The sequence below is a fragment of the Pseudoduganella sp. R-32 genome, from assembly GCF_049913245.1.
Lineage (GTDB): Bacteria > Pseudomonadota > Gammaproteobacteria > Burkholderiales > Burkholderiaceae_D > Rugamonas.
The window spans coordinates 1,860,289-1,917,959 of record NZ_CP183987.1; the positions used below are offsets into that span (position 1 = coordinate 1,860,289).

General features: G+C 62.5%; 32 protein-coding genes (2 of these 32 only partly in view). 20 read left to right on the forward strand and 12 right to left on the reverse strand.

Translation table 11 applies throughout. The features are described 5' to 3' along the window. The 4 genes from ACN9MU_RS08760 to ACN9MU_RS08775 all read left to right on the forward strand — a co-directional run. A protein-coding gene (locus tag ACN9MU_RS08760) for a competence/damage-inducible protein A (RefSeq protein WP_426169728.1) crosses the window boundary here: on the forward strand, window positions 1-86 show its 3' end. Its footprint begins 700 nt before the window's first position; 86 of the gene's 786 nt are visible here — the last part of the coding sequence; its start codon lies beyond the left edge, outside the window; its stop codon occupies window positions 84-86. A 311-nt stretch (window positions 87-397) separates the two neighbouring features. After that, on the forward strand, window positions 398-3,607 hold the full coding sequence (locus ACN9MU_RS08765; protein WP_426344433.1) for a transglycosylase domain-containing protein: 3,210 nt from the start codon (window positions 398-400) through the stop codon (window positions 3,605-3,607). 153 nt (window positions 3,608-3,760) lie between these two features. Continuing rightward, the gene (locus tag ACN9MU_RS08770) at window positions 3,761-5,059 is read left to right on the forward strand and encodes a TAXI family TRAP transporter solute-binding subunit (RefSeq protein WP_426344434.1); all 1,299 of its coding nucleotides are present in this window, start codon (window positions 3,761-3,763) and stop codon (window positions 5,057-5,059) included. Window positions 5,060-5,165: 106 nt separating this feature from the next. Beyond that, window positions 5,166-7,658: a TonB-dependent receptor plug domain-containing protein gene (locus tag ACN9MU_RS08775; protein ID WP_426169735.1), complete on the forward strand. Its 2,493-nt coding sequence runs from the start codon at window positions 5,166-5,168 to the stop codon at window positions 7,656-7,658. Window positions 7,659-7,748: 90 nt separating this feature from the next. On the opposite strand, the gene ACN9MU_RS08780 is transcribed toward ACN9MU_RS08775, so the two are convergent. Then, on the reverse strand, window positions 7,749-8,210 hold the full coding sequence (locus tag ACN9MU_RS08780; RefSeq protein WP_426169737.1) for a rhodanese-like domain-containing protein: 462 nt from the start codon (window positions 8,208-8,210) through the stop codon (window positions 7,749-7,751). A gap of 217 nt (window positions 8,211-8,427) precedes the next feature. Here ACN9MU_RS08780 and glnA point away from each other — a divergent pair, with 217 nt between their 5' ends. The 7 genes from glnA to ACN9MU_RS08815 all read left to right on the forward strand — a co-directional run bounded on the left by glnA (window position 8,428) and on the right by ACN9MU_RS08815 (window position 17,052). Next, complete coding sequence (gene glnA / locus ACN9MU_RS08785; protein WP_090437322.1) at window positions 8,428-9,843, forward strand: type I glutamate--ammonia ligase; 1,416 nt, start codon at window positions 8,428-8,430, stop codon at window positions 9,841-9,843. A 99-nt stretch (window positions 9,844-9,942) separates the two neighbouring features. Then, window positions 9,943-10,428 carry a DUF4124 domain-containing protein gene (locus tag ACN9MU_RS08790; protein ID WP_426321736.1) on the forward strand — a complete coding sequence of 162 codons (486 nt, stop codon included), beginning with the start codon at window positions 9,943-9,945 and terminating at the stop codon, window positions 10,426-10,428. Continuing rightward, window positions 10,425-11,516, forward strand: coding sequence for a nitrogen regulation protein NR(II) (glnL, locus tag ACN9MU_RS08795; RefSeq protein ID WP_426169744.1), 1,092 nt, complete (start codon window positions 10,425-10,427; stop codon window positions 11,514-11,516). The genes ACN9MU_RS08790 and glnL overlap by 4 nt, the downstream gene beginning before the upstream one ends. A gap of 9 nt (window positions 11,517-11,525) precedes the next feature. Beyond that, a complete protein-coding gene (gene ntrC / locus ACN9MU_RS08800) occupies window positions 11,526-13,013 on the forward strand; it encodes a nitrogen regulation protein NR(I) (protein ID WP_426169747.1) in 1,488 nt (495 codons plus the stop codon). A gap of 136 nt (window positions 13,014-13,149) precedes the next feature. Then, a complete protein-coding gene (gene corA, locus ACN9MU_RS08805; protein ID WP_426169749.1) occupies window positions 13,150-14,115 on the forward strand; it encodes a magnesium/cobalt transporter CorA in 966 nt (321 codons plus the stop codon). A 42-nt stretch (window positions 14,116-14,157) separates the two neighbouring features. Further along, window positions 14,158-15,699, forward strand: a complete 1,542-nt coding sequence (locus ACN9MU_RS08810) for an HD domain-containing phosphohydrolase (RefSeq protein WP_426337148.1) — start codon at window positions 14,158-14,160, stop codon at window positions 15,697-15,699. Between the two features lie 9 nt (window positions 15,700-15,708). Beyond that, window positions 15,709-17,052, forward strand: a complete 1,344-nt coding sequence (locus ACN9MU_RS08815; RefSeq protein WP_426169753.1) for a sensor histidine kinase — start codon at window positions 15,709-15,711, stop codon at window positions 17,050-17,052. On the opposite strand, the gene ACN9MU_RS08820 is transcribed toward ACN9MU_RS08815, so the two are convergent. Beyond that, on the reverse strand, window positions 17,027-18,661 hold the full coding sequence (locus tag ACN9MU_RS08820; protein WP_426344435.1) for an NAD(P)/FAD-dependent oxidoreductase: 1,635 nt from the start codon (window positions 18,659-18,661) through the stop codon (window positions 17,027-17,029). The two genes, ACN9MU_RS08815 and ACN9MU_RS08820, sit on opposite strands and share 26 nt — an antisense overlap. 237 nt (window positions 18,662-18,898) lie before the next feature. Here ACN9MU_RS08820 and ACN9MU_RS08825 point away from each other — a divergent pair, with 237 nt between their 5' ends. Beyond that, the gene (locus ACN9MU_RS08825; RefSeq protein ID WP_426344436.1) at window positions 18,899-21,691 is read left to right on the forward strand and encodes a TonB-dependent receptor; all 2,793 of its coding nucleotides are present in this window, start codon (window positions 18,899-18,901) and stop codon (window positions 21,689-21,691) included. A 170-nt stretch (window positions 21,692-21,861) separates the two neighbouring features. Here the strand turns inward: ACN9MU_RS08825 and ACN9MU_RS08830 are convergent, their stop codons facing one another. Next, window positions 21,862-22,587 (reverse strand): 16S rRNA (uracil(1498)-N(3))-methyltransferase, encoded by a 726-nt coding sequence (locus tag ACN9MU_RS08830; protein ID WP_426337150.1) that lies wholly within the window; start codon window positions 22,585-22,587, stop codon window positions 21,862-21,864. 126 nt (window positions 22,588-22,713) lie between these two features. Here ACN9MU_RS08830 and tkt point away from each other — a divergent pair, with 126 nt between their 5' ends. Both tkt and gap read left to right on the forward strand, forming a co-directional pair. Continuing rightward, window positions 22,714-24,705 carry a transketolase gene (tkt, locus tag ACN9MU_RS08835; protein ID WP_426169762.1) on the forward strand — a complete coding sequence of 664 codons (1,992 nt, stop codon included), beginning with the start codon at window positions 22,714-22,716 and terminating at the stop codon, window positions 24,703-24,705. Between the two features lie 24 nt (window positions 24,706-24,729). After that, window positions 24,730-25,740, forward strand: a complete 1,011-nt coding sequence (gene gap / locus ACN9MU_RS08840; protein ID WP_426169765.1) for a type I glyceraldehyde-3-phosphate dehydrogenase — start codon at window positions 24,730-24,732, stop codon at window positions 25,738-25,740. Between the two features lie 198 nt (window positions 25,741-25,938). Here gap and ACN9MU_RS08845 read toward each other — a convergent pair whose 3' ends face one another. Continuing rightward, window positions 25,939-26,907 (reverse strand): helix-turn-helix transcriptional regulator, encoded by a 969-nt coding sequence (locus ACN9MU_RS08845; protein ID WP_426344437.1) that lies wholly within the window; start codon window positions 26,905-26,907, stop codon window positions 25,939-25,941. Between the two features lie 92 nt (window positions 26,908-26,999). On the opposite strand from ACN9MU_RS08845, the gene ACN9MU_RS08850 reads away from it, so the two are divergent. Further along, window positions 27,000-27,578: a glutathione S-transferase family protein gene (locus tag ACN9MU_RS08850; protein ID WP_426321748.1), complete on the forward strand. Its 579-nt coding sequence runs from the start codon at window positions 27,000-27,002 to the stop codon at window positions 27,576-27,578. Here ACN9MU_RS08850 and ACN9MU_RS08855 read toward each other — a convergent pair whose 3' ends face one another. Beyond that, a complete protein-coding gene (locus tag ACN9MU_RS08855) occupies window positions 27,579-30,443 on the reverse strand; it encodes a TonB-dependent receptor plug domain-containing protein (protein ID WP_426169772.1) in 2,865 nt (954 codons plus the stop codon). Window positions 30,444-30,564: 121 nt separating this feature from the next. Then, the gene (glnE, locus tag ACN9MU_RS08860; protein ID WP_426344438.1) at window positions 30,565-33,294 is read right to left on the reverse strand and encodes a bifunctional [glutamate--ammonia ligase]-adenylyl-L-tyrosine phosphorylase/[glutamate--ammonia-ligase] adenylyltransferase; all 2,730 of its coding nucleotides are present in this window, start codon (window positions 33,292-33,294) and stop codon (window positions 30,565-30,567) included. Between the two features lie 101 nt (window positions 33,295-33,395). Here glnE and ACN9MU_RS08865 point away from each other — a divergent pair, with 101 nt between their 5' ends. The 4 genes from ACN9MU_RS08865 to udk all read left to right on the forward strand — a co-directional run bounded on the left by ACN9MU_RS08865 (window position 33,396) and on the right by udk (window position 40,560). Continuing rightward, entirely contained in the window at window positions 33,396-37,559 is a 4,164-nt protein-coding gene (locus tag ACN9MU_RS08865) for a YhdP family protein (protein ID WP_426344439.1), read from the forward strand. Beyond that, window positions 37,556-38,365 (forward strand): carbon-nitrogen hydrolase family protein, encoded by an 810-nt coding sequence (locus ACN9MU_RS08870; RefSeq protein ID WP_426169779.1) that lies wholly within the window; start codon window positions 37,556-37,558, stop codon window positions 38,363-38,365. The genes ACN9MU_RS08865 and ACN9MU_RS08870 overlap by 4 nt, the downstream gene beginning before the upstream one ends. 38 nt (window positions 38,366-38,403) lie before the next feature. Continuing rightward, entirely contained in the window at window positions 38,404-39,864 is a 1,461-nt protein-coding gene (gene tldD / locus ACN9MU_RS08875; protein WP_426321757.1) for a metalloprotease TldD, read from the forward strand. Window positions 39,865-39,927: 63 nt separating this feature from the next. Then, the gene (udk, locus tag ACN9MU_RS08880; RefSeq protein ID WP_426169784.1) at window positions 39,928-40,560 is read left to right on the forward strand and encodes a uridine kinase; all 633 of its coding nucleotides are present in this window, start codon (window positions 39,928-39,930) and stop codon (window positions 40,558-40,560) included. Between the two features lie 58 nt (window positions 40,561-40,618). Here udk and ACN9MU_RS08885 read toward each other — a convergent pair whose 3' ends face one another. Both ACN9MU_RS08885 and ACN9MU_RS08890 read right to left on the reverse strand, forming a co-directional pair. Further along, the gene (locus ACN9MU_RS08885) at window positions 40,619-43,462 is read right to left on the reverse strand and encodes a TonB-dependent receptor (RefSeq protein ID WP_426344440.1); all 2,844 of its coding nucleotides are present in this window, start codon (window positions 43,460-43,462) and stop codon (window positions 40,619-40,621) included. A gap of 402 nt (window positions 43,463-43,864) precedes the next feature. Then, a complete protein-coding gene (locus ACN9MU_RS08890) occupies window positions 43,865-46,504 on the reverse strand; it encodes a TonB-dependent receptor (protein ID WP_426169789.1) in 2,640 nt (879 codons plus the stop codon). Between the two features lie 435 nt (window positions 46,505-46,939). Between ACN9MU_RS08890 and aroG the strand changes: the two genes are divergently transcribed. Then, window positions 46,940-47,998, forward strand: coding sequence for a 3-deoxy-7-phosphoheptulonate synthase AroG (gene aroG / locus ACN9MU_RS08895; RefSeq protein ID WP_426169791.1), 1,059 nt, complete (start codon window positions 46,940-46,942; stop codon window positions 47,996-47,998). Window positions 47,999-48,125: 127 nt separating this feature from the next. On the opposite strand, the gene ACN9MU_RS08900 is transcribed toward aroG, so the two are convergent. From ACN9MU_RS08900 to ACN9MU_RS08915, 4 genes are all read right to left on the reverse strand, one after another. After that, window positions 48,126-50,918, reverse strand: coding sequence for a TonB-dependent receptor domain-containing protein (locus ACN9MU_RS08900; protein ID WP_426169794.1), 2,793 nt, complete (start codon window positions 50,916-50,918; stop codon window positions 48,126-48,128). Between the two features lie 392 nt (window positions 50,919-51,310). Further along, window positions 51,311-54,127 (reverse strand): TonB-dependent receptor, encoded by a 2,817-nt coding sequence (locus ACN9MU_RS08905; RefSeq protein WP_426169797.1) that lies wholly within the window; start codon window positions 54,125-54,127, stop codon window positions 51,311-51,313. Window positions 54,128-54,291: 164 nt separating this feature from the next. Beyond that, on the reverse strand, window positions 54,292-57,189 hold the full coding sequence (locus tag ACN9MU_RS08910) for a TonB-dependent receptor (protein ID WP_426169799.1): 2,898 nt from the start codon (window positions 57,187-57,189) through the stop codon (window positions 54,292-54,294). A gap of 363 nt (window positions 57,190-57,552) precedes the next feature. Then, window positions 57,553-57,671, reverse strand: partial view of a TonB-dependent receptor gene (locus ACN9MU_RS08915; protein WP_426169802.1) — the end only. Its footprint extends 2,650 nt past the window's final position; the window shows 119 of its 2,769 coding nt (coding positions 2,651-2,769); the start codon falls outside the window, past its right edge; the stop codon is at window positions 57,553-57,555.

The following is a 57,671-nucleotide window of genomic DNA, read 5'->3' on the forward strand; positions in this document are numbered from 1 at the left end:
AAGGCGATCCGCCCCAATGCGAGGCTGCATTTTCTCAAATGTGCCGTGAGCTCGATGCCCTGAACGTGGAGTACGCGAAGCCCTGAATCCACAGTGTGAAAAGGGTGTTAACTGCTCTTGCAACGGCGCTTACAAACGTGTGAAGCGCCGTTGTTTTTTTGCGAAACTGAACCGCGAAGTTTAAATATTTTGCGAGTTGCCCCGTGCAGTGCGCGCCGATGTGGTGCAATGGTAATCAAGCAGAAATACTCTGCGTGTACTGTCCGGTTTGAACACTATGTTAAGCAATCGTCGTTTTCGCCGGCCCCGAGTTGTCGTTCGAGCGGTGCGCAAAATGCGCGCCGGCGCGGCAGCAATTGGATATGGCGGCAACAGGCGGCGTTTGCGCTCGGTACCTATGCCTTCCCAACAAGATCACGAATCAAGCTCCTTCGAACCAAGCCCGCCAACCGAGCCAGCACTGCCACCTCCATCTGAACCGAAGAAGGGTTCGCGCTTGCGCAATGCGCTGATTGTGCTGATCCTGGTGCTGCTGACCGTGGGCGGATTCTGGGGCTATCACGAGACCCGCACCTCGACGATGCAGGCGAAAGTGTTCACCGACCTGGTCGGCAAGCTGACCTACAAGGTGGAGCCGGGACCGAGCAAGTCGATCCGCTTTCCGCACGACAGCCCTTACGACGAACGGCTTGGCTACGCCAACCTGCCGGATTACCTGGACAAGCTGAAAGCGCGCGATTACGAAGTCATGTCGCAAGCGCGCTTCTCGCCGAAGATGGTGGAATTGACCGACATGGGCGTGTTCCCGACCTATCGCGAAAAGACCCGCACCGGCCTGTCAATCTTCGACTGCCGCGAACAGCCGCTGTTCACTGCCAGCTATCCGGAGCGCATTTACGGCAGCTTCGAGCAGGCGCCGAACGCGCTGGTGCAAAGCCTGCTGTTCATCGAGAACCGCGAGCTGCTGGACAACAAATACCCGAAACGCAACCCGGCCGTCGAATGGGATCGCCTGTCCAAGGCCATCCTTGAAAAAACCGCGAGCGCCGTGGGCGCCGGCGGCCACCGCGCGGCGGGCGGCTCCACTCTGGCTACCCAGATCGAGAAGTATCGCCATTCGCCGGAGGGCCGCACGGGCTCGATGAAGAACAAGCTGCAGCAGATGATTTCGGCCTCGCTGCGTGCCTATCAGCAGGGCGAAGACACTACCAAGGTGCGGCGCCAGATCGTGGTCGACTACCTGAATACCGTGCCGCTTTCGGCCAAGCCGGGCTACGGTGAGGTGAACGGCGTGGGCGACGGCATGTGGGTCTGGTACGGCCGCGAGTTCGACGAAGTGGGGCGCCTGCTGGGCGGCAAGATGGACCAGCCGGGCAGCCCGCTGGCTTTCAAGGAAGCGCTGTCGCTGCTGATCGCACAGCGCCGCCCGAGCTACTACCTGGGCGAGGGCGATGAAGACCTGGAGACGCTGGCCAACAGCCACCTGCGCCTGCTGGCCAGCGCCGGCATCATCACGCCGCAACTGCGCGACGCCGCGCTGAAGGAAAAACTGCACCCAGCCAAGGGCAACGGCGTGCAGGCTGCGCCGCCGATGACCTATGTCACCAAGAAGGCCTCGAACGCCGTGCGCGTGCACCTGGCCAACCTGCTGGGCGACAACCGCATGTACAACCTGGACCGCCTCGACCTGTCGGTGAACACCACGCTCGACGCGGAAACCCAGAAGACCGTCACCGCCATGCTGCGCCAGTTGCGCGAACCGGAGACCGCCGTGCAGGCTGGCCTGACCGGCAAGGGCATGCTGGGCAATGGCGACCCGGCCAACGTGGTGTACAGCTTCACGCTGCTGGAGCGCGGCGAGCACGCCAACTACCTGCGCGTGCAGACCGATAACTACGATCAGCCGCTGGACATCAACGAAGGCGCCAAGCTGGACCTGGGCTCTACCGCCAAGCTGCGCACCCTCGTCACCTACATGGACATCGTCGATCAGCTGTACAAGAAGTATGGCCAGATGGAGGTCGCGGAACTGAAAAAGGTCAGCGTCGACCAGCGCGACCGCCTGACGACCTGGGGCATCGAGTACATGACCATGACGCCGAAGGACAAGCGCAACCTGCCTGACATGCTGCAGGCTGCGCTGGAGCGCAAGTATTCGGCCAATCCTGGCGAGGGCTTCTTCACCGGCGGCGGCCTGCATTACTTCGGCAACTTCAGCAAGGATGACGACTTCAAGATCATGACCGTGCGCGAAGCGCTGCGCCGTTCCACCAACCTGGTGTTCGTGCGCCTGATGCGCGACGTGGTCAAGTATTACTCCTTCCAGATGCCGGGCTCCTCGCAGACCCTGCTGACCGATTCCGACGACCCGCGCCGCGCGGCCTACCTGGCGCGCTTCGCCGACAAGGAAGGCAAGGAATTCCTGTATCGCTTCTACGCCAAGTACAAGGGCAAGAAGACGTCGGAGCTCGATGCCATCCTGCTCGATACGATCCGGCCGACGCCGGTGCGCCTGGCGAATATCCACCGCACCGTATATCCAAACGCGACGCTGGCGGAGTTCGACAAGTTCGTGAACGAAAACCTGAAGGTGCAGAACGATGTGCCGGAAGAGCGGCTGGCGAAGATGTACGAGCAATACGCGATGGACAAATGGAACCTGGCCGACCGCGGTTACCTGGCTGCCGTGCACCCGCTGGAATTGTGGCTGGTGGCTTACCTGCACCAGAACGAAGGGGCTTCGTTGTCCGACGTGGTGGCCGCCAGCGAGAAGGAGCGCCAGGAGGTTTACCAGTGGCTGTTCAAGACCCATCACAAGTACGCGCAGGACAAGCGCATCGCCGGCCTGCTGGAGATGGAGGCCTTCATGGGCATCCACCGCCAGTGGAAGAAGATGGGCTATCCCTTCGATTCGCTGGTGCCATCGTATGCGACCACGCTGGGCGCATCGGCCGATCGTCCGGCCGCACTGGCCGAGATGATGGGGATCATCGTCAACGGCGGCGTGCGCAAGACTACCCAGCGCATCGAGTCCCTGCACTTCGCGGCAGGCACGCCGTATGAAACGACGGTGGCGCGCAACAAGTCCTCTACTAACGAGCAGGTGCTGACGCCGGAAGTGGCGCGTGCCGTGGCCGACGCGATCCGTGAAGTGGTGTCGGATGGTACGGCGCGGCGCGTGAAGTCCGCTTTCGTCGGGTCGGACGGGCAGATCATTCCTGTGGGCGGCAAGACCGGTACCGGCGACCAGCGCTTTGACGTGTACGCGGCGGGCGGGCGCCTGATCGAGTCGCGTTACGTGAACCGCTCGGCCACTTTCGTGTTCAATATCGGCGAACGCTTCTTCGGCTCGATGACGGCTTATGTGCATGGGCCGGAGTCGAAGAATTATGACTTCACCTCGGCGCTACCGGTGCAGCTGCTGACGGTGCTGGCGCCTTCGCTAATGCCGTTGATCGAGCCGAATGCGCAGAAGGCTGCGCCGGTGGTCACAGCGATGGCGGCTGGCGCGCCGGGCGGCGTGCAGCCGGTGGCCACGGCGGCTTTGGTGGCGGCGACTTCCGCTGCAGCTCCCGCCGCGCCGCTGCGCGCCTGCGGCGCGCGCTAAACCGGTAAACCTGGGTCTCCAGGCCGAGGGCTTGGGTTGTGCGCCGTTGATCTTCGTCGAAAGTCAAAAGCCTCAAACCCCGTCAGCGGCCGCCGCACTGACGGTGTCTGACCCTGCGGGTCAGACACCGGGTTACCGGTTTAAAATGCGCGAATGAAACTCATCACCAAGTTCACCCGCATCAGCCTGCGCGACCTGCTGGTCTCGTTCGCCCCCACCATCCTGCTGATCGCCGGCGCCTGCGCACTGGCCTACTGGATCATCGACCCCACCCCGCCGCGCGTGGTCAAGCTCTCCACCGGCCAGGAAAACAGTGCCTACGAAAACATCGGCAAGCGCTACGCGCAAGCGATGGCCAAGCACGGCATCAAGGTCGTCCTGCAGCAAAGCCAGGGCTCGCAGGAAAACCTGCAGCACCTGAACAAAGGCGAAACCGACATCGCCTTCGTGCAAAGCGGCTCCACCAACGAAGCCGAAGCCGAACGCACCGGCCTGGTCTCGCTGGGCAGCCTGTTCACCGAACCTGTGTGGCTCTTCATGCGCGAGAAGAAAGCCGTCAACAGCCTGACCCGCCTCAAAGGACTGAAGGTCAACCTCGGCCCCGAAGGCAGCGGCGTGCCGCGCCTGTTCCGCCAGGTACTGCAGATTAACGGCGTCCACAACGGCGACATCATCGCCAGCGACCTGGAAAACACGCCCGCCACGGTGGAACTGCTGGAAGGGCGCATCGATGCCCTGGTATTCGCAGCGGCACCGGACGACCCGCTGATCCAGATGCTGTTGATGACGCCCGGGATCAAGCTGTTCAACTTCACCCAGGCCGAAGCCTATGCGCGCCGGCTGCCGTTCCTGACCCATGTCACCCTGCCGCGCGGCATCGTCGACCTGGGCCGCGACCTGCCGGCTCGCGACTACCACCTGATCGCACCAACCGCCACCCTGGTGGCGCGCGAAGACTTGCACCCGGCCTTGATCGACTTGTTCGTGCAGGCCGCCAGCGGCATCCATAGCGGGGCGGGCTGGTTCCAGCAGCAGGGCCAGTTCCCTTCACCGCGCTATACCGAGATCCCGGTCGCGCGGGAAGCGGCCAAGTTCTACAAGGATGGCCCGCCATTCCTGCAGCGCTACATGACCTTCTGGCTGGCCAACCTGTTCGATCGCCTGTGGGTGGTGGTGCTGGCCGCCGGCGCCCTGATCCTGCCGCTGTCGAAAGTCGTGCCGCCGATCTACGTCTGGCGCATCCGCTCGCGCGTCTACCGCTGGTATGGACAACTGCGCTCGGTGGAGCAAGGTGTCGATGAGGGCAAGCCGCGCGATGAGCTGCTGCACCGCCTGGACCAGATCGAAGAACGGGTCAACCGTCTCACCGTGCCGCTATCCTTTGCCGATGAGTTCTACGGCTTGCGCAACCACATCGAGTTCGTGCGGCAGAAGCTACGTACAAACACGTAAAACACCTTGAAAGTGTTGTATCCGCGAGACCCTTAATTGACAGTTGCTTACAGTTACCTCAAAGATAAGCCGGGGAGTGAAACTGGTTTAACAACAAGGGGTAGCTATGGCACCAAAAAAACAGGTTCTGGCAATCGCAGTTGCATCACTTTTCACCAATGCCGCATGGGCGCAGGAAGCGCCCGCCGGCGAAACCGCGACGGTGGTGGTGACCGGTACCCGGGTCTCCAACCGCACTGTGCTCGATACCACCGCACCGGTGGACGTCATCAGCGCCGACAGCATCAAGAATGCCGGTGTGCCGGAAGTGACACAAGCGCTGTCCGTGGCGCTGCCTTCATTGAATTTTCCGCGTCCGGGCCTGGCCGACGGTACCGACACCATCCGCCCGGCCACCCTGCGCGGCCTGGCGCCCGACCAGACCCTGGTGCTGGTCAACTCCAAGCGCCGCCACACTTCATCGCTGGTGAACCTGAATGGCACTATCGGCCGCGGTTCGGCAGCGGTGGACATGAATACCATCCCGGCCGGTATTGTGAAGACCATTGAAGTGCTGCGCGATGGCGCGTCCGCACAATACGGCTCTGACGCGATTGCCGGCGTGATCAACGTGCGCCTGCGCACCGATCGCACCGGCGGCGAAGCCAGCGTGAGTTATGGCCGTCGCGATACCGAGTACAACTTCAATCCAGGCACGCCGCCGGCCGGCGCCACCTGGGGCGTTGAAGATTCGCGCAAGCGCAAGGACGGCAATACGCTCAATCTCAGCCTGTGGAAAGGCATGGAGCTGGGCGAAAGCGGCTTCCTGACTCTCGCGCTGGAGCGCAAGCGGCAGGATCATACCGAGCGTTCCGGCTGGGACGTACGCCAGCAATATCCGCTGGTAAACGGCGCCTTCGATCCGCGCGAAGCGAACTTCAACCGCTTCAACGCCTGGTACGGCGAGCCTGAGCTGACGCAGAGTACCTTCTTCGCCAACGCCGGCTACAACCTGGCAGGCGGCGTCAAGCTGTATGGCTGGACCAGCTACCAGGACCGCGATGCGCGTTCGGGCGGCTTCTTCCGCCGCGCCCAGCAGGACAACAATACGATCGAGATTTATCCAAATGGCTTCCTGCCGATCATCGCGCCGGCAGTATCGGACTTCAGTGCCGCCTTCGGCGCCACCTGGACCGCCGGCGAGTGGGACATGGATGCATCCGTGACTTACGGCGACAACCGGATGGACTTCACCATCGAGAACACGCTGAACCGTTCCCTTGGCCCGTCCTCCAAGACTGTCTTCGATGCAGGCGGTTTCAAATACGACCAGCTCACCTTGAACCTGTCTGGCGTGCGGCAGTACGAAGTAGGCCTGTCGTCGCCGCTCAACGTGGCCGTTGGCGCGGAAGCGCGTCGCGAAGGCTACGCACTGCATGCTGGCGAGCCTGACTCCTGGCGTAACGGTGGAGTGACGCTGCCGCCGCTGCCGCCGCCGGCGGCGCAAACGCCACGGCCTACGGCTTCCGGTTCGCAGGTCTTCCCAGGCTTCCGTCCGAGTGATGAATCGGATGCCAACCGCAAGGCCTACTCGGTATATGTCGACGTGGAAGCGAACCTGACGCAGAACCTGTTGGCATCGGCCGCAGTGCGCGGCGAGCATTACACGGACTTCGGCAACAACTGGTCGGGCAAGCTGGCGGCCCGCTACAACTTCTCGCCATCGTTTGCGCTGCGCGGTTCGGCGCAAAATGGTTTCCGCGCACCGTCGCCGCAGCAGCAGTTCTTTACCTCCACGGCGACCAACTTCGTTGGCGGCGTGCCATACGACATCACCACCTTCAAGCCTAGTGATCCGGCTGCAGTGGCGCTGGGCGCCAAGCCGCTCGATGCCGAAAAGTCGACCAACTTCTCGCTGGGCGCGGTCGGCAAGATGGGCAAGGCCAGCCTGACGGTGGATGCGTTCCAGATCAAGATCCGTGACCGCATCGTGTTGTCTGAGAACCTGCTGCAGGACAATGTGCGGAACTACCTGACATCGCTGGGCTTCATCGGCATCGGCGGCGGGCGCTTCTTCATCAACGGCGTGAACACGACGACGCGCGGCGTGGACGTGGTGGCCAACTATCCATGGAATGCAGGCAACGTGGGCAAGTTCGACTTCACTCTGGCGGGCAATTACACCAAGACCGAAGTGACCAAGGTGCCGGTGACTGCGCAATTGGCCGCGCTGAATCCTGCGCCCCCGCTGTTTGACCGCGTGAACGTGCTGACCTTTGAACATGGCACGCCGCAGACCAAGTTCACAGCCAGCGTAAACCATACGCTGGGCAACTGGAGTGGCACCTTCCGCGCCACGCGCTACGGCAAGGTGTTGCAACCGGATGCAAATCCGGCACGCGATCACTGGATGACGCCGAAGACTTTGGTTGACGTGGAAGGGCGCTACAAGATCACGCAGCGCCTGACTGCAGCGCTGGGTGCGGAGAACCTGTTCGACCAGTATCCGGATCCGTATCCAGCGTTGTTGAATGGCACCGGCAATGCGCCATATTCCAATTACTCGCCGTTTGGCCGCTCGGGGCGCTTTGTCTATGCACGTTTGAACTACGCGCTTTAACCCAGAAGCCGCGGATCGGATAGGCGGCAGTTACACCGGAGAGATGATGGGCATCGGCGATATTGAACTATCCCGATGCCCATTTAATTCTTACGCGCCCGCCCAGGGCAGGCCTGCCTTGCACCAGCCGCCCACGTTCTTGCGGTGGCCTTCGGCATCCTTGTCGCCTTCGAAGCCTTCCAGGATGTCGTAGCACTGGGTGTAGCCGGCCTCGGTCGCCGCCTTGGCCGCATGGCGCGAACGCACGCCAGAACGGCACAGGAACACAATCACTGTGTCCTTGCCAGGCACCGCCGCCGCCAACTGGCCCAGGAAGTCAGGATTGGGCGTCCCGCCCGGATAGACGTTCCACTGCGCAGCATGATGCTGCTCGGCCGGAATCGCCACGCGCCCCACCCAATCGCGCTCGGCATTGGTCCGCACATCGACCAGGCGCACATGCGGATCGCATTTCAGCAGCTCGTATGCCTCATGCGGGGTCACCGCACCGGCATAGGGCAGGGAAGTGTCGCGTTTGCGTGCACGGTCGAGGATTTCGGCGGTGGAACTCATGGTTTTTCCTTTATGATGACTGCACCACAACGATGCATTTGCTTCAATTGGTGCAAATATGCACCACAGTGGTGCGATAATCGGCAGATGCACCCGCATGGTGCGCCTTTTGCGTGTTGGTAGCATGGAATTGGCTGGCATGATATCTGCTTAATGTACCACCAGCGTTCGCCGCACCCAAGTGGTCGCGGCAGTTTTTTCACTTAGGAGATATGTAATGGCACTGACCGCCGCAGACGTTCTGAAGATGGTACAAGAGCACGAAGTCAAGTTCGTGGACTTCCGTTTCGCCGATACCCGTGGCAAGGAACAGCACGTAACCGTGCCTGTGTCCCATTTCGACATCGACAAATTTGAATCGGGCCACGCTTTCGACGGTTCTTCCATCGCCGGCTGGAAAGGCATTGAAGCTTCCGACATGATCCTGCTGCCGGATCCTGCGACCGCCAACATCGACCCATTCTTCGAAGAAACCACCCTGTTCATGCAGTGCGACGTGATCGAACCGTCGGACGGCAAAGGTTACGACCGCGACCCGCGCTCCATCGCCAAGCGCGCTGAAGCCTACCTGAAATCCTCCGGCCTGGGCGACACCGCCTACTTCGGCCCAGAGCCAGAATTCTTCATCTTCGACTCCGTGAAGTGGAAGATCGACATGTCCGGCGCCATGGTCAAGATCGACTCCGACGAAGCTTCGTGGTCGACCGACAAGGACATCGACGGCGGCAACTCCGGCCACCGTCCAACCGTGAAGGGCGGCTACTTCCCAGTGCCTCCAGTCGACTCCTTCCAGGACATGCGCTCCGAAATGTGCCTGATCCTGGAATCGATGGGCATCCCGGTCGAAGTGCACCACCACGAAGTGGCCGGCGCCGGCCAGAACGAAATCGGCACCAAGTTCTCGACCCTGGTCGAGCGCGCCGACTGGACCCAGAACCTGAAATACGTGGTGTGGAACGTTGCCCACTCCTACGGCAAGACCGCTACCTTCATGCCTAAGCCAGTGGTTGGCGACAACGGCTCCGGCATGCACGTGCACCAGTCGATCTGGAAAGACGGCAAGAACCTGTTCGCCGGCGACGGCTATGCCGGCCTGTCCGACTTCGCGCTGTACTACATCGGCGGCATCATCAAGCACGCCAAGGCACTGAACGCGATCACCAACCCTGGCACCAACTCGTACAAGCGCCTGGTGCCAGGCTACGAAGCTCCAGTGAAACTGGCTTACTCCGCACGCAACCGTTCGGCTTCGATCCGTATTCCACACGTGGCCAATCCAAAAGGCCGCCGCATCGAAACCCGCTTCCCGGACCCGCTGGCCAACCCATACCTGTGCTTCGCTGCACTGATGATGGCCGGCCTGGACGGCGTGCAAAACAAGATCCACCCAGGCGAAGCAGCGTCCAAGGACCTGTACCACCTGCCACCGGAAGAAGATGCACTGATCCCAACCGTCTGCGCATCCCTGGAAGAAGCCCTGGATCACCTGAACAAGGACCGTGAGTTCCTGACCCGCGGCGGCGTGTTCACCGATTCGATGATCGATGCCTACATCGAACTGAAGATGACCGAAGTGACCCGCATGCGCCAGACCACTCACCCGGTCGAGTTCGACATGTACTACTCCCTGTAATCAGGGGACGATTGCCGGAATTAACCGGCAGTCAACAAAAGCGCGAGGCCAGCAGCTTGCTTTCCTCGCGTTTTTTTTCGGATGTTGTATAGTCGGGGCATGAACACTCGCACTCTCGTATTACATGGGCTGGCGTTGCTGGCCGTGAGTGGCGCAGCGCAGGCGCAGCAAATTTTTCTCTGCGTGGATGCCGATGGCCGCAAGGAACTGACCGATACCCGCAAGGGGAAGAACTGCAAGACGCTGGACCTGCCGGGCGCCACCATTCCCGCGCCGGGCGGCGCGCGCCGCGGCTCGACGCCGTCCGCACCTGCCGTAGCGCCAGCCAACTTCCCACGCGTGGAAAGCTCGGAACAGAAAGCCCGCGATGCCGACCGCCGCGCCATCCTGACCGATGAGCTCAACACCGAAAACCGTAAGCTGGCGGATTTGCGCAAGGAATTCAACAACGGCGAACCTGAACGCCGGGCCGACGAGCGCAACGCCGCCAAGTACCAGGAGCGCGTAACTGGCCTGAAGGACAGCATCGCGCGTGCGGAATCGAACGTGGAAGCGCTGAAGCGCGAGCTTGCCAATATAAAATGACCCCAGACAGCCCTGCCAGCATCCGGCCCGCTGAACTGGCAGGGCTGGACCTGCTGGCATCGGCCGTTGTCATCGTCGATGGCGGCGGCCATATCCTGTACCTCAACGCGGCTGGCGAAAACCTGCTGGAATCGTCGCTGAAAGCCCTGGCGCGCCAGCCGCTGGGCGGCCTGTTTGCAGCGCCGCTGGAGCTTGAGAACATCATCGCGCAGGCGCGCGAGCACAAATTCTCCGACGTACGGCAAGAGCTGGTGCTGGAACGCAGCGGGCGTGAAGCGCTGCACGTGCACATCATCGCCAGCGCGCTGGACGAGCCGGATGGCGCCGTGATGATCGAGCTGCGCGAGATCGTGCAGCAGATGAAGCAGGACCGCGAAGAACGCCTGATGGACCAGAGCCAGGTCAACAAGGAGCTGATCCGCAACCTGGCGCACGAAATCAAGAACCCGCTGGGCGGCATCCGCGGCGCTGCCCAACTGCTGGAAATGGAACTGCCGCCGCTGCACCTGACGCAGCTGCGCGAATACACCCAGGTCATCATCAAGGAAGCGGACCGCCTGCAAACCCTGGTGGACCGCCTGCTGGCGCCGCACCGCCGGCCGCACATCGTGGGCGACGTCAATATCCACGAAGTGCTGGAGCGGGTGCGTAGCCTGATCCTGGCTGAATTCCCGGTCGGGCTCACCATCCGCCGCGACTACGACGCTTCCTTGCCCGAATTCCGCGGCGACAAGGAGCAGTTGATCCAGACGGTCCTGAACATCGCCCACAATGCCGCGCAAGCGCTGGCGGCACGCATCGAGCAGGGCGATGCCGAGATCATTTTCCGCACCCGTGTGGCGCGCCAGATGACGCTGGCGAAGGTGCGTTATCAGCTGGCATTAGATTTGCATATCATCGATAACGGACCGGGCATCCCGCCCCAGATCCGCGACCGCATTTTCTACCCGCTGGTGTCGGGCAGGGATGGCGGCAGCGGCCTGGGACTGACGCTGGCGCAAACCTTCGTGCAACAGCACATGGGTGTTATCGAATGCGAAAGCAGGCCTGGTCAAACGGACTTCAGAATCTTATTGCCTTTGCCTTGATCGGAATACATGAAACCAATCTGGATAGTTGACGACGACGAATCGATCCGCTGGGTGCTGGAGAAAGCCCTGGCGCGGGAGAACCTCGCAACGCGCAGCTTTGCCAATGCGCGCGATGCGGTCGCCGCGCTGGAACATGAGACGCCGCAGGTGCTGGTGTCGGACATCCGCATGCCGGGCGACTCCGGCCTCGACTTGCTGCAACTGGTGAAGCAGCGCCATCCCGGCCTGCCGGTGATCATCATTACCGCCTTCTCCGACCTGGATTCCGCCGTGGCGGCCTTCCAGGGCGGCGCCTTTGAATACCTGGCCAAGCCCTTCGATATCGACAAGGCGGTGGAGCTGATCCGCCGCGCGCTGGACGAAAGCCTGCGCGAGTCGAGCATCGAATCCGGGCCGGCCGATACGCCGGAAATCCTGGGCCAGGCGCCGGCCATGCAGGAAGTCTTCCGCGCCATCGGCCGCCTGTCGCAATCGAATGTGACGGTGCTGATCACCGGCGAATCCGGCACCGGCAAGGAGCTGGTGGCGCGCGCATTGCACAAGCACAGCCCGCGCGCCGAGCAGCCCTTCATCGCCATCAATACGGCCGCAATTCCCAAGGACTTGCTGGAATCCGAATTGTTCGGCCACGAGCGCGGCGCCTTTACCGGCGCGCAGACGACTCGCCGCGGCCGTTTCGAGCAGGCCGAAGGCGGCACGCTGTTCATGGACGAAATCGGCGACATGCCGTTCGACCTGCAAACGCGCCTGCTGCGCGTGCTGTCGGACGGGCACTTCTACCGCGTCGGCGGCCACTCGCCGCTGAAGGCCAATGTGCGCGTGATCACGGCCACGCACCAGAACCTCGAGCAGCGCGTGCGCGACGGCCTGTTCCGCGAAGACTTGTATCACCGCCTGAACGTGATCCGCCTGCGCCTGCCCAGTTTGAGGGAGCGGCGCGAGGATATCCCTATCCTGGTGCGCCACTTCCTGGTGCAGAGTGCGCGCCAACTGGGCGTGGAAGCCAAGCGCATGAGCGATTCGACGCTGGCGTTCTTGCAGCAGCTCGAGTTGCCGGGCAATGTGCGCCAGCTGGAGAACCTGTGCAACTGGATCACCGTCATGGCGCCGGGCCAGACGGTGGAAGTGAAAGACCTGCCGCTGGAACTGACGCAAGGGCAGGAGAGCGCCATGCATGCCGCCGTGCCGGCCGCGGCCGAAACCGCGATGCCGCAGCACCACGGCACAGTGCAGCCCTTGGCGCCACCGCCATTGGCTGCATCGCCGGAAGGCTGGCTTAGCCTGCTGGAACTGCAGGCGGCCGGCATGCTGAGCAGCGGCCAGCAGGACGTGATGGACGTGCTGGGTCGCCAGTTCGAATCGGCCCTGATCCGCACCGCGCTGAAGTACACGCACGGGCGCAAGAACGACGCCGCGATCCGGCTTGGCATCGGGCGCAATACCATCACGCGCAAGATTGCCGAACTGGGCATCGACGGCGCCAAGGATGACTGAAACCGGTAAGGCGGTGTCAGGCACAAGTGCCTGACACCGGTCCGCGGCGGCCGCGTGCGGGGTCAGGCCCTGCGGGCCTGACCCCGGTTTACCGGTTTTCAGTTATGCTGCGGGCTTGGAAATTTGAGGAGCCTGCATGCTGATTAACTGCGTCGCCTACCAGGATGGGCGCAAGCTGGCTGATATCCCGGTCGAGGACATCAGCGATTACGTGGCGCGTCAAGACGCCTTCGTCTGGGTCGCCCTGCGCGACGCTTCACGCGCGGAACTCGAAGTGATGCAGGAAGAATTCGGCCTGCACGAACTGGCGGTGGAAGACGCCGGCCGGGGCCAGCAACGCCCCAAGATCGAGGAATACGGCGACTCCCTGTTCGTCGTGGTCAAGATGCTCGAGTTGCGCGAGGACGAGCTGCATGTCGGCGAAGTCGATATCTTCGTCGGCCCAAACTACGTCCTGTCCAATCGCTCCAATTCCACCAAGGACTTCCTTGGCGTGCGCGCCCGTGCCGAGCGGGAACCGCACCTCTTGCAGCAAGGCTCCGGTTTCGTGCTGTACGCGCTGATGGACGCTGTGGTCGACCGCTATTTCCCGATCATCGACACGCTGGAAGTCGAACTGGAAAAGATCGAAGAGCGCATCTTCATCCGCGGTTCGCAGCAGGACAATATCGAGCGGCTGTATGAGCTCAAGCGCAAGGTGATGACGGTGCGCCACACCGTCGCCCCCTTGCTCGATGCCATTGGCAAGTTGCACGGCGGCCGCGTGCCGGCGGTCTGCCGGAACACGCAGGAATATTTCCGCGATGTCCACGATCACTTGCTCCGCATCAACTCTGCCCTCGATACCATGCGCGAGACCATCGGCACCGCAATCCAGGTCAACCTGTCGATGGTGGCGCTGGAAGAAGGCGAGGTCAACAAGCGCCTGGCCGCCTGGGCTGCAATTTTCGCCGTCTTGACCGCCTTCGCCGGCCTGTGGGGCATGAATTTCAAGCACATGCCCGAGCTGGACTGGCGTTTCGGCTACCCGGCGGCCCTGACCTTGATGGCTGTTGTTTGCGGCGCATTGTATCGACGCTTTAAGAAGGTGGGCTGGCTGTAGCGGTATATAATTTTCAATAAACAACCTCTGGTGGGGCTGGGCATGGTTGATGACGCAATGTTGTTCGACGATGATGAAACGCCAGCCCCGGCCGCGTCCCTCCCGCCCTGGGAGATCCTGGTCGTCGATGACGAGCAAGCGGTACACCAGGTCACCGAGCTGGTGATGTCGGACTTCGAGTTCGACGGCCGCCGCGTCCATTTCTCCCATTGCTATTCCGGCAGCGAAGCGCGCGCGCACCTGGCCCGGCCCGGCCAGTTTGCCCTGATCCTGCTCGACGTCGTGATGGAGTCCGAGCACGCCGGCCTGGAGCTGGTGCGCTATATCCGCGAAGAGCTGGGCGACCGCAACGTGCGCATCGTATTGCGTACGGGCCAGCCTGGCCAGGCGCCGCAGGCGCTGGTGTTGAAAACCTACGACATCAACGATTACCGCGAAAAGACCGAGCTGACGCACGCCAAGCTCAGCACCGTGTTCTATTCCGGCCTGCGCGCCTATCGCGACCTGATGCGGCTGGAGCGGGCCCGCCTTGGCTTGCGGCGCTCGATCGACGCCATCACCCATGTCTGCGATTCGGACAACCTGCGCCATTTCTGTTCCGCAGTACTGGAACAGGCCTCGGCATTGCTGGGCCGGCAGGCGGAAGGCGTCTGCGCCAGCCGCATGAATGCCTACGCTGCGGCGCGCCAGCCAAGCCGCCTGCAGGTGCTGGCGGTGACCACGGCCTACGCCGACCTGGCCCTGGAGGAAACGCTGGACCATTTGCCGGCGCAGGTGCGCGATGCCTTCCTGCGCTGCATGGCGGAGCAGGCCGACCATTATGGGCCGCGGTACTACGCTTGCTACTACCGCACGCGCGACGGCAACGAGAGCCTGCTGTACATGTCTTTCAGCGAAGCGCTGGAAACGGAGGAGCGCGAACTGCTTGGCCTTTTCTCGGCGAATGTCGCCATCACCTACGAACGGCTGCTGGCGCGTGAGGAACTGGAGGCGACCCAGGAAGCCATCATCCACATCCTTGGCGAGGCGCTGGAAAGCCGCTCGGCAGCGTCCGGCGGCCATGTGGAACGCGTGGGCGAGATCGCCGCCATGCTGGGCGCAGCGGTCGACATGCCGGAAAACGCCGTGCGCCAGCTGCGCCAGGCCGCCCCGCTGCACGATATCGGCCATGCCGGCATCCCGGACGACATCCTCAACTTGCCCGGCCCGCTCGACGCGGCGCAGCGCACGCGCATGCAGGGCCATAGCGACATCGGCTGGCATATGCTGTCCTCGTCGACCCAGCCGGTCCTGCAACTGGCAGCGCGCATCGCCCACGAACACCATGAGCGCTGGGATGGCGCGGGCTACCCGCAAGGCTTGCAGGGTGCCGATATCAGCCTGGCAGCGCGCATCACCGCGCTGGCCGACTTCGTCGACGCCATGGTGAGCCCGCGCAGCTATCGCCCGGCGCATACGCTGCAGCATGCGCTGGATGAGGTGCGCGAGGGCAGCGGCAGCCGCTTCGATCCGGCATTGGCCAGCCTGCTGTTGCAGCATAAAGATGACCTGCAAGACCTGTACCGGCGCCACCCACCCCATTAGGAGCCCGTGATGGAACTATTCGACGCCAACGACGCGCGCACCCTGGCCGAAGCGGCGTTGCGCTCGATTACCGATTCCACTGCGCGTGCGCGCGGCGAGGAATTTTTCCGCGTACTGGTGCGCGACCTTGCGGCGGCGCTGGACGTGACCTATGTGATCGCGGGCCGCGTGATCCACATGCCGGACGGACAGGAAGGCATCCGCACCCTGGCCGTGTGGGGCGGCGAAGAGTTCCTGCCGAATATGGAATACAGCCTGGAGCACACGCCTTGCCACAACGTGACCGACCAGACCATGTGCTTCCACGGCTGCGGCATCCAGCAGGATTACCCGCTCGACACCCTGCTGGTGGACATGAAGGCGGAAAGCTACGTCGGCATGCCGATGGTCGATACCGAGGGCAAGACCCTGGGCATCCTGTCGGCCATCGACACCAAGCCGATAGATGAAAACAGGCGCTTGCTGGCGCTGTCGCTGCTGTCGATCTTCGCCGCGCGCGCAGCGGCCGAGCTGCAGCACCAGGATCGCGAGCACCTGCTGGAGGAAAAGGTCTCGCGCCGCACCGAGGCCCTGCGCGCGGCGCAGGCCAGCCTGGTGGAGCAGGAAAAGCTGGCGGCGCTGGGCGCGCTGGTGGCCGGCGTGGCGCATGAGGTGAACACGCCGGTGGGCGTGGCGCTGACCGCCGCATCGGCCATGAGCAGCTATACGGCGCAACTGGTGCAGGCATTGGAAGCGCCGAAAGTGAGCCGCTCCGACCTGGTCAACCTGGCCGCGCGCTTGAACGATGCGGCAGCGCTGATCGAGCAGAACCTGCACCGCGCCGCCGCCCTGATCGGCAACTTCAAGCAACTGGCAGTGGACCAGGGCACCGAGCATGTGAGCACGCTGGCGCTGAAGGATTATGTGCAGGGCGTGGTGTCGGCGCACAGCCCGGAATTGCGCAAGGCCGGCATCAAGGTGGAGGTGGAGATCGACCATCTGCTGCGGCCACGCCTGCCGCCCGGGAAGTTCTCGCAAGTGCTGTCCAACCTGCTGATGAACGCCGCGCGTCACGCCTACCCGGATGGGCAGGGCGGCACGGTGACCGTTCGCGCCAGCACGGCCGACGGCTGGCTGGAGATGGACTTCATCGACCAGGGCGTGGGACTGGCCCCCGGCGTGAGGGAAAGGATTTACGAGCCCTTCTTCACGACCAAGCGCGGGCAGGGCGGCTCAGGACTCGGCATGCATATTGTCTACACCATCATGCAGCAGATGGGCGGCGCGGTGGAAGTGCACAGCAAGCCCGGGCAAGGCTGCCGCTTCCACCTGCAGATGCCGTTTGAAGTCAGGACTTCTCCGCCGCCTGCATAGACAGCGCCACCGCTTCCGCCACCTTGATGCCATCCACGCCGGCCGAGAGGATGCCGCCGGCATAGCCCGCGCCCTCGCCGGCCGGGAACAAACCGCGCGTGTTCAGGCTTTGCAGGTCGTCGTTATTGCGCTTGATGCGGATCGGCGAGGAGGTGCGGGTTTCCAGGCCGGTCAGCACGGCATCGTGCTTGAAGTAGCCCTTGACCTGCTTGTCGAAGGCCGGGAAGGCTTCACGCAGCGCGACCACGGCGTAGTCCGGCAAGATGGTGGCCAGGTCGGTCCAGGTGATGCCGGGCTTGAAGGAAGGGACTACGGCGCCAACGTCGCTCGACGCGCGGCCGGCCACGAAGTCGCCCATCAACTGGCCCGGCGCATTGTAATTGGAGCCGCCCAGCACATAGGCCTTCTCTTCCAGGCGGCGCTGCAGTTCGATGCCGGCCAGCGGGTGGCCAGGGTAGTCTTCCTCAGGGCTGATCGACACCACGATGGCGCTGTTGGCATTGCGCTCGGCGCGCGAGTATTGCGACATGCCGTTGGTGACCACGCGGCCCGGCTCCGAAGCGGCCGCCACCACGGTGCCGCCCGGGCACATGCAGAAGCTGTATACCGCGCGGCCATTGCTGGCGTGATGCACCAGCTTGTAGTCGGCCGCGCCCAGGATAGGATGGCCGGCATTCGGGCCGAAACGGCACTGGTCGATCAGCGATTGCGGGTGCTCGACGCGGAAGCCGATCGAGAACGGCTTGGCCTCGATGTAGACGCCGCGCTGGTACAGGGTTTCGAACGTGTCGCGCGAGCTGTGGCCGATGGCCAGCACCACATGATTGGTTGCGAGATATTCGCCGCTGGCCAGGTGCAGGCCGCGCATCTGGCGCACGCCGCTTTCCTCGCCGATGTCGAAATCGGTCACGCGCTGCTCGAAGCGGATTTCACCGCCCAGGGCGGTGATTTCCTCGCGCATGTTTTCCACCATCTTCACCAGGCGGAAGGTGCCGATGTGCGGCTTGCTGACGTAAACGATTTCTTCCGGCGCGCCGGATTTGACGAACTCGGTCAGCACCTTGCGGCCATAGTGCTTGGGATCGCTGATCTGGCTGTACAGCTTGCCGTCCGAAAAGGTGCCCGCGCCGCCTTCGCCGAACTGCACGTTCGATTCAGGGTTCAACACGCGCTTGCGCCAGAAGCCAAACGTATCCTTGGTGCGCTCGCGCACGGTCTTGCCGCGTTCGAGGACGATAGGCTTCAGGCCCATCTGGGCCAGGATCAGGGCGGCGAACAGGCCGCATGGGCCCATGCCGATGACCACCGGGCGCGGCTGCTTGCCGTCGGCGTTGACGCCATGCGCGACGAACTTGTAAGCCATGTCCGGCGAGACCATCAGGTGCTTGTCGTCGGCGCGCCTGGCCAGGATGCCGGCATCGTCCGTGGTTTCCACATCGACCGAGTAGATCAGCGAGATGTTGGACTTCTTGCGCGCGTCATAGCTGCGTTTATAGACGGTAAAGCCCAGCATCTGCTGCGGTGAAATCTTCAGGCGGGCCAGAATGGCTTTGGCCAGCTCCGGTTCTTCGTGGTTGAGGGGGAGCTTGATTTCGTTCAGTCGCAACATGGTGGTCTTTCTCTCTCGGATGGGGCGCGCAACGGGCCCAAAGGCGACATTTTACCCGCTTCCTCCAGATTGATTTGTGTTGGTTGCACGCCATAAGGCTTTGCCGATTCGCCGCCGCCTTCCTGGCGACTCCGGCACAATCCGCTTTTTTCATTATTCATTGCTGAATTGACATGCTTTGATTCACAAGCCGCACCCGGCGGCGAGTACAAAAAACAGAGAGTCAAAGAGGAAACGATGATGAAAGAAACCATCCTGTCGCGTTCAGTGCGACTGATGTTCATGGTCGGCCTGGGCGTTGCAGTCCAGCCGGTGATGGCTGAGGAGAACATCCAACGGGTCGAGATCACCGGCTCGGCAATCAAGCGCGTTGCAGTGGAAGGCGCGCTGCCGGTGCAGACCCTGTCCAAGGCGCAGATCGAGCAGACCGGTGCCACCACGGTGGCCGACCTGGTAGCAACGCTGCCGTCGATGCAGGGCTTCGTGACGTCGTCGGCGTCGATCAACGGCGGCGGCGGCGGGGTGCAGACGGCTTCGGTGCATGCCATTGGCACCGGCTACACGCTGGTATTGCTGAACGGCCGCCGCATTGCACCTTACAGCTCGGGCTCCGCGGTCAACCTGGCCTCGATCCCGCTGTCGGCGGTCGAGCGGGTCGAGATCCTGACCGACGGCGCTTCGGCCCTGTACGGTTCCGACGCGATTGCCGGCGTGGTCAACTTCATCCTGAAGAAAAACCAGACCGACGCAAACATCGAGCTGACCTACAACCGGCCCACCAAGGGCAGTGCAGGCTCCACCTCGAACGTGGCCATTTCCAAGGGCTTTGGCGAGCTGGAGAACGATGGCTTCAACGTGCTGCTGGCCTACAGCCACGACACGCAGAAGGAGCTGAGCGCGAGCGACCGCCGCTTCTCGGCGCCGGGTGGGGTGCATGCCTTCGGCGAGGGCGGCAAGGCCTATTCGCTGTATCAGGTATCGGCCAATTCGATCCCGGGCAACGTCAATGCGCGCACCAGCAACGGCAATGTGCTGTTCAATCCAAGCCTGATCAATACTGGCGCCTGCGGCGCGCCGAACACCTTCAAGGTGGGCGACCGCTGCATGTACAACTACGGTTCGGTGGTCGAACTGTTGCCGGAACTGAAACGCGACGGCCTGTTTGCCTCCACCAACATCAAGCTCAATGCCGATTGGACCTTCTTTGCCGAAGGCCTGTATTCGAAGTTCACCAGTACGGCACGCTATGCGCCGCCGGCCCAGCCGCTGTCGCTGGATATCAATTCCGCGCTGTACAAGGCCAACGTGGTGCCGGCGCTGGTCAAGCTTGGCGTGGACCCGGCGACGGTGAATTCCGCCACCATGAGCTTGCGCCTGGTCGATGCAGGCGGCCGTACCGACGACTGGAAAACCGAAGCGAGGCACCTGGCGCTCGGCGTCGAAGGCCGGTTGGGCGGCTGGGACCTGACCGCCTCGTACACGCATTCCGAAACCAAGGCGGAAGACCACGCGGTAGCTGGCTACACCAGCAGCGACAAGCTGGACGCCTTGATGGCCTCCGGCGCCTACAATCCCTTCATTGTGCCGACTGAGGAAACCCGCGCCGCGCTGGCTTCTGCCGTGCTGCACCAGCAACTGGATGAAACCACCTCGAAGATCGATGTCGTGAACCTGCGGGGCTCGCGTCCGGTATTCGAGGCGCCGGGAGGGGCCGCCATGCTGGCTTTGGGCGGCGACTTCCTGCGCCAGAAATATGTTTACGATCCAAGCGCGATCACCATGGGTGCCAACGGCCTGCAGCCGAACTTTACCGATAGCCCGATCGGCGGCATCTCCGGCTCCTTGCCGACCGATGCCTCGCGCAAGAACTGGGGCGCGTTCGCCGAACTGGTTGTGCCGGTGATGAAAGGCCTGGAGCTGACTGGCGATGTGCGCTATGACAGCTACGACGCGGTGAAGGACAAGATGAACTTCGACAGTACCGGCAAGCTGGTCGCGCCGGGAACCAAGGGCAATGAGGCCAGCAAGACCACCTACAAGCTGGCCGCGGCCTGGCGCCCGGCCGATTCCGTGCTGGTGCGCGGCTCATACGGCACGGGCTTCAAGGCGCCGGTGATGACCGATATCACCAACCCGCTGCAGGGCGGCGGCTCGTCGAATGCGCATCCATGCCCGATTACGTCAGGTCCGCTGCTGCCGCTGTGTAACGGCACCTCTGAATATAACCTGCTGAGTGGCGGTAATCCGTATTCCGGCGCCACCGGCTTGAAGCCGGAGACTTCGAAACAGGCTTCCATTGGCTTGCGCGTGGAGCCGATGCGCGAACTGTCCATTGGTTTCGATTTCTGGGATGTGAAGATCAACGACCAGATTTCCAAGTTGCCGGAGAACGAAGTGTTCAACAATCCGGCCAAGTATATGGGCCTGTTCGTGTCCTACTACGACCCGATCCAGAAGCAGGATACGCTGGCCGCTGCGCTCACGCCATTTAACCTGGCCAAGTCGCACTACCAGGGCGTCGACTGGGACCACACCTACAAGCTGGGCAAGCTGGCGTTCAACTGGACCGGTACTTATATGAAGAAGGCCGATTTCCAGACGCTGGCGACCGACCCGGTCGAGAACAGCGTGGGGCGTTTCGATTCGTATAACTCGGTGACCTTCCGCTGGATCAGCAAGGTGGTGGCGAGCTGGAAGCAGTCGGATGTGCTGACGCATTCGCTGACCGGGGTGTACAAGTCCGGCTATCACGATATGCCGATCAGCGCGGACAGCCTGGCGGTGCGGGATGAGGCGGGCAATTTCGTGGCGTCGAACCGCAAGGTGGATGATTACCTGGTGTGGGATTGGCAGACGCGCTATCGCTTCAATCCGAACCTGGTGCTGACTGGCGGCATCAAGAACTTGTTTGACCGTGAGCCGCCGTTCTCGCAGCGGATCGCGGGGGGCGGTAACCAGATGGGGTTTGATGCGCGGTATACCGATCCACTGGGGCGGCAGGTTTATCTGGTGGGCAACTACAAGTTCTAAACCGGTAAACCGGGGTCAGACCCGCAGGGTCTGACCCCCAACGGTCTTGAAGCCTGGGGTTGGGTTCGAGGCTTTTGATCTTCGCAATAAGTCAAAGGCCTACAACCACCCCCGCGGCAGTTGAGTCGACCGGGTCTGACCCTGCGGGTCAGACCCGGGTTTACTGGTTTTCAGATCCCGCCCCAGGCCGCAGACAGGATCGACACCGCCGCTAAAGCCGCCGTCTCCGTCCGCAAGACCCTCGGCCCGATCGACAAGGGCAGGACCCCATGCCGCAAAGCCTCAGCCTCCTCCTCATCGGAAAAGCCGCCTTCCGGCCCAACCATGATGCTGAGCGCCTGCGCCGGCTGGTGTCTTGCCCAATCCGCCAGCGACTCCGTGGCGCGCGGCGTCAGGATCACGCGTTTATGCAAATCCTGCCGCGCAATCCACTCGCGGAACTCGAGCGGCGCCGCCACCGATGCCAGCCGGTTGCGTCCGCACTGCTCGGAAGCCGACACCACGATCCCATTCCAGTGTTCCAGCTTCTTCTCCGCCCGCTCGGCCGACAGCCGCACCACGCAGCGCCGCGCCGCCAGCGGCTGGATGCCGGCCACGCCCAGTTCCACCGCCTTCTCGATAATCCAGTCCATCTTCGAGCCCTCGGGCAACGCCTGGGCCAGGGTCACGGCAAACGGCAGTTCCGCTTCGCGCGGGTCGAAGACCTTGATCTCCGCCCAAGCTTTCTTTTTTTGCACATCTGTCAACACTGCCGTATACTCGCCGCCATCGCCATTGAACAAGGTCAACGTGTCGCCCGGCTCCATGCGCACCACGTTGATATGGTGGGCAACGTCGGCTGGCAGCTCCAGTTGCTGGCCTGCGGCAAAGGGCTGTTGCACGTGGAAACGGGGCATATGGTCACTTCGGAAAGGTTGAAATGCACCAATTTTAAGCGTTGCTGTCACGCTCTGGTAAAATATCGGGTTCCATAGGCGGCGTCTGCCGCAGTGCACCAAATACTCAACCTTCCTCGAACTACGATGAAAACTTCGCTCCCTTTCACCAAAATGGCCAACGCGATCCGTGCGCTGGCAATGGACGCTGTGCAGAAGGCCAATTCCGGCCACCCAGGCATGCCAATGGGCATGGCTGAGATTGCCGTAGCACTGTGGAGCGGTCATCACCGCCACAACCCGACCAACCCAGCCTGGGTCAACCGCGACCGCTTCCTGCTGTCCAACGGCCACGGCTCGATGCTGCACTACGCGCTGCTGCACCTGTCGGGTTACGACCTGCCGATGGAAGAGATCAAGAATTTCCGCCAGCTGCACTCCAAGACTCCGGGCCACCCGGAAGTGGGCTACACCCCAGGCGTGGAAACCACCACCGGCCCGCTGGGCCAGGGTATCGCCAACGCGGTCGGCATGGCGCTGGCTGAGTGGCTGCTGGCATCCGAATTCAACAAGCCAGGCTTCGACGTGGTCGACCACTACACCTACGCCTTCATCGGCGACGGCTGCCTGATGGAAGGCATCTCGCACGAGGTGTGCTCGCTGGCCGGCACCCTGGGCCTGAAGAAGCTGATCGCCCTGTACGACGACAACGGCATTTCCATCGACGGCAAGGTTGAAGGCTGGTTCACCGACGACACGCCTAAGCGTTTCGAGTCCTATGGCTGGAACGTGATCAAGAACGTCGACGGCCACGACGTGGCAGCGCTGTCCGCAGCCATCGAACAAGCGAAGAAATCCGACAAGCCAACCCTGGTTTGCTGCAAGACCATCATCGGCAAGGGCTCGCCAAACCTGCAAGGCGGCGACAAGGTGCACGGCGCACCGCTGGGCGACAAGGAAATCGCCGCAGTGCGCGAGTACATCTCCTGGGGCGCCGAGCCGTTCGACATTCCTCACGACGTGAAGGAAGCGTGGGACTTCAAGGAAGAGGGCGCGAAATTCGAAGCCAGCTGGAACGAGATGTTCGCCAAGTACTCCGCCCAGTACCCAACCGAAGCTGCTGAACTGACCCGCCGCATGAAGGGCGAACTGCCAGGCAACTTCCAGGCAACCCTGGACGCCGCCATCGCCGCCTGCGTCGAAAAGAAAGAAACCATCGCCACCCGCAAGGCATCGCAGAACGCAATCCAGGCCCTGGCGCCAATCCTGCCTGAATTCCTGGGAGGCTCGGCCGACCTGACCGGCTCCAACCTGACCAACTGGAAAGAATGCATCGCCGTTCGTTCCGGCGTGCCGGGCAACCACATCAACTACGGCGTGCGCGAGTTCGGCATGTCCGCCATCATGAACGGCGTTGCCCTGCACGGTGGCTATATCCCGTTCGGCGCGACCTTCCTGACCTTCGCCGACTACAGCCGCAACGCGCTGCGCATGGCCGCGCTGATGAAGCAGCGTTCCCTGTTCGTGTTCACCCACGACTCGATCGGCCTGGGCGAAGACGGCCCGACCCACCAGTCCGTGGAACATGTGTCCTCGCTGCGCCTGATCCCCAACCTGGACAACTGGCGTCCGGCCGACACCGTCGAATCGATGGTCGCATGGGGCGAATCCGTAAAGCGCGCCGACGGCCCGTCGACCCTGATTTTCTCGCGCCAGAACCTGCCGTTCATCGAGCGTTCCGCTGAAGTCCTCGCCAACGTCGCCAAAGGCGGCTATGTGCTGTCCGACGAAGCCGGCGCTAAGGCCATCCTGATCGCCACCGGTTCCGAAGTGGAACTGGCCATGAAAGCCGCCGCCGAACTGAAGGCAGCCGGCACCCCGGTACGCGTGGTTTCCATGCCGTCGACCGACGTGTTCGACCGCCAGGACGCAGCCTACAAGGCATCCGTGCTGACCAAGGGCCTGCCACGCGTGGCGATTGAAGCGGGTGTCACCGCCTTCTGGTACAAGTATGTTGGCCTGGAAGGCGCGGTTGTCGGCATCGACACCTTCGGCGAATCCGCACCGGCTGGCGTGCTGTTCAAGCACTTCGGCTTCACCGTCGACAATGTTGTGGCAAAAGTCAAAGCAGTCATCTAATTTCTATCATCAGGAGTAAACAGCATGACGATCAAAGTAGCAATCAACGGTTATGGCCGTATCGGCCGCAATGTCCTGCGCGCTTTCTACGAAGGCGGCAAAAAGCAGGACATCCAGATCGTGGCGATTAACGACCTGGGCAACGCCGAGTCGAACGCCCACCTGACCCGCTACGACACCGCCCACGGCAAGTTCCCAGGCACCGTCACGGTGGAAGGCGACAACATGATCGTGAACGGCGACAAGATCCGCGTGTTCGCGCAACGCAATCCAGCTGAAATCCCATGGGGCGAGCTGGGCGTGGACGTGGTGCTGGAGTGCACCGGCTTCTTCACCACCAAGGAAAAAGCTTCGGCCCACCTGAAAGGCGGCGCCAAGAAAGTGATCATCTCCGCGCCAGGCGGCAAGGACGTTGACGCGACCGTCGTGTACGGCGTGAACCACGGCGTGCTGAAGGCTTCGGACACCGTGATCTCGAACGCTTCCTGCACCACCAACTGCCTGGCCCCGCTGGTCAAGCCGCTGAACGACGCCATCGGCCTGGAAACCGGCCTGATGACCACCGTGCACGCCTACACCAACGACCAGGTGCTGACCGACGTGATGCACGAAGACCTGCGCCGCGCCCGTTCCGCCACCCAGTCCATGATCCCGACCAAGACCGGCGCTGCTGCCGCTGTCGGCCTGGTGCTGCCGGAACTGAACGGCAAGCTGGACGGCTACGCCATCCGCGTTCCGACCATCAACGTGTCGATCGTCGACCTGTCCTTCATCGCCAAGCGCGACACCACCGTTGAAGAAATCAACAAGATCATGAAGGAAGCTTCGGAAGGCGCACTGAAAGGCGTGCTGACCTACCAGACCGAGCCGCTGGTTTCCGTCGACTTCAACCACAACCCGGCCTCGTCCAACTTCGACGCCACGCTGACCAAGGTGTCGGGCAAGCTGGTCAAGGTATCGTCCTGGTACGACAACGAGTGGGGCTTCAGCAACCGCATGCTGGACACCACCGTCGCTCTGATGAGCGCCAAGTAATTCCTGGCTTCAGCGACAAGAAAGCGCCCTGCGGGGCGCTTTTTTTTTTTCAAATTCGCAAATTCGGGGTCAGGTCTGTCATTTGGACATCTACGAACATCCTTTGATCTTGATCAATACGCGAAACGCACAACTTTTGCTCCTTGATCGGCATCAAAGGATAGCGCTAGCTGTCCAAAAGACAGACCTGACCCCGAATTATCCTGCAAGGCAGGCGAGGCGGCGAGCTTCGTCGCGCACGGCGTTGCGTAGCTCTTCCGGGCCTTCGATCGTGAAATCGAAATTCAACGAGGCCAGCAGGCGCGCAAACCAGCTGTAGCTGGTGGTCGTTGTCTTCAGGCGCACCCCGCCTTCCACTTCCGCCAGCGGGCCGATATAGCGGCCGACTTCCCTTGCGGCGCTGGCCAGGTCCGCGTGCAACAGTACTTGTACCGGCAGGGGCCGCGGCAAGGTCGCCATGGCGTGCTGCAATTGCGCGGCGGCGTCAAAGCTGTCGGGCTTGTCGAACACGGCACCGGTTTCGCTCACCTCCGCAATACGGTCCAGCCGGAACGAGCGGATTGCCAGTCGCAGCCGGCACATTCCCACCACATACCAGCGTGTATGGCTGAACACCAGCCCGTAAGGATCGAATTCGCGCTGCATGGCTTCACCGTCTTGCGGCGTGTAGCGGAAGCGCACGCGGTGCTGGGTCTGCGCGGCCAGTGCCAGCGCCGTCAGTTCGCCGGTCAGGGCAGGACGGGCGGCGCCGGAATAGGTCCAGCGCTGTTCTGGCGTGTCGAGTACCGCGGTCTCGCGCAAGGCTTGCACGCTGCCTTGCAGGGCTGGCGGCATCACGCGTTCCAGCTTTGCCTGTGCGCTGGCGACCGAGGGCGCGGTATCGGCCAGGCGCAGCGAGCGTACCGCCATCAGTCCCAGCGCTACGGCGGACGCCTCGTCATTGGTGAACATCAGCGGCGGCAGCTTGAAACCCGGCACCAGCATGTAGCCGCCATAGCGGCCTCGCTCAGCCGTGATCGGAATGCCCAGCTCTTCCAGCATGGCGATGTAGCGGCGCAGCGTACGGCGGTCGATGCCGAGCCGCTCGGACATGTCGGCGCCGGAAATCTGCCGCTGGCTTTGCAGCAGTTCGAGGATGGAGAGGGCTTTGATGGCGGGTTTCGACATGATGTGGCAATCATGGCACGAAATCAGGGCGGATATTGTCCTATATTAGTCAGACAATGCCTCATCCCCAACAAGAACAATGAGGCAAGCACATGGAAACCATCCTGTACCACGGCGCACCGCAGGGCTGCGCATTCGGCGTGATCGTCGCCCTTGAATGGTTGTGCCGGCCGTACCGGCTGGTGCGGGTCGACCTGCCGGGCTTGCCGGTGCCGGTCATGCAGGCGGGCGGCAGGATGCTGCGCGATTGCCGCAGCATCCTGCGCCATATCGGCCAGCAGAAACGCTACCTGCTGGGCTACCGTGCCGGCACGGCGGAGGCGCGCAAGCTCGACACGCTGCTGGATTACCTGCACGAAGGGTTCGATGGCGGCCCGGCGCGCATGGCGCTGGCCTGTGCCGCGCTGGACGAAGTGCTGGCTAGCCAGGAGTGGCTTGACGGCTGCAAGCGCACCGTGGCGGATGCCTGCCTGGTGGCCGTGGTGCGCTGGGCGCAGCGCGAGGCGGGACTGGAACTGGCGGCTTATCCGGCGTTGCAGCGCCATGTGGCGGATCTGCATGGCGATCCGGCCGTCTTCTTTGCCGATGCGATTGAAGCGCGGCGGCCGGCGGTGAGCAGCGGCCGCTTCCTGGGCAGCGCATCGGCCGATGCGCTGCCCATGGCTGCCTGATCAGAAGAAGCGGTACTCTGCCGTCAGGCGGATGCGGCGGCCGGCCACGTCATCCAGGTTTTGCGGGACGATGCCGCCGCCATCGCGGTTGACGGCCTTCAGGTCCAGCGGCGGGCGCTGGTCGAACAGGTTGCGGATATTCACCGACAGCGTCAGGTTCTTGATGCCGTTATAGGCGAAGTTGTAGTCCCAGCGCACTTCGGAACCGACACGGCATACGCCCGAACCCCATTCGTTCGCTTCGCAAGCTTCCTTGGTGTACTCCTCGTCGAAGTAGTCGCCCTGCAGCTTTTGCGGGCTGAAATATACTGCGCGCAGGCTGTTGGTGTAGGCGCCGGTGGTCAGCGCCGCCATCAGGTTGGCGGTGAATTTGGAGTAGTTATAGCGGCCCGCCAGGTTGTCACCCCAACTGCCGCCATTGCGCGTCGGAGCAAAGTTGCGCAAGTCGATCAGGTAGGTGGCATTGCCGTTGATGTCGAGGCGGCCGGCCGGTACCGTGAAGCGCGAAGCCAGGCCCAGGTCGACGCCGCTGGTCTTGGTCTTCGACACGTTCTCGAACATGCCGTTGGTGGAGGCCAGCGGGCCAGCGGTCACGCCATAGGTCGCGCGTTCGGCGGCGCTGAAGGTCGTGTCCTGCGCGAGGGGCAGGCGGGTGATCGTGCCCGCTGGCAGGGAGTCCTCCGCCGACAACAGCTCGGAGGTGTTCTTCAAGCCGATTTCGTTCTTGCGCTCGATACGGAAATAATCGAGCGCAATCGAGGTGCCTTTCACCGGCTCCAGCACGAAGCCCAGCGTGGCGCTGCGCGAGGTTTCCGGCTTCAGGTTCGGGTTGTTGCGCACGATGGACGCCACGCCGGCCGCGCATTCGTTGCCTTCCACCGTGTCGGCGCGCGCCAGCAGCAGTGCAACATTGGGATCGCTGGGCGGCAACGCGTCGGCCTGGGTGCGCAAATCGTTGGCCAGGGCCTGTGCCTGGTCGCAGCGTTTCGGATCGGTGACGCCGTTATCGAAGGCGAACTTGCTCGATTGTGCGCTCTCGGTCAGGTTCGGTGCGCGGAAGCCGGATTCCACGGTCGCCCGCAACAGGAACGATTCCGCGGCTTGCCAGCGTGCGGCCACCTTTGGGGAGAAGCGGCCGGAAAAGCCAGGGAATTTGTCGTAGCGCGCGGCGCCGATCAGTTCAAGCTTCTCCAATACCGGCAGGCTGACCTCGGCAAACAGCGACTCGTTGGTGCGGCTGGCATTGGCGGCCGACGCGCCATTGCTGACAATATCGCCCGCCAGCAAGTTGGCCGTCGGCATGATGCGGATCTTTTCATGCCGTACATCGCCGCCTACCGCGACACTGACCGGGCGATTGGCGATGCTGCCGGCCTGGCCGTTAGCCTTCACATCGATGAAGGTTTGCGTGATCTTGCCGTCGTAGCCGTTTTCCGGGAACAGCCTGGCGATCACGTCGGGCGAGTTCATCTGGCCCAGCTTGTAGTCGCGGTTGAAGAAGTTCGCGTCAGGGAAGAGCGCCGGGTCGCGGTCTTCGCCGATCACCTGCCTGAAACCGCTGACGCTGAAGAAGCCGCCGCGGCTGCGGTCCTTGGTCTTGCCGCCCATCACGCCCAGTGCCGCCTCCCAATCCCATTTATTCGGCAGCGTGCCTTTGATGCCGGCCAGCGCGCGGTATTGGTCGCTGGTCGACTTGCGGTAGGAAGGGTCATCGGCGAAGCGGTAGCGCAGTTCGAGCTCTTCGCCGCTGGTGTTGAGCGGATGGGTGGCCGGCAGGCCGCGAGAGAAAAAGCTGCGTTGCTGGCCTGAGCTCGGGTCACCCCAAACGGCGACCGGATTGGTCGAACCATAGGTGGCGAAGGCACCGCCGTAGTCAGTAGTGGTGTGCGAGTACAGGACTTCGGCAAACCCTTCGGTGCCCTCATTGATCTTGAAGCGGCCGGAAATCAGGCTGTTGACACGTTCGGCACCCGGTTGGGCCTGGAAGCGGCTGAAACGGTCGTAGATGCACAGGCCGCCCGCATTCAGGGTGCTGCAGCCTGGCAGCGGGCCCTGGCCGATCAGGTTGCCCGGGAAACTGTAAGTGGAAGGCAGGCCGCGGTTGCCGAACATCTGGCCGCTCTTCGGCGCCAGCGCGCCGAAATAGTCGCCGTAGGTCGGGTTGATATCGTCCACCACTTCGCGCCAGAACACGCCGTTGCGCTTGTAGTACTCGATATTGGCCAGGACGTTGAAGCGGTCGGTGTCGAGGTCGCCCATGCCGCCGGTCACGCTGACGGTGCCGTTGCGTATCATTTGCTGCTCCACGGAGCGGGTGAAGCTGCCGCTGGCCGTCAGGCCGCGGAAGTCGGAGCGGGTAATCACGTTGATCACGCCGGCAACGGCGTCGGAGCCGTAAATGGCCGAGCCGCCGTTGCGCAGGATCTCGACGCGCTCCACGGCGTCAAGCGGCAGCGAGTCCAGGTTGGTGAACACCTCGTTGTAGTCGGCCAGCGGATAAGGTGCGACGCGGCGCGAGTTCAGCAGTACCAGGGTCGATTGCTTGCCGAGGGCGCGCAGCGACACGGACGAGGCGCCGCCGGCGAAGGAGTTGCTGCCGCCGGCATCGGTGAGGGCGGAACGGTCCGACGAGGTCAGGGTGTTCATCAGTTCCTTGACCGAGCTGACGCCGAGGCGCTTGATGTCCTGCTGGCGGATGACTTGCACCGGCTGCGAGGTTTCGGACTCGATGCGGGCAATGTTCGAGCCGGTCACGATGACTTTGGGGATGGGCTTGTCGCTGGCTTCCTGAGCCAGCAGGAATGGCGATACAGGCAGAGTCAAGGCTACTGCGATGACACTGCGTTTCGGCAGGATTCGCTTCACTATTGTTCTCCCATAGATGTTGCACAAAGGCCATGCATGTGTCGCATGGCCGCACGCTTCAATCTAGGAAGCAGACGTTATAAGCTCAATAATTTTGGTTGAAATGCACCTGAATCGGTGTTCATGGCGTGGTGTAGAAGATACATTCCCACAGCTTGCGCACATTTTCAGCGTGCGCTGCCGCTTTCTCCGGCGCCACCCGGGACTGGTCCTGGCCTTGCAGGCGCAACTGGTGCTGCCACTTGCGCATGTCGCGGTAGGCGTCAGCCACCGCGCCCGCCAGCGTGGCCTCCACCAGGCCCAGCTGGCCGGCCAGGTGCAGCAGGGCGATGTTGCCGATGTTGCCGGTCAGCTCGCTGTATTGTGCGGCGTGCTGCAGCACCAGGTATTGCACGATGAATTCGATGTCGATCATGCCGCCCTCGTCCTGCTTGAGATCGAACAGTTCGCTGCGGTTGGGGCGGGCGTCGCGCATTTTCTGGCGCATGGCCAGCACTTCCTGTTTCAGGGCGGCAGCGTCGGGGCGTTCCTTGCGCAGCACCTGGCAGCGGATCTGTTCGAAGCGCTGGCCGATGGCGGCGTCGCCGGCACAGAAGCGGGCGCGCGTCAGGGCCTGGTGCTCCCACAGCCAGGCCGAAGTCTGCTGGTATTTTTCAAACGAGCCGACACTCGATACCAGCATGCCGCTGGCGCCGTCCGGGCGCAGGGCGGTGTCGATGTCGAACAGGATCCCGGCCGGGGTGTGCGAAGTCATCCAGGTGATGAAGCGTTGCGCCAGCTTGGCGTACAGGCCGGGCGCGTCCTGGTCTTCATCGTCGAACAGGAAGATCACGTCGAGGTCGGAGACATAGCCGAGTTCCTTGCCGCCCAGCTTGCCATACGCGATCACGGCGAACTTGGGCACTTCCACATGGCGCTTGGCAACGGTCTGCCAGGCGGCTTTCACCACGGCGGCGACGATCACGTCGGCCAGGGCGGACAAATGGTCGGCCAGCTTTTCCACCGTCAGCGAGCCGGCCAGGTCTTGCGCCAGCAGGTGGAACAACTGGGCGTGGTGCACTTCGCGCAGGATGTCGAGCTGGCGCTCGGTATCGCCGGGGGCGGTGGCCAGTTGGCGCTCCAGCTCGGCTGCCGCGGCAACCGGGTCGAACGTGGCACTGAGGATGCGGTCGTCCAGCAGCTCGTCGAGCAGGATCGGGTGCTGGGTCAGGAATTTGGCGGCCCAGCCGCTGGCGTGCATCATGGTGATGACGCGTTCCAGCGTGTGCGGGTATTCGGTCAGCAGCGACAGGTAGGAGGAGCGGCGTGAGATCGCTTCCAGGAAGTCGAGCAGGCGGCCCAGCGTGCCAAGCTGGTTGCCTGCGCTGTTGCGCTCGGCGGCGCGCGCGATCTGCGGCAGGGCGGCGTTGACCAGGGCCACCAGGCGCTGGCGGCTGGCGTCGGGCAGGGTGGCCAGCTTGGGTGCTTGCCAGGTGGCGATCAGGCGCTGGGCTGCGGCGGCCGGGTCTTCGTAGCCGAGGCTGGCAAAGCGTGCTTCGATGGCTTCGCGGTTATCGGGATCGGCGCATTCATTGCTGGTGGCGGGATCGACATCTTCGCTGCCGTTGCCGCTCTTGTCGGCGAAGATGGCGTCAAATTGCTCGGCGACGTACTGGCGGCGGGAATCCATGTCGGCCAGCAGGGTGGCGACGTCAGGCAAGCCCATCATCTGCGCCACGGCCAGGCGGTCGGCCTCGTTCGGCGGCAGGGTGTGGGTCTGGGCGTCGTCGAGGTATTGCAGGCGGTGCTCGAGATTGCGCAGGAAGGTGTAGGCGTCCATCAGGCGTGCGACCACGTCGGCGCCCAGCAAGCCTTTTTCCGGCAACTGGCGCAAGGTGCCGCGCGTGGAGCGGCCGCGCAGCTCGGGATCGCGCCCGCCGCGGATCAACTGGAAGACCTGGGCCAGGAATTCGATTTCGCGGATGCCGCCGCGGCCCAGCTTGACGTTGTGGCTGCGTTCCGGGTGCAGCCTTTCCTGGCGCGCCACCTCGGCACGGATTTGGGCGTGCATGGAGCGGATGGCGTCGATCACGCCGAAATCGAGGTAGCGGCGGAAGCAGAACGGGCGCACGATGGCGTCCAGGGCCGCGATGTCTTGCGCGCGGCCGGTGACGGCGCGCGCCTTGACCCAGGCATAGCGTTCCCATTCGCGGCCTTGCACGATCAGGTAGTTTTCCACCATGCCCAGGCTGGCCGCCAGCGGGCCGGAAGCACCGTTCGGACGCAGCGCCATATCGACCCGGAAAGTGAAGCCGTCTTCCGTGATTTCCGCGATAGCGGCAATCAGCTGCTTGCCGAGGCGGACGAAATACTCATGGTTGGAGAGCTGGCGCTGGCCGGCACCGGCCGCAGTTTCGCCGTCTTCCGGATAGACGAAGATCAGGTCGATGTCGGACGACACGTTCAGTTCGCCGCCGCCGCCTTTGCCCATCGACAGCACCATCAAGTGCTGCTCTGCGCCCGATTCGGCGCCCATCGGCACGCCGTGCGCTGCCCGCATGGCCGCGTCCAGCTCGGCCAGGTGGCGTTCGATCACGAAGTCAGCCAGCCTGGTCATGGTGGTGACCACTTCGTCCAGGTCCGCCTTGCCCTCCAGGTCGCGCCGGATCAGGGTGGCCAGCACCAGGTTGCGCAGGCGGCGCATGCCGCGTGCCAGCGGCAGGTCGCCCTGCTCGTTTGCCAAAACATCGGCAAAGTTCAGCGTGGCAAGCGATAATTGCGCTAGAGCATCTATTTTGGCCTGGCGGGAGGCATCGGCGGCCAGCCAGCGCTGGTAAAAGCGGGATGCGGAAACGAGTGCGGAAGTGCTCATTGACAGATGTTAGAGAGTGTAAAAAGCCTGCGAAACCGTGCCTATTGGAACATAGTTTAACGGGGCGGTGCGGTAAAATGCTGTATTGATAAGGGCCTGGCTTGAGCGTATTGAAGGACAACCTGGTAGAGCAAATCGAGGCAGTCGAGGCCCCGCTCAAGGAGCGCTGGCATCGCCTGCAGGCCGCCTATCGCTTCTGGAACCTGGCCACCCATCACGTCCTCGGCTTCACCATCAAGCTGGTGCTGCTGCTGTATTTCGCCTTCACCATCGTGTTCCTGGCCCTGCGCTGGGTGGTGTTGCCGAATATCGACCATTACAAGCCCGACATCGAACGCCTGTCCAGCCAGGCGGTCGGCAACCCGGTGGCGATCGACCGCATCTACGCTTCCTGGAAGGGCCTGCGCCCGCAACTGATTTTGGGCGACGTGGTCATGCGCGACGCGCGCGGCCAGCAGGCGCTGCACCTGCCGAGCGTGTCGGCCACGCTGTCGTGGTGGAGCGTGCCGGCCGGCGGCCTGCGTTTTGAATCGCTGGAATTCCACCGCCCGGAAGTCGCCGTGCGGCGCGAGGCCGATGGCAAGCTGTACGCCGCCGGCATCTATATCGACCTGGAAAAGAAGGGAGATGGCAAGAGCGCCGACTGGCTGCTGTCGCAACGCGAGGTGGTGGTGCGCGACGGCCGCATCGTCTGGACCGACCTGCAGCGCGGCAGCGCGCCGCTGCAGCTCGAGAATGTCACGGCCCTGATGCTGAACAAGTGGCGCCGCCACCAGTTTGCCTTCAAGGCCACGCCGCCGGCCGCGATGGCGGCGCCGCTCGATGTGCGCGCCGATTTCAGCCACCAGCCGTTTTCACGTATTTCGGACGTCAAGCACTGGAAGGGCGAGGTGTATGCGGAACTGCGCCATGCCGACCTGGCGGGTTGGAAGCCTTACCTGCCCGGCAAGCTTGACGTGCAGTCCGCCAGCGGCGGCGTGCGGGCCTGGCTGAGCATCGATAATGCGCGCCCGGCGGCCATCACGGCCGACGTCGCGCTGGACAATGTGGTGGCCACCCTGGGCAAGGATTTGCCGCAACTGGACGTTGCGGCCCTGCGCGGGCGCGTGACCGCCAGCGAGGAACATGCCGCCACCCTGGTGGCCACCCCCGGCACGCCGGCTGCCATCACGCGCTCGCTGGAATTGAAAGACGTGACGCTGCGCACGCGCGACGGCGTCGAGCTGGCGCCGACCACCGCCTCGGCACGCCACGTGACGGCCGCCCAGCAGCCGTCCTGGACCGAAGTCAAGGCTGCCGCGCTGGACTTGGAAATCCTGTCCGAACTGGCCACCCGCCTGCCGCTGCCGCAAGTGCAGCGCGACCTGCTGGCGGAAGCTGCGCCGCGCGGCCGCGTGCGCAACCTGGTGGCTGAATGGCGCGGCCCGTTGTCGGCAGCGAGGGACTACAAGCTGAAGGCGGACCTGGACGCGCTGGGCATGGAGGCGCTGGCTGCGCGTCCCGCCGTGCCGCGTTCGGCCAAGGCCCTGCCGATGCCGGCGCTGCCCGACATTCCCGGCTTCGCGAAACTGAGCGGCCATGTCGAAGCCGGCGAACAGGGCGGCAGCGTGGCCTTCGATGCGCCCGGCTTCACGCTGGCGATGCCGGCCTGGTTCGACGACGAGCCAATGGAATTCGAGCAGTTCAAGCTGAACGGCAGCTGGTCGCTGGCCGATGCCAGGCAGCTCGCGCTCAAGCTGGAGCAGCTGGACCTGGTGCAGGAGGGCATGAACCTCAGGCTGGCCGGCAGCCACAGCTTGCCGCGTGGCCCGGGCGCCAAAGGCCCCGGCGTGTCCGACTTCACCGGCAGCATCGACAACTTCACCATCAACCGCATCGGCCGCTACCTGCCGAAGCAGACGCCGGAGCACACCCGCCAGTGGCTGGTGGGCGCGCTGGAAGACGGCATGCTGCAGGAGACTTCGCTGCGCCTGCGCGGCGACCTGTCGCACTTCCCGTTCAAGGAGGGCTCGCCGGACAAGGCCAAGGGCGAATTCCGCGTGGCAGGCCGCATCGTGGACGGCCGCCTCAACTATGAACCGGGCTATTTTGCCAAGGATGGCAAGACTCCGGTCTGGCCGCTGGCGGAAAAGATCCGCGGCAGCATCGTGTTCGACCGCGCCCGCATGGAGATCAAGGCCGACACCGCACGCACCCTGGGCGTCGCGCTCTCCAATGTGAAGGCGGTGATTCCCGACCTGGGCACCCACGACAGCATGCTCGACATCGACGGCACGGCTGCCGGCGCGATGCAGGACTTCCTCAAGTACGTCACGGCCAGCCCGGTGCTGGAGTGGATCGGCCACTTCACCGAGGAAACCACGGCCAGCGGCAATGCGAGGCTGGCGCTCAGCCTGCACTTGCCGCTGTCGCACATCATCGACGCCAGGGTGCAGGGCAGCCTGCAACTGCAGGGCAACGACGTGCTGCTGTGGCATGACATGCCAACCGTGGCCGGCGCTACCGGCAAGATCGAATTCAATGAGAAGGGCGTCAACCTGAACAACCTGGCCGGCACCTTGCTGGGCGGCCCGCTGTCGGTGAGCGGCGGCAGCCAGAAGGATGGCAGCATCCAGGTGCGCCTGGGCGGCACGGCGACGGTGGACGGGTTGCGCAAGCAGTACCCGAACGCCGCGGTGCAGCGCCTTGCCAACCACCTTGGCGGCGGCGCCAAGTTCAGCGGGCTGGTCACGGCTCGGGACCACAAGTACGAAGTGGCGATCGATTCGAGCATGCAGGGGGCGAGCCTGGACTTCCCGGCGCCGCTGAAGAAAGCCGCGGCCGACAGCATGCCGCTGCATTTCCAGCTCAACGGCGGCAGCGCCAACGAGCAGGGCGTGGCGCGCGACGATATCCGCGTGACGCTGGGCAGCGCCTACGCAGCGCGCTACCATCGCCAGCGCGTCAACAAAGGCCCGTGGAAGCTGGTCAACGGCGGCATCGGCGTCAACCTGCCGGCGCCGGAACCGGACAGCGGAATGATGATCAATGCCAGCCTGAAGTCGCTGAACGTGGATGACTGGATCGACCTGGCGGCCGAGATCGCCGGCAAGGACGAGCATGAGCCGGCCGCTGGAGCGGCCGCCCACGACGCGGCCGACGGCGCTGATATCTCGCAGTACGTGGTGCCGGAAACCATGGCCGCGCGTGCTGCCGAGCTGATAGTCGGAGAGCGCAAGCTCGATAACGTGGTGGCCGGCGTCACCCACAGCAAGGGCGTGTGGCAGGCCAGCATCGATTCGCAGCAGGCGGTCGGCTACATCACCTGGAACGAATCGCCGACCGGCAAGGGCGTGGGCAAGGTCACCGCACGCCTGTCGTCGCTGATCGTGCCCGAATCGCAGGCGGCGGAAGTCAAGGATCTGCTGGAAAGTTCGACCAATGCACCGACCATCCCGGCGCTGGATATCGAGGTGCAGCGCCTGGAATGGTTCAACCGCCCGCTGGGCCAGCTCGAACTGCATGCCTACAACGCGCTGATCACATCCGCACGCGAATGGCGCATCAGCAAGCTGTCGCTGGTCAATGCCGATGGTGAATTGAACGGCACCGGCCGCTGGCAGAGCAAGGATGGCCAGCACAACACCTCGCTCAACTTCAATATGGATATCCATGACGCCGGCAAGCTGCTCGAGCGCTTCGGCTTCAAGGACACGCTGCGCAACGGCAAGGGCAAGCTGAGCGGCGATATCGCCTGGAAGGGCTTGCCCTACCATATGGACTTGCCCAGCCTGTCCGGCACGCTGGCGCTGAACGTGGAGAAGGGCCAGTTCCTGAAGCAGGACCCGGGCGCCGCCAAGCTGCTCGGCGTGTTGAGCCTGCAAGCCTTGCCGCGCCTGCTCAAGCTCGATTTCAACGACGTGTTTTCGGAAGGCCTGCAATTCGACGGCATCACCGCCAACGCCACCATCAACCAAGGCATCGTCAAGACCGATAACCTGAAGATGCACGGCGTGCAGGCCACGGTGCTGATGGACGGCTCGGCCGACATCGCCAATGAATCGACCAACCTGCGCGTGGTGGTGATCCCGCAGGTCAACCTGGGTACGGCGCCGCTGGTGTACGCGCTGGCAGTCAACCCGGTGATTGGCCTCGGCAGCTACCTGGCGCAGCTGTTCCTCAGCGCGCCGGTAATGAAGGCGCTGACCTACCAGATGCAGGTGACCGGGCCGTGGAAGGCCCCCGTCATCACCAAGATCGAAAATCCGAAGGAGCCGACGCCATGACGAATGTAGCCAATAAGGTCTCAGCGATCCAGATGGTATCCACCCCCGTGGTGGAACAGAATATCGCCACCGCCGCCCGCCTGATCGGCGAAGCTGCCGCCCAGGGCGCCAAGCTGGTGCTGCTGCCGGAATACTGGGCCATCATGGGCATGAGCGACAGCGACAAGGTGGCCAGGGCGGAGGCGCTGGGCAAGGGCCCGATCCAGGACTTCATGTCGGCGATGGCGCGCGAGCATGGCATCTGGCTGCTGGGCGGCACGCTGCCTCTGGCGTCCGACGATCCCGAACGTGTCATCAATACCACGCTGGTCTACGATCCGCAGGGCAAGCATGTTGGCCGTTACGACAAGATCCACCTGTTCGGCTTCACTAAGGGAAACGAGTCTTATGACGAGGCGCGCACCATCGTGCCGGGCAAGGCTGTCGGCACGGTCGAGACGGCAGTGGGCAAGGTCGGCATGTCGGTCTGCTACGACTTGCGCTTTCCCGAGCTGTACCGTGCCATGGGCCCGCTCGACCTGATCGTGGTGCCGGCAGCCTTTACCTACACCACCGGCAAGGCGCACTGGGAAATCCTGTTGCGTGCCCGCGCCATCGAAAACCAGTGCTATGTGCTGGCTGCCGCGCAGGGCGGGACGCACGTCAACGGCCGCCGTACCTGGGGCCATTCGATGCTGATCGACCCGTGGGGCGAGGTCAAGGCTGTGCTGGCGGAAGGCGAGGGCGTCGTGACGGGGGAACTGGACCCGGCCTTCGTACACGGCGTGCGCGAGAGCTTGCCAGCGCTGAAGCACCGAATCCTCTAAAATTCGGCTAAGAGCACATTTCAAAGAATTCTTCTCATATGAAACCATTCGACCCTAACCTGTCCGCCATGGCCGCAGCGAAAGATATCTTGCTGACGCCTTTTGGCCTGGATGAAAGCAAGCTGCTGACTGCACTCGGCAGCATGTTCACCCATAAGGTCGACTACGCCGACCTGTACTTCCAGTTCACCAAGAACGAGGGCTGGAGCCTGGAAGAAGGCATCGTCAAGACCGGTTCGTTCTCGATCGACCAGGGCGTCGGCGTGCGCGCCGTGTCGGGCGACAAGACCGCCTTCTCCTATTCCGATGAGATCTCCGAAGCGGCGCTGCTGGACGCTGCCGCGGCAACGCGCACCATTGCCCGCGCTGGCGCCGGCAAGATCAAGGTGGCCGGCAAGATGACGCCGGTCGGCGGCCGTTCGCTGTACATGCCGCATGACCCGCTGGTGTCGCTTGATGCGGCATCCAAGGTCAAGCTGCTCGAACGCGTGGAGAAGATGGCGCGCGCCAAGGATCCGCGCGTGGTGCAGGTGATGGCTGGCCTGGCTGGCGAATACGACGTAGTGCTGGTGGTGCGCAGCGATGGCGTGCTGGCGGCCGACATCCGCCCGCTGGTGCGCGTGTCGGTGACCGTGATCGTGGAACAGAACGGCCGCCGCGAAGTCGGCTCTTCCGGCGGTGGCGGGCGCTATGAATACAGCTATTTCACCGACGCGCTGCTGGACCAGTATGCGACCGATGCGGTGAAATCGGCCCTGGTGAACCTTGATTCGCGCCCGGCGCCGGCCGGCCCGATGACCGTGGTGCTGGGCCCGGGCTGGCCGGGCATCCTGCTGCACGAAGCGATCGGCCACGGCCTGGAGGGCGATTTCAACCGCAAGGGTTCTTCCACCTTCTCCGGCCGCATCGGCGAGCGCGTGGCAGCCAAGGGCGTCACCGTGGTCGATGACGGCACGCTGGCCAACCGCCGCGGCTCGCTCAACATCGACGACGAGGGCAACCCGACCCAGTGCACGACGCTGATCGAAGACGGCGTGCTGAAGGGTTATATCCAGGACACCATGAATGCGCGCCTGATGAAGATGAACGTCACCGGCAATGCGCGCCGCGAGTCGTTCGCGCACCTGCCGATGCCGCGCATGACCAACACCTATATGCTGGGCGGCGACAAGGATCCGCAGGAGATCCTGGCTTCTGTGAAGAACGGCATCTACGCGGTCAACTTCGGCGGCGGCCAGGTCGACATCACCAACGGCAAGTTCGTGTTCTCGGCTTCCGAGGCCTACATGATCGAAGACGGCAAGGTGACCTATCCGGTCAAGGGCGCCACCCTGATCGGCAACGGCCCGGACGTGATGAACCGCATCACCATGATTGGCAACGACATGAAGCTCGACCCGGGTGTCGGCGTGTGCGGCAAGGAGGGGCAGAGCGTGCCGGTCGGCGTCGGCCAGCCGACCCTGCGCCTGGATGGCGTGACAGTCGGCGGCACCGCCTAAGAACGGGTGCAGCGCAAAGACCGGGTAAAATACCCGGTTTTTTTTGCCTGGGACGGAAATCACATGAACAATTCGAGCAACAAACCCTTCGTGATTGGCGTCGCAGGCGGCAGCGGCAGCGGCAAGTCGACGGTCACGCGCGAAGTGCTGAAATCCTTTGGCTCGGAAGTGGTGTCGGTTGTCCTGCAGGACGACTACTACCTGGACCAGACCCATATGTCGCCCGAAGACCGGCGCAAGGTCAATTACGACCATCCGGAAGCCTTTGACTGGGCCCTGATGATCGAACACCTGCAAAAGCTGCGTGAGGGCCAGTCGATCGAGATGCCGGTGTACGACTTCTCCATCGACAACCGCACCACCCGGACCATCACGGTCAAGCCGGCGCCGGTGATCGTCGTCGAGGGCCTGTTCGCGCTGTACGACGCCGACCTGCGCAAGCAGATGTCGCTGAAGATCTTCGTCGACACCGCGGCTGACGTACGCTTTATCCGCCGTCTGCAGCGCGATATCGCGGAGCGCGGCCGCAGCACGGAGAGCGTGATCAACCAGTATATGGAAACCGTGCGGCCGATGTACAAGCAGTTCATCGAGCCGACCAAGCGCCACGCGCACGTGATCCTGCCGCACGGCGCCAACGGGCCGGCGGTGGACATCATCACCACCAAGGTAGCGAGCCTGATCAAAGGCGAGTGATCAAAAAAAAACCGCGCCCCGAAGGGCGCGGCTGTCAGGGGCGATGTGCCCCGCCTGCTTAGAACTTGTAGCGCATGCCAATGTTGAAGTAACGGCCCAGAGCGCCGCTGTAGTCCAGCGGGTTGTAGCTTTGGGCGCCATAGGTCAGTGGATCCAGCGGAGCCTTCTTGTCGAACAGGTTGTTGATCGAGCCGAACAGTTCAGCTTTGTCGCTCAGGCGATAACGGCCCACCAGGTCGAACGTGGTGAAGGACGAGATCTTGCAACCTGCTGGAGCTGGCTCACCGTTAGCGAAGTGGGACGCGCAACCATCCGGGTCATCCTTGAAGTTGATGTTGTCCAGCTTGTCGCGGTAGTTCATGTTCAGCGACATGCGCAGCGCATCACGTTCCCAGGTAACGCCCAGGTTCACGCGGTTGTCTGGCGTACCCATGCAGTTGGTGGCGTCGCAGTTACCGTGGGTACCAGCGAAGTCACGCTTGCTGCCATCCTTCTCTTCGCGCTCCATCTTGATCAAGTGGGTCCACTTGGCGTCGATAGTCAGGGTGCCATTGCCGTCGCCCAGCGCGAAGCTCTTGCGTGCATCCAGGTCGACACCGCGTACGATGGTCGAAGCCGAGTTCACGTAATTGGCCAGCACGGCGGTGATAGCACCTGGGTCGCCAGGAATGTTGGTGGCGGTCGACGGGTCACGTGCGACGTGGCCGGCAGCGATTGCGGCATCGGTCTGCTCCTGGTTGATCTCGTTGGTACGCTTGATCTGCCAGAGGTCGAGTGCGAAGCTGGTACGTGGCATCGGATCCCACAAGATGCCCACCGAGTAGCTCTTCGAGCGTTCCGGCGACAGGGCCGGGTTCGGGCTGGTGATGATCGCGACCGAAGCAGGGTTACAGGCCGATGCTACGCCCAGGGCGCAACGTACCGGGTCGGTTGCGGTGGAGAACGCCGCCAGGCCGCCTTTGCCGTTTTCTGCTGCGCTTGGCGCGCGGAAACCACGCTCCGCATTCGCACGCAGCGCGAAGTTGCCGGTCGGATTCCATTTCAGGCCCAGCTTCGGCGTGTAGGAATTGCCGACGTCGGAGAAATGGTCCCAACGAATTGCGGTTTGCGCTTCCAGGGTCTTAAGCAGCGGGATCGCCATTTCAGCGTATACCGCGCTTTCGTTGCGCTTGCCGTCATAGGCCGAGTAGCCGAGGCCGATGATGTTGCCTTTGTCGGTACCCTCGGTCGGAGCCAGGCGGGTTTCGGCGCGGCGGTATTCTGCGCCGAATGCCAGGCCAACCGAACCAGCTTCCCACTTGGCGATTTCACGCGAAGCCTTGAAGTCGATTTGCGAGATGCTGGTTGCTGCATCGTTGGAAATGTTCGGCGACAGGGCGGCGTACAGTTCGCGCGAGTTCAGGCCGGCGTTCTCGCCGATGCGCCAGAAGCTGCCGGCAGGCAGGGCTGCGTAGCGCGCGTTGCCCATGGCCGCGGCGACGTTGGCTGCGGTCGGGTTCAGCAGGGCGAAGGTAACATCGCGCTGCAGGTAGCCGCTACGCTCGTTGCTGACCTTGGTTGCCGAGTACAGGTAGGCGGTGTCGATATCCCAGCCGGCAGCAGTACCCTTCACGCCGATCAGGGCGCGATAGAAGTTGGAGTCGACGTTGCTGACACGTGGGCCGACGTCCGCAGCAAGATAGCGCAGGCGGGCGGCGGTGCCGAAGTAAGGGTTGTCAGGGTGGGTTGCACCCAGAGCCACGGCCGCGTTGCTGACCGGACCTCCAGGATAGCCAACGCTGCCGGAAATGCCGGATGGCGTGCCGCTGGCGATCGATTCGCTGCGGTAGGCATTGCCTTCGAAGTAGGCTTGCCAATCCTGGCTCAGGTTGACGGTGGCACGGGTGAACAGGTTGGCAGTCTTCTGGCGTGGCTGAATCTGGCCGTATTCCTGCGCAGCGTCGGTCAGGCAGCCGCCCAATGGGTCACCTTGCGGATGGCTGGTCAGCTTGCTGCAGTCGGCGCCTGGGAAGGTGCGGGTGAAGCCCACGCCAGCCAGGTTGCTGCGGCTGTAGTAGTCCAGAGTCGTTGGATTGCGAACGTTACCGACAATGGAACTGCCGGCCAGGTTGTTGTCGACGATGGCGCCGGTGCCGCCCAGCGATTCCTGGGCGCTGAAACCGAAGTCGCGCAGGTCGCTCTTGCCGATGGCACCGCGGTCGCTGCGGTCGCGGTTCCATACTTCGCGCTTGAGACCGAACTCAGCGTTGAACAGCACGTTGTAGCGATCGCTGTCCAGGTCGCCGAAGCCGGTGGTCAGTGCCAGGCGGGTATCGCCGCCATCGCGTTCTTGCGACAGGCCTTGGCTGGCGCGCACGGTGGTGCCCTTGATTTCCTTGCGCAGGATGATGTTGACCACGCCGGCAATCGCGTCCGAACCGTACAGGGCGGAGGCGCCGCCTTTCAGCACTTCAACGCGCTCGACCGCCTCGGCCGGGATCACGTTCAGGTCGGAGAACACTTTCTGGCCGTCGTCAGCCAGGCCGTACGGTGCCATGCGGCGACCGTTCAGCAGTACCAGGGTGGAAGCTGCCCCCAGGCCGCGCAGAGAGATGCCCGATGCGCCGGAAGCGAAGCCGTTACCGAAGGAAGTCGGGACCGAACCCTGGTTGTCGACTGCCAGCGTTTGCAGCAGTTCGGCGACGGTGGTCTTGCCGGACTTTTCAATGTCCGCACGCGACAGTACCTGGATCGGGTTCGAGGACTCGGCTTCGGCACGGCGGATGTGCGAGCCGGTGATTTCAACGCGCTGGATTGGCGCGGTGGCCTGCTGGGCTTGGGCGGCCACAGAAGACAGCAGCAGCGGCGCAGCCAGGTAAGGCAGGCAGCGGCGCAGATTCACAACCAGTTTCTTTTGTTGCATTGAACATTCTCCAAAAGGTGGGGATAACTCTTTTGCAAGAGATCTATCTTTTATAATATTTTTCAATTGGCAAGGGAATAGGGCGTTACAAAAAATCTTTGCCGAAAATAACTTGCAAATGAAAAGTAGTATTTGCGCAAAACAGGCCAAATGTCGCGAAAATGTAGCGAAATCGAGGGAATTCACCTGTGTATACGACTTTTTCGGTGGTTTCACTTAATCTTTCGGCTTTCTTCCCGCGCGGCGATTGGGTAACAAGCGGTTCGCGTAAAAACAACAGAATTACCGGCAGAAAGCTAAACAAGCCGACCAATTAAAGAACCCCAATTGTTGGATGCCAACAATTGGGGTTTAGTTTTAGATACCGTATTTCTCTTTAGCTTACGTATTATTACGCACGAGTCAGAAGCTGTAGCTGGCGCGCAGGTAGATGGCGCGGCCGATCGGGTCGGAGTAGCGCGGGTCATACCCCTTCTGGAACACGGTGCCCTGGTTGGTGAACGGCGGGTCCTTGTCCAGCAGGTTCTTCACGCCGCCAGTCAGGGTCAGGCCCTTCCAGCCGGTGTAGGTCGCCGACAGGTTCCACAGCTGGTAGGAGTCGACCTTGTTGAAGAATTCCGGCGCCACGAAGTTCTGGTCTACATAACCGGACTTGAAGTTCTGCGACAGCGTCGCGCTCCATGGGCCTTCGCGCCAGGTCAGCGAGGCATTGTGGCGCCAGCGCATGATCGGGCCGTTGTCGCCGTAAGTACCGACGTTCTGGATGAACGCGCCGTCGCGCTCGTTCTGGTACTTGTAGCTGTGGACCCAGGTACCGTCCAGGGTGAAGCTGAAGTTGCCGTATGCGGTGCGGCCGGAGCTGACAGTTGCACTCAGGTCGATACCGTCGGTCTTGACCCGGCCCAGGTTTTCGTTCAGGTCGAGGATGGCGAACGGCGAGCCGTCCGGGTTGCGCAGGAAGCGATCCTTGTACTTCGCATAGTTGCCGTAGATCGCTTGCTCCGGCAGGGCGCCGATCTTGTCTTTCAGGCGGATGTTCCAGTAGTCCAGCGCAATGGTCGTATTGCGCACCGGCTCGAACACGGCGCCGAAGGAGAAGGTCTTGGATTTTTCCGGCGTCAGCGCAGCATTGCCGCCTTGCAGCTTGAACTGCTGCAGGTCGCAATCGCGCAGCGGGTTGGCTCCAGGCTGCGGCACGCCGCCCGGGCACAGGATCGGGTCGTCGTAGGAGTTGCTGGTGTCGTTCTTCGACTGCGGCGCGTTCTTCTCGAACAGGGTCGGGGCGCGGAAGCCGGTGCTGGCCGATGCGCGCAGCAGCAGTTGCTGCATCGGCTGGTAGCGCACGCCCAGTTTCGGATTGGTGGTGCTGCCCGCATCGCTGTAATGGTCGTAGCGCACCGCGGCCTGGATGTCGAGGTCCTTGATCAGCGGCACGCTCAATTCGCCGTACACCGCTTTCACATTGCGCGAACCGGTCTTGGACTGCGAACCGGACAGGCCGGAGCTGGACGCCTGGCCCGCGATATCGCGGTTCACGTTGAAGTCGGCGTCTTCCTTGCGGTATTCGGCGCCGAGCGCGACCGCCATGGCGCCGCCGGCCAGTTGCATCACGTCGCGCGAACCTTTGATGTCAAAGGTAGTGGACTTGTTCTTGGCGTCCTGCACCTTGCCGCGCAGGGCCACGCTGGCCAGGTAGGCACGGCCGGCTTCATTTTGCAGGCCGAAGGGATTCAGGATGCCGTTCTGCACGCCGGCAGCGAAGCCGGCGTCCTGCACATAGCCGCCGGTAAAGTTTTCTTCAGACTTGCTGACCGAGTGGTTCAGGCCGGCCTTGTAGTCCCAGCCTGCGGCGATGCCTTCCAGCGCGGCCACCAGGCGGTCGCCTTCACCCTTGGAGTTGATGCGGCGCTGGCCGGCTTCCGTTGGACGCCAGTTGACCGACAGCGGCTCGCCCGACAGGTTAGGCTGGGCCGGCACGCCGCCCGAATTACCTGGATAGTAAGGGCTGGTGATGGGCAGCGACAGGCCGGTCTGCGGCGGCGGCGCGGTGCGCGACACGACCTTGTTACGCGAGTGCAGGTATTCCAGGCTGGCCGTGGTATCGGCGTTCAGCTTGAATGCTGCCTTGCCGAAGAAGACCAGGCGGTCCTGCTCAGGCAGGTCGTCGATCTGGCGCGTATAGTCCTGGCGGCAGGTGCCATCCGAGGCGCGCGGCAGCGAGAGCGGCGGGTTGCAGCCGCCGGCAAAGCCGGGGTTGCCGGTGGCTTCGGTGACCGGATCGAAGTAGTTGCCGGGGAAGGTAGTGCCGGAGGTGCCGTCCGATACAGTCATGCCGCGTTCGGGGATCACGGCAGTCTTCGAGAAGTCGCGCTGTTGCGAGGTCAGTACATCCTGCTTCTGCCAGTCCAGCACGCCCATCAGGTTCCAGCCATCCTGGTCGAGGTTGCCGATGCCGCTGACGATATTGGCGCGGCGTTCCTTGCCGCCCGATTCGCGCGGCAGCATGGTCTCGGCCGTGACGGTGGTGCCGGTCACGGAACGCTTGGTGATGAAGTTGATGACGCCGCCGATGGCATCGGTACCGTAGATGGCCGAAGCACCGTCGCGCAGTACTTCGACCCGCTCCAGTGCCGCCACCGGGATCACGTTCAGGTCGACGCTGGCACCGTCATAGGGGTGGTTGGCGATGCGGCGGCCATTCAGCAGCACCAGGGTCTTGTCGCCGCCGAGGCCGCGCAGGTCGGCCACGGCCTGGCCGCCGGTCGGCAGGCCGCTGGCGTTGCCGCCCACCACGTTGCCGGCACCCATACTGGTCTGGTTGGACGGGATGCGGTCCAGGACTTCCTGGGCGGTGGTCAGGCCTTGCTTGGTGAATTCCTCGGCCTTGAACACGGAAAGCGGCTGGGAGGTTTCCGACACCAGCCGCTTGATGGACGAACCGGTCACTTCGACGCGGATCATTTTTTCTTCAGGAGCCTGTTGCTGCGCCATGGCCGGCAACACCGCCAGTGCGCCGAATGCTGACAACAGGGAATAGATCATGGATTTAGCCTTGATTGTAGCCAACGTACTTCTCCTCAAATAGAAGGTGTGCCAAGACCGACGGAAGTGCTTGAGTTAGGCACTTGCAAAGGTTGAACAAATTCTATTTGATATCTGATAACAATCGCCAAAAACTACTATTCGGAAACTCTTTTGTGTTGCGCCTGCGCGTCTACTTCCTGCTTGCAAGCGAACTCAAGCCTCGCTTGCAATGGGCGCTAACTGTTGTTATAGTGGATCGAAATCCGCGGAACTCTACCCATGCACCTGCACTTTTTTACCGGCTTTTTTTACTTTAGCAATTCCAACCCAAAGGCGGTGGAGTAGCGGCCGGTTCACGTAGCAGCAAAACGAGATCCCAGCAGATACAAGACAAACCGCCAGTAATGGCGGTTTTTTTTTACCGATTTTATTTAAGTCTCAGGAGAAACCATCATGCAACGTACCGACGACCTGCGTATTCGTGAAATGAAGGAGCTGACGCCACCGTCGCACCTGATTCGCGAATTTCCCTGCACGGAAGCGGCATCCAACACGGCCTCCCAAGCGCGCGTCGCGCTGCATCGCATCCTGCATGGACAGGACGACCGCCTGATGGTGGTGATCGGCCCATGCTCGATCCACGACCCGAAAGCCGCGCTGGAGTATGCGCGGCGCCTGGCGCCGGTACGCGAACGCCTCAAGGGCGACCTGGAAATCGTGATGCGCGTGTACTTCGAAAAGCCGCGTACCACGGTGGGTTGGAAGGGCATGATCAACGACCCCTACATGGACAACAGCTTCCGCATCAACGATGGCCTGCGCATGGCGCGCGAACTGCTGCGCGACATCAATGAGATGGGTCTGCCGGCCGGCACCGAATTCCTGGACGTGATCAGCCCGCAGTACATCGCCGACCTGATCTCCTGGGGCGCGATCGGTGCCCGCACCACCGAATCCCAGGTGCACCGCGAACTGGCTTCCGGCCTGTCCTGCCCGGTGGGCTTCAAGAACGGCACGGACGGCAACACCAAGATCGCAGTGGAAGCGATCAAGGCCGCATCGCAGCCGCATCACTTCCTGTCCGTGACCAAGGGCGGCCATTCGGCGATCGTGTCGACCAACGGCAATGAGGATTGCCACATCATCCTGCGCGGAGGCAAGACCCCGAACTATGATGCGGCCAGCGTGGAAGAAGCGTGCAAGGCCATTTCCGGCTACGGCCTGGCAGCGCGCCTGATGATCGATGCTTCGCACGCTAATTCCTCGAAGAAGCCGGAAAACCAGGTGCCGGTCTGCGCCGACATCGCGCAGCAGGTGGCGGGCGGCGATACGCGCATCGTTGGCGTCATGGTGGAATCGCACCTGGTGGCTGGACGCCAGGACCTGGTGCCAGGCAAGGAATTGACCTACGGCCAGTCGATCACCGATGGCTGCATCGACTGGGATGCCAGCGTACTGGTGCTGGAAAACCTGGCTGCCGCAGTGCGCCAGCGCCGCCTGCAAGGCGAATAAACCTGCGGTTTGAGCCTGCCCCAAGGGGCGGGTTCGATCTGCGAAGGCTGCAGGCTGAAAAAGCAATAAAAAACCCCACCTGCGCATTGCGCAGGTGGGGTTTTTTGCACTCAGGCTACTTCAGCGATCAGTACTTGTACGTTGCGCCAACGTAGTAGGTACGGCCGATCGCGCTGGCGTAGCGTGGGTCGTAGCCCAGCTGGTGAGAACCAGTGTTACGCAGCGACAGCGGTGGGTTGCGGTCGGTCAGGTTCTTTACGCCGAAGGTCAGGTCCAGGCCCTTGATGGCGCGGAAGGTGGTCTGCCAGTCGAAGGTGGTGTAGCTTGGCACGTCCAGTTGCACGTCCACGCACTCCGCCGCTGCGTCGTTGGTATTGACCGCGCAGTTGTCCACGTCGTGGTGCTTGTCCTTGTAACCATTGCGGAAGTTGCCGGTCAGGTTGTGGGTGAAGCGACCGATGTCGTAGGTCAGGCTGGTGGCGATCACGTTGCGGAACTGCACAGCGTTATCGACGCCGTACACGTTCAGGCTCGACTGCCATTCGTCGTCGGTACCTGGAGTGGTGTACTTCGAGTGGTACAGGTAAGTACCGGCCAGGCGAGCGGTCAGCTTGCCTTCCCAGACTTTCTCGCGGAACTGGAAGTCGTAGTCCACGCCCTTGTTTTCCTGACGGCCGATGTTGATTGGCAGCAGTTTGATAGCCAGTTTGTCCAGGCCGGTGGAGGCCTTATGCTTCACCGTGTACAGTTCGATGTACTTGTTCGGGTTGGTGGCGATCAGGTCTTCGCTGACGCTGGCAACCGCATCACGGATTTCAACCGACCACAGGTCGATCTTGGCGCTGAAGTTCGAAGTTGGCTCGAATACTGCACCCAGGGTCCACTGGCGCGATTTTTCCGGCTTCAGTTCGGTGTTGCCGCCCTGGAACACTTCCAGCTGGCCGCGGGTGTCGCAGTATTGGGCCAGTGGGTGGTTCTGCAGGCCATTGGCTGCGCTCAGAGGGCAGTTGTAGGTACCGCCGGTCACGCCGAAGTCAGCCAGTGGCTGGCCGATCTGGGTCATGGAAGCGACCTTGAAACCGGTGCCGTAAGCGCCACGGAATACCATGGTCTTGGTTGGCTGCCAGCGGGTGCTGACCTTGAAGGTGCCTGCGGACTGATCTTTGCCCAGGTTGCCGCCATGCAGGTCGTCGCTCAGCTTGGTCACGCGGTCATAGCGCGCCGAAGTGGTAACCGACCAATCCTTGGTGATTGGGGTCTCCAGTTCGCCGAACACGCCGCCGCTCTTGCGCGAGAAGGCGAATTCCGGCTGCACGTCGTCGAACAGGATTTCGGCATTTGCCACAGCCTGGTTAGCCAGCTGAGAGAACTTGGTCTTGCGAATGTCTACGCCCATACCCAGCATGGCAGGGCCGGCCGGCAGGGAGAAGGCTTCGCGGGAACCGTGCAAGTCCCAGCCGTACACTTTAACGTCGGTAGTGTTGTAGTTGCCAACGTATTGGGTGGAGCGCAGCACGTCCTGCATGTCCTGAGGCATTTCGCCGAGTGCGTATGGGAACGGGTCCAGTTTGCCGGCCGCAACAGCTGCATCGAACTTGTCGGCCAGCGGGAAGCCGCCGAGGTAGTTCTGTGGTTGCTTGTTGCGAGAGTAGACCACAGCGGAATTGATATCCCAGCCTGCTGCCGAACCTTCCACGCCAGCGACGATGTTGCTTGCCTTGCTCTGGTAGTCGTAAGCGCGGCCACCCAGGTCTTGCAGACGGTACTTGACGGTTGCCGAGGTCATGCCGTTGAGCTGCTCAGCGGTCAGGTAAGGCTGCACGTATTTGGTGAATAGCGGGCTCGACTTCGCCAGCGAGAATTCAGCTGGGTATGGAGCGATGGTGGCGTAGATATCCGACTTGTTGTAAGAGATATCGGAGAAGGCTTTCCAGCCGGTGTTGCCCAGTTTCAGGCTGCCAGAGGCCCAGAAGCCATCGCGCTTGATTTCAGGAGAGATTTCCACCGAGGTGGTGTAGTCGAAGTAGCACTGGCCGTCGCCCAGATCAACGTGAGCGGCTGGGCACTTGCCGTTGAGCTTCAGGTAAGGGTTGACCGAGACCGAGCTCTTCTCGCCGGCGCTGTCCAGGTAGCCAACGGTCACGTTCGGAGGGATCGACCGCGAAGAACCGTTGAAGAACTGCAGTGGCTTGCCGGTCTTGGGATCGTTGAAATTGATGATGCCGGTCTTGGCGAAGTCGCGCTGCGAAGCCTTCAGGCGGTCGGCGTCCTGGTGGCTGTAGGACATGAACAGGCTGTAGCCATCATTCTCATAGTCGCCGAAGCCTTTGGAAATGGACACGGTGCGGTCGGTGCCGCCTGGGTGCTGTGGCTTGCTGTATTTAGCGTCGATGGTCAGGGGAGCTGCGCCCTTCTTCATGATGAAGTTAACCACGCCGGCGATCGCGTCTGCGCCGTACAGTGCGGAAGCACCGTCGGTCAGCACTTCGATACGCTCAACGGCTGCCAGCGGGATGGTGCTGATGTCGATGGTGGTGCCGGAGGTCGCAGGTGCGATACGACGGCCGTTAACCAGGACCAGGGTGTAGGATTCGCCAACACCGTGGATGGATGCGGTGGTCAGGCCGCCGCCGCCGCCGCCGACCGAGTCGGACGACGCGGTGAAGCCCTGCATCACAGGCAGTTGCTGGATGAAGTCGGTGACCGAGGTGACGCCGGTGCGCTGGATATCCTTCTGGCTGAATGTCTGAACCGGCAGCGATGCCTCAGCAGCGATGCGCTTGATCGAGGAACCGGTGATTTCCACGCGTTGCATTGGCTGTTCAGCTGCTTCTTGTGCGAATGCGGCGTGCATGCCAAGCGCCAGGCCCCCCGCGCAGATCACGCGGACCGAGCGGGACAGAATGGTTTCCTTCAACATATCTTTGATACTCCCAAGAATTACAAACTGTTTAAGGCCGTTGCCAGCCCTTAATTTTTGTTTGACGACAAACAGTGCAACTTGTGGTCTCTGCTTTACGTCCGCGCTTATCAAATCATTCATTGACGAACTGTGTCAATGAGAACCAAGTCGCAAGTTATCGAGACAACTTCAGCTTTGGCGCTGGCTTGCAACGATGGAAAAGACGTAAATTGGCCTGAGTTAGGAGATTTAGTGATGGGATGGCGACAATTTGAGCAATTGACATTGAGCTCGAATTTGCCGAAATGCAGCTTTTGAAACGGAAGGAAGTGTGCCCGATTTGCCACAAAAATTACAGAAACGATAAAAAGCCCCGCCCGGGCAGGCGGGGCTGGTCTTAGCGTTGCAGCTTAGAACTTGTAGGAGGCGCTCACATAAAACTGGCGACCCAGTGCCGACGAATAGGATGGGTTGTAACCCACCTGGTGCGAGCCGGTGTTGCGCAGGGTGAACGGCGGGTCGCGGTCGAACAGGTTGATGATGCCGCCGGTGATTTCCAGGTTCTTCACCGGGCGGTAAGCCGTCTGCAGGTCGAAGGTGGTGTAGCTCGGCACCTGCAGGGTGATGCCATAGCATTCGCCCGGTTGGCCAGCCACGATCACGGCGCAGTCATCGACGGATTGTTCCTTGTCGGTGTAACCGTTGCGGTAGCTGGCGCTCAGGGTATGGGTCCATTGCGCCTGCTCGAAACTGGTCGACGCGCGCACCACGTGGCGGAAGCTGACCTTGTCGTTCGAACCGTAGCGGTTCAGGCTCGATTCCCACTGGTCGTCGGTGCCTGGCGTGGTGTAGCGCGAACGGATCAGCCAGGTGCCGGCCAGGCGGCTGGTCAGCTTGCCGTCGAACAGCTTGGTCTTGTGGGTGAAGTCATAGTCGACGCCGCGGTTTTCCACCTTGCCGATATTGATCGGCAGCAGCTTGATGGCCAGCACGTCCTTGCCGGTCGAGCCGATGTGCTTGGTGGTGAACAGCTCGGCATACTTGGCCGGGTTGTCGAAGATCAGGCCTTCGGAGACGGCGGTCACCTGGTCGCGGATTTCCACGTTCCACAAGTCAAGCGACATCGACAGCGAGTTGGTCGGCTCGAACACGGTGCCGATGCTCCACTGCTTGGATTTCTCCGGCTTCAGGTCGGGGTTGCCGCCCTGGAAGGCTTCGAACTGCTGGCGTACCACGCCGTTGCAGTAGGAGGCCAGCGGGTGGCTGGTGCCAGTCAGCGGGCACTGGTAGTTGCCGCCAGTGACGCCCCAGTCTTCCAGCGGGCCGGCGATTTCCTGCATCGAGGCAGCGCGGAAGCCGGTGCCGGCTGCGGCGCGGAACAAGAGGTTCCTGGCCGCGGTGTACTTGGCGCTCAGCTTCCAGGTGGCAGCGTTTTCCTTGTTGCCGACTTTTTGGCCGGTCAGGTTGTTGTCGATGGCGCCGATCTGGTCGTAGCGGGCGGAACCGGTCAGTTCCAGCGCTTTGCTGACGGGCATGACCAGCTCGGTGTAGGCGCCAAAGTTGTCGCGCTCGTAGGCGCTGTCCACCTGCGGGTTGTCGAACAGGATCTGGGCGTTCTTGGCCACGTCGGCCTGGTTGACCTTGAACGAGGTGTTGCGGTAGTCGACGCCGACGCCGACCTGGGCCGCGCCGCCTGGCAGGGTGAACGCTTCGCGCGAGGCACGGGCATCCCAGCCCTTCATTTCCACGGTCTGGGTGTTGTAGGTGCCGTTGAATCCGGTCGACAGCAGGGTGTCGCGCATGGCTTGCGGCATTTCGCCCAGGCCGTATGCGAACGGGTCGATGCTGCCGGCGTCGATCGCAGCCTGGAACTTGTCCGCCAGCGGGAAGCCGCCGACGTACTTCTGGGTCTGCTTGTTCTTGGAGTAGGTCAGGGCCGAGTTGACATCCCAGCCTGCAATCGCGCCGTCCACGCCAGCCACCAGGTGGGTCGCCTTGGTGCCGTAGTCATAGGTGCGGTTGCCCATTTCGTACAGGCGGTACTTGGCCACGACCGAGGTGGCCCCGGCGTCCTGTTCGGCGCTCAGGTGTGGCTGGATGTACTTGTTGTACAAAGCCGAACCCTTGGCGACCGAGAAGTCGGCCGGGTAAGGCGCGATCGAGGCGACGACTTTCGCTTCGGTGTAAGCCAGGTCGTAGAAGCCCTTGAAGCCGGAATTGCCGAGCTTGACGCTACCGGACGAGAACAGGGCGTCGCGCTGCGATTTCGGGTTGATCTCGATGGTCGAGGCGCTGTCGAAGTAACAGTTGCCGTCGCCGTAGAAGTCGGCATTGACCGCGGCGCACTTGCCGCCGTGGGCCAGCGCATACGGGTTCAGGTTGACGGTCTTTTCCACCGGCTGGCCTGTGCCTGGGTCGATCTCGCTGGAGTTGTACGTCACGCCGGCGTTGGCTGGCAGCGAACGGGAAGAGCCGTTGATGAACTGCAGCTGCTTGCCGTTGGACGGGTCGGTGAAGTTGATGATGCCGGTCCGCGCGAAGTCGCGCTGGGACGCCTTGAGCTGCTTTTGCTCATCGTGGCTGACCGAGAAGAACACGCTGTAGCCGTCTTCATCGATGTCGCCAAAGCCCTTGCTCAGCGAGATGGCATTGCTGGCGCCACCGCTCTGCTCAGGGCGCGAGTACTTGGCGTTGATTTCCCAGTCGGTGGCACCCTTTTTCAGGATGAAATTGACCACGCCAGCGATGGCGTCGGCGCCGTACAGGGCGGAGGCGCCGTCGGTCAGCACTTCCACGCGCTCGATGGCCGACAGCGGGATGGAGTTCAGGTCGATGGTGGTGCCGGAGTTGGCCGGGGCGACGCGGCGGCCGTTCAGCAGCACCAGGGTGTAGGCGGCGCCGATGTCGTGGATGGAGGCGGTGGTCACGCCGCCGCCGCCGCCGCCGACCGAGTCGGCCGCCACGGAGAAGCCCTGCATGGCTGGCAGTTGCTGGATGAAGTCGGTCACGGTGGACACGCCGGACTTCTTGATGTCTTTCTGGCTGAACGATTGCACCGGCAGCGAGGATTCGGCAGCAATACGCTTGATGCTGGAACCGGTGATTTCAACGCGCTGCATCGGCGCTTCGGGGCTTGCTTCCTGGGCAATGGCGGCGGCGCTGCCGATGGCCAGGCTACCGGCGAACATCACGCGCAGGGTGCGCGACAGGGCTTTCTCGATGATCATTGATAAACATCTCAGTAATAAATTAATGGGAGTGTTATCAGATCATCGGCGGCTTAGTTTGGCAATGGATGTTTGATAAGTGAAACAAATGAAACATTAGGCGACAATAAAAAAATCCCCGCCAACTTGCGCGGGCGGGGAGCGGGAGTCGTGCTAAAGGTGGGTTACTTGAACTTGTAGCTGGCAGTCAGGTAGAAGGTACGGCCCAGCGGGTCGGTGTAGCGACCGTCGTAGCCAACCTGGTTGCCGCCGCCGGTGTCGCGGATCGACAGCGGCGGATCCTTGTCCAGCAGGTTGCGGATACCACCGGTGATCGACAGGTTCTGGTTGAAGACGTACTTCGACTGCCAGTCGAGGGTGGTGTAGGCCTTGACCTTGCGGCCCTCCATGTCGACGTAGCCGCCCAGTGTGCCGTCGTCGTTGACCGAGCGCACGCGGCCATCGTCGGCCGTGTAATTCTTGTCGGCGTAGCCGGACTTGTAGTTCACGGTCAGCGAGTTGGCCCACTGCTCGCTCGACTTCAGCGAGAACACCAGGCGCGAAATCCAGCGGAAGGTCACGTCGTCGTAGGAGTCGAAGCGTGCGATGCTGCTTTCAGTCTTGTTTTCGCCAGGCTTGTCTGCGTCAGGCACGGTCTTTTCGGCCTTCAGCATATAGGTGGCGGACCAGTTCGTGGTCAACTTGCCGATCGGGGTGGCGGCGCGGAAGGTGGCATCGAGATCGATGCCGCGATAACGCGAGCTGGCCAGGTTCAGCGGCGACTGGGTCATCACCAGGACTTTCGATTTCTGGATCGGATCGAAGTAGATGGTGGCGTACTTGTTGGCCAGTGCTTCGGTGCCGAACAGCATGTCCTGCGACAGGTTCTGGATCTGGTTCTTCAGGCGCACGTCCCAGAAGTCCACGCCCAGCGACAGCGAGTCCATCGGTTCCAGGCGCATGCCGATCGACGCCTGCTTCGAGGTTTCAGGCTTCAGCGCATCGGCGCCGGTGCCTGGGTTACCCACGGTCAGCAGGCCGTATTCCTGCACGCCGCGGCAGTAAGCGAAGCGTGGGTCGGCCGCGTTCTTGATCGGGCAGGCGAAGAAGTTCGACGAGCCTGCGTTTTTCAGTGGGTCGGAGATGTCATTCATGGTCGGCGCCTTGAAGCCGGTGCCGTAGGAGCCACGCAGCATCACTTCTTTCGAAGGCTGCCAGCGGGCGGACAACTTGAAGGTAGTCTTCGAGACGTCTTTGCCCTGCTTGCCTGCCAGTGACGGATTGCCGTTTACGTCATAGCTGGTATTGCGCTTGTCGACCGCGTCGTAGCTGTCATAACGCGCCGAAGCGGTCACGTCCAGGCCTTTGATGACAGGCATTTGCAGCTCGCCGAATGCACCCCAGTTGTTGCGCTTGGCATCCAGCGGCTGGGAGCCAGTGCTGCCGCCGATGACGGTGTCGGTCCAGCCCGGATTGCCTGGGCCAGGGCCCATCACGATCCTGCTCGGCGAGTCTTCATACTTCTGCATGGTGTAGTCGGCACCCAGGCCCAGGGCGGCATTGCCGCCTGCCATGGCGAACACTTCACGCGATGCGTGGGCGCTCAGCACGTCCAGCTTGGACTTGGTGGTCGACAGGTTTTCATGCAGCACAGCCGGCGCCAGGATGGAAGCGGCATTCGGGTCGAAGACGTAAGGGTTGTAAGCGCCGGACTGGACCAGGGCTTCGAACTTGTCGCCGCTCATGTAGCCGCCTGCAGCCTTGTCGGTCTGCTTGTTCTGCGAATGGGTGTAGGCTGCGCCGACGTCCCAGCCAGCGAACTCGGAGTCCAGGCCGACGGAGAAGTGCAGGGCCTTGGTGCCCCAGTCATCGGTACGGCCGCCCGCGTCACGCGCACGGTAGTACAGGTAGGCGTCGGTCACGGCGTTCGGGTCGATGCCCTGGCCAGCCAGCAGCGGCTCAACCGACTTCTTGTAAGGCACGATGTAGACCGGGCTGATGGTCTTCACGTGGGTTTCCGGATCGGTGCTCATGGTGGTCAGCGGCTGCGCCGGTGCCGCGTAGCGTGCGGTGCTGGTGAACTTGGAATAGACGAACTCGCCGGTCAGGCGGGTCTTGTCGGAGATCTTCAGCGCGCCGGAAGTGAACAGGCTGTCACGCTTCAGCTCAGGCAGCAGTTCCACGGTTGCCGCATAGTCGTAGCGGCAAACGCCGCTGCGCGCGAACGTGTTGGGGCCGCTGCACTTGCCGTTGTTGACCAGGTCCGGCGAGAACGTTGCTTCGACATCGGGACCGTTGAACACGTCGGCATTGGCCGGGATCGAGTTGATCGAGTTCTGCCAGGTCGCATATTGCTTGCCGTCCTTGCTGAACTTGACCACGCCGGAGTTGGCGAACGGGCGCTGGGTGGCGTTCAGTGCCTTGCTCTGGTCGTGGCTGTACGCCAGCATGACGTTGAAACCGTCGCTATCATAGTTGCCGAAGCCTTTGGTGATCGAGACGTTGGCGCTCTGGCCGCCTTTATGTTGCGGGCGGTTGTAAGTGGCGTCGATGTTCAGGTCGTTCTGGTTTTTCTTCAGGATGAAGTTGACCACGCCGGCGATGGCGTCCGAGCCGTACAGCGTGGAGGCGCCGTCGGTCAGGATCTCGACGCGCTCAACCGCTGCCAGCGGGATCGATGCCAGGTTGACGGCGCTGCCGGTGCCATAAGGCGCCATGCGCTTGCCGTTCAGCAGCACCAGGGTATAGTCGGTACCGATCGAGTGCACCGATGCGCTCTGCACGCCGCCGCCGCCGCCGTTGATGGAAGCGGACGAGGTGATCATGCCCTGCATCGAAGGCAGCAGGGCAACCAGGTCGGCCACGTTCTGCACGCCGGTTTGATCGATGTCCTTGCGGCTCAGGGTTTGGATCGGCAACGCACCCTCTTGGGCAATGCGTTTGATCGACGAACCGGTAATTTCAACGCGCTGGATGGCAGCGTCAGTTTGCTGGGCGAAAACTGGTGCACAGACTCCGGCTGCCAGCAAGCCGCTGGCGCAGGCCAGGCGGATTGCATACGACAGGCTGTTCTCTTTCATCATAATTCTTTGATCTCCCAGAAGGTGGACTGTTCTTTGCATTTGCGCAAAACCTAGCAATAGGCTGCTAGTACTTTCTTGCAAGTGTTCTCGTCTTGCAATCTTTTCGATACAAAAAGCCACAGACTGTTACGAAAGCGCAACAATGGCTGGCTCCAGGCGTGTGGGAAGTTGGCCTGAGATGAAGATCTTTACTGTAGTTGGAAGGATTTGGCTCCTTTTTGCCAGAAAGGCGCAATCGCTCTGCTACTGAATATTTCTTATTGTAACTATTCAGAAACATGCGCCTTGTGTACACAACTTGCGGCAGGGGTGAAAAAAAACGGCACCGAAGTGCCGTTTTGGGAGTGCTTCAAGCCTCGTGGCTTAGAAGAACTTGTACTGCGCGCCGAGCTTGAAGTAGCGGCCAATGGCGCCGGAAGCGTCCATCGGGTTGTAGCTCATGCCGCCGTAGGTCAGTGGGTCCAGCGGCGCGATCTTGTCGG

Bases quoted from the DNA above. Each gene is read 5' to 3' on its own strand.
- ACN9MU_RS08765 (WP_426344433.1), top strand. From the start codon at position 398: ATGCCTTCCCAACAAGATCACGAATCAAGCTCCTTCGAACCAAGCCCG.
- ACN9MU_RS08770 (WP_426344434.1), top strand. From the start codon at position 3,761: ATGAAACTCATCACCAAGTTCACCCGCATCAGCCTGCGCGACCTGCTG.
- ACN9MU_RS08775 (WP_426169735.1), top strand. From the start codon at position 5,166: ATGGCACCAAAAAAACAGGTTCTGGCAATCGCAGTTGCATCACTTTTC.
- ACN9MU_RS08780 (WP_426169737.1), bottom strand. From the start codon at position 8,210: ATGAGTTCCACCGCCGAAATCCTCGACCGTGCACGCAAACGCGACACT.
- glnA (WP_090437322.1), top strand. From the start codon at position 8,428: ATGGCACTGACCGCCGCAGACGTTCTGAAGATGGTACAAGAGCACGAA.
- ACN9MU_RS08790 (WP_426321736.1), top strand. From the start codon at position 9,943: ATGAACACTCGCACTCTCGTATTACATGGGCTGGCGTTGCTGGCCGTG.
- glnL (WP_426169744.1), top strand. From the start codon at position 10,425: ATGACCCCAGACAGCCCTGCCAGCATCCGGCCCGCTGAACTGGCAGGG.
- ntrC (WP_426169747.1), top strand. From the start codon at position 11,526: ATGAAACCAATCTGGATAGTTGACGACGACGAATCGATCCGCTGGGTG.
- corA (WP_426169749.1), top strand. From the start codon at position 13,150: ATGCTGATTAACTGCGTCGCCTACCAGGATGGGCGCAAGCTGGCTGAT.
- ACN9MU_RS08810 (WP_426337148.1), top strand. From the start codon at position 14,158: ATGGTTGATGACGCAATGTTGTTCGACGATGATGAAACGCCAGCCCCG.
- ACN9MU_RS08815 (WP_426169753.1), top strand. From the start codon at position 15,709: ATGGAACTATTCGACGCCAACGACGCGCGCACCCTGGCCGAAGCGGCG.
- ACN9MU_RS08820 (WP_426344435.1), bottom strand. From the start codon at position 18,661: ATGTTGCGACTGAACGAAATCAAGCTCCCCCTCAACCACGAAGAACCG.
- ACN9MU_RS08825 (WP_426344436.1), top strand. From the start codon at position 18,899: ATGATGAAAGAAACCATCCTGTCGCGTTCAGTGCGACTGATGTTCATG.
- ACN9MU_RS08830 (WP_426337150.1), bottom strand. From the start codon at position 22,587: ATGCCCCGTTTCCACGTGCAACAGCCCTTTGCCGCAGGCCAGCAACTG.
- tkt (WP_426169762.1), top strand. From the start codon at position 22,714: ATGAAAACTTCGCTCCCTTTCACCAAAATGGCCAACGCGATCCGTGCG.
- gap (WP_426169765.1), top strand. From the start codon at position 24,730: ATGACGATCAAAGTAGCAATCAACGGTTATGGCCGTATCGGCCGCAAT.
- ACN9MU_RS08845 (WP_426344437.1), bottom strand. From the start codon at position 26,907: ATGTCGAAACCCGCCATCAAAGCCCTCTCCATCCTCGAACTGCTGCAA.
- ACN9MU_RS08850 (WP_426321748.1), top strand. From the start codon at position 27,000: ATGGAAACCATCCTGTACCACGGCGCACCGCAGGGCTGCGCATTCGGC.
- glnE (WP_426344438.1), bottom strand. From the start codon at position 33,294: ATGAGCACTTCCGCACTCGTTTCCGCATCCCGCTTTTACCAGCGCTGG.
- ACN9MU_RS08870 (WP_426169779.1), top strand. From the start codon at position 37,556: ATGACGAATGTAGCCAATAAGGTCTCAGCGATCCAGATGGTATCCACC.
- tldD (WP_426321757.1), top strand. From the start codon at position 38,404: ATGAAACCATTCGACCCTAACCTGTCCGCCATGGCCGCAGCGAAAGAT.
- udk (WP_426169784.1), top strand. From the start codon at position 39,928: ATGAACAATTCGAGCAACAAACCCTTCGTGATTGGCGTCGCAGGCGGC.
- ACN9MU_RS08885 (WP_426344440.1), bottom strand. From the start codon at position 43,462: ATGCAACAAAAGAAACTGGTTGTGAATCTGCGCCGCTGCCTGCCTTAC.
- ACN9MU_RS08890 (WP_426169789.1), bottom strand. From the start codon at position 46,504: ATGATCTATTCCCTGTTGTCAGCATTCGGCGCACTGGCGGTGTTGCCG.
- aroG (WP_426169791.1), top strand. From the start codon at position 46,940: ATGCAACGTACCGACGACCTGCGTATTCGTGAAATGAAGGAGCTGACG.
- ACN9MU_RS08900 (WP_426169794.1), bottom strand. From the start codon at position 50,918: ATGTTGAAGGAAACCATTCTGTCCCGCTCGGTCCGCGTGATCTGCGCG.
- ACN9MU_RS08905 (WP_426169797.1), bottom strand. From the start codon at position 54,127: ATGATCATCGAGAAAGCCCTGTCGCGCACCCTGCGCGTGATGTTCGCC.
- ACN9MU_RS08910 (WP_426169799.1), bottom strand. From the start codon at position 57,189: ATGATGAAAGAGAACAGCCTGTCGTATGCAATCCGCCTGGCCTGCGCC.